Source organism: Streptomyces sp. NPDC019531, from assembly GCF_044903305.1.
Taxonomy (GTDB): domain Bacteria; phylum Actinomycetota; class Actinomycetes; order Streptomycetales; family Streptomycetaceae; genus Streptomyces.
In genome coordinates, this window is record NZ_JBJDQL010000005.1 from 71,603 (window position 1) to 129,273 (window position 57,671).

The window sequence follows — 57,671 nt, forward strand, 5'->3', positions numbered from 1 at the left end:
GGTCGGCACCGAAGGAAACCTCGGCGGCCAGGCCCAGGTGCGTGGCGTGAGCGGTGTCTGGAAAGACCTCACCGACAACGTCAACTTCATGGCGCTGAACCTGACCTCACAGGTGCGGAACATCGCCCAGGTCACCACCGCCGTCGCCAACGGCGACCTCTCCAAGAAGATCACCGTCGACGCCCGGGGCGAGATCCTCGAACTGAAGGACACCGTCAACACGATGGTGGAGCAGCTGCGGGCCTTCGCCGACGAGGTGACCCGCGTGGCCCGCGAGGTCGGCACCGACGGCCGACTGGGCGGCCGGGCCCAGGTGCTGGGCGTCTCCGGGGTATGGCGGGACCTGACCGACAACGTCAACTACATGGCCGACAACCTGACTTCACAGGTGCGGAACATCGCCCAGGTGACGACCGCGGTGGCCAACGGTGACCTCTCCAAGAAGATCGACGTGGACGCCCGCGGCGAGATCCTGGAGCTGAAGACCGCCATCAACACCATGGTCGACACGCTCTCCTCCTTCTCCTCCGAGGTCACCCGCGTGGCCCGGGAAGTGGGAAGTGAGGGACAGCTCGGCGGCCAGGCACGGGTCGAGGGTGTGTACGGCACCTGGAAGCGGCTGACGACCAACGTGAACGAGCTCGCCTCCAACCTGACCACCCAGGTCCGCGCGATCGCCGAGGTCGCCTCCGCGGTGGCCCAGGGCGACATGTCCCGCTCGATCACCGTGGAGACGCAGGGCGAGGTCGCCGAGCTCAAGGACAACATCAACCTGATGGTGGCCAACCTCCGCGAGACGACCCGCGCCAAGGACTGGCTGGAGTCGAACCTCGCGCGCCTCGCCGCCCTGATGCAGGGTCACCGGGACCTGATGGAGGTGGCCGACCTGATCCTGCGCGAGCTGACCCCGCTGGTGAACGCCCAGTACGGCGCGTTCTTCCTGGCCGACCCGGACGAGGACGGCGCCTCTCTTCACACCACCGTCCCGGCAAAGGGACTGGCGTTCATCGCGGGCTACGGCTCGGCGCAGGGCGCGACCGTCGACACCGGCGGCATGCCGGTCCACGGGCTGGTGCGCCAGGCGGCCCGCGAGAAGAAGCGCATCCTGGTGGAGGAGGCCCCGCCGGACTACATCAAGATCAACAGTGGTCTGGGTGAGGCAGCTCCCGCCAGTGTCGTGATCATTCCGATCCTCTTCGAGGACAAGCTCCTGGGCGTCATCGAACTCGCCTCCTTCTCCCGCTTCTCCGACGTCCACCTGGCCTTCTTCGACCAGTTCGTGAACACCATCGGCGTCGCCATCAACACCATCATCGCCAACTCCCGCACCGAGTCCCTGCTCGGCGAGTCCCAGCGTCTGGCCATGCAGCTCCAGGAGCGCTCGGACGAACTCCAGATGCAGCAGGCGGAGTTGCAGCGCTCCAACGCCGAACTGGAGGACAAGGCCGCCCTGTTGGCGACCTCGTCCCAGTACAAGTCGGAGTTCCTGGCGAACATGTCCCACGAACTGCGCACCCCGCTGAACTCCCTGCTGATCCTGGCGAGGCTGCTCTCCGACAACCCGGACGGCCATCTCTCCGACCAGGAAGTGCAGTTCGCGACGACGATCCACAGGTCCGGCTCCGACCTGCTCCAACTGATCAACGACATCCTGGACCTGTCGAAGATCGAGGCCGGCCGGATGGACGTACGCCCGAAGAAGCTGCCCCTCATCAAGCTGCTCGACTACGTCCACGCGACCTTCCGCCCGCTCACCCTGGACCGGGGGCTCGCCTTCGAGGTGGCCGTCGGCGAGGACGTGCCGCGCGAGATGTACTCCGACGAACAGCGCCTCCAGCAGATCCTGCGCAACCTGCTCTCCAACGCCATCAAGTTCACCGCCACCGGCCGGGTCGAGCTGCGCGTGAACCGCGTCAAGGACCCCGAGCACCGATGGGGGTCCCCCCACTCGAGCGAAGTCGAGGGTGGGGGAGTCCGCGACAGCGACGACGTGATCGCCTTCGCGGTGTCCGACACCGGCATCGGCATCGCGCAGGAGAAACTCCCGGTGATCTTCGAGGCCTTCCAGCAGGCCGACGGCACGACCAACCGCAAGTACGGCGGCACCGGGCTCGGCCTCTCCATCAGCCGGGAGATCGCGGGCCTGCTGGGCGGCCGTATCGTCGCGGAGAGCGAACCCGGCGAGGGTTCCACCTTCACGCTCTACGTCCCCGTCGTCAGCCCCGGCCACTCGGCGACCGGCCCGACCGCAGAGGACCGACCCCTGCCGGCCGCGGAAGACCTGTCCACCGAGCCCTATCCGACCGCACACGACGCCGAGGACTCCTGGCCGGCGCCCACCAAACTGGACGCGTGGAAGGCGGGACGGGCCGGACAGGTCCTCTCCGGACGCCGGGTGCTGATCGTCGACGACGACATCCGCAACGTCTTCGCCCTCACCCATGTGCTGGGCCGGGTCGGTATGCCGGTGCTGTACGCGGAGAACGGCCGCGAGGGCATAGAGACCCTGGAGCGCAACCCGGACGTCGAACTCGTCCTGATGGACATCATGATGCCGGAGATGGACGGCTACGAGACCATTGCCGCCATCCGCCGCGCCCCGCGCTGGACCGGCCTGCCCATCGTCGCGCTCACCGCGAAGGCGATGCCCGGGGACCGCGAGAAGTCGATCGCGCGCGGCGCCAACGACTACGTACCGAAGCCGGTGGACGTCGACCAGCTCCTGACCGTCGTATGCGCACTCCTGGACCCGGAGGGCGTGGGGCCGGAGGAAGAGCGGGCCGAACCCGAGGAGGCGGTGGTCCCGCCCACGGACGACTGAAGGAGGGAAGTCACATGAGCGCTGAGACAACGACCGACGGCAGGGCGGGCATCCTCCTGGTCGACGACATGGAGGACAACCTGATCGCACTGGAGGCCGTCCTGGGGTCCCTCAACGAACCGCTGGTCCGCGCCCGTTCGGGCGAGGAGGCGATGAAGGCCCTGCTCCGCCGCCGGTTCGCCCTGGTCCTCCTGGACGTCCGTATGCCGGGCATGGACGGCTTCGAGACGGCCTCGAACATCAAACGCCTGGACCAGACGAAGGACGTCCCGATCATCTTCCTCACGGGTGCGGAGGACGACTCCGGCTACGCCTTCCGCGGCTACGCGACCGGCGCCGCCGACTACTTGACCAAGCCCTTCGACCCCTGGGTACTCCGCGCGAAGGTGAGCGTCTTCCTGGAACTGCACAGGAAGAACCAGCAGTTGGAGCGGTTGTTGGCGCGGCAACGGGCGGACTACGAGGAGGTCACCGAACGTCTGGCGGCGCTGGAGACCGAACTGACCGATCCCCAGCGCTCGCAGGTCCGAGAGCTACGTCATCTTCTGGGCCGACGGTGACTGCTGCTTTTAGCGGCGCGGGGCTGTGTCGATATGCGGCTCCGTCGCGCGGGCGCGACCAGCCACGACGCACCGGCAGCCGCGCACGCTCCCCAGCCATCCCCTACGCCTCGCGAGACCCCGCATACATCTCGTCGATAAGAGCCTTGTACTCCCGCTCCACAACAGGCCGCTTCAACTTCAGACTCGGCGTGATCTCACCGTGCTCCACGTCCAGATCCCGCGGCAGCAACCGGAACTTCTTGATCGTCTGCCACCGCTGAAGCCCCTCGTTGAGCTGCTTCACATACCCCTCGACCATGGAGACGGTGACGGGCGCGGCGACGACCTCCGCGTACGACTTCCCTTCGAGCCCGTTCCCCTTGGCCCACTCCAGGATCGACATCTCGTCCAGCGCGATCAGCGCCGTGCAGAAGTTCCGGTCGGCCCCGTGCACGAGGATGTTGGAGACATAGGGGCACACCGCCTTGAACTGCCCCTCGACCTCGGCGGGCGCGATGTACTTGCCGCTGGACGTCTTGATGAGGTCCTTCTTGCGGTCGGTGATCCGCAGATACCCGTCGGGCGACAGCTCACCGATGTCCCCTGTGTGGAACCACCCGTCGGCCTCAAGAACCTCGGCCGTCTTCTCGGGCAGCCCGTGGTAGCCCTCCATGATCCCGGGTCCGCGCAGCAGGATCTCCCCGTCGTCCGCGATGCGCACCTCCGTGCCGGGGAACGGCTTGCCGACCGTGCCGGTGCGGTAGGCCTCCCCGGGGTTCACGAAGGAGGCCGCGGAGGACTCCGTGAGCCCGTAGCCCTCAAGGATGTGAATCCCGGCGCCGGCGAAGAAGTACCCGATCTCGGGCGCGAGCGCGGCGGACCCGGAGACACATGCCCGAAGGTTCCCGCCGAACGCCTCCCGGATCTTCGCGAAGACCAGCGCGTCGGCCACCCTGTGCTTGGCGCTCAGCCCGAAGGACGCCCCCGCGGTACCGGTGCGCCGGAAGTTGTCCTGGCTCTCCTTGGCGTACGCGCGGCCCACCTCGGCGGCCCACTGGAAGATCTTGTACTTGGCGCCGCCGCCCGCACGGGCCTTCGCCGCGACCCCGTTGTAGACCTTCTCGAAGATGCGCGGCACGGCCGCCATGTACGTCGGCTGCACGACCGGAAGGTTCTCGATGATCTTGTCGACACGGCCGTCGACGGCGGTGACGTGACCGACCTCGATCTGCCCGGAGGTGAGCACCTTGCCGAAGACATGGGCGAGCGGCAGCCACAGGTACTGCACGTCCTCGCTGCTGATCAGGCCGGTCGCGGCGGTCGCCTTCGCCATGTAGGCCCAGTTGTCGTGCGGCAGCCGTACGCCCTTGGGCCGGCCGGTGGTGCCGGAGGTGTAGATCAGCGTCGCGAGCTGGTCCTTGGCGATCGCACCGACCCGCTCCTTGATCAGGTCGGGGTCCTTCTCCAGGCGGGCGGCGCCCCGGACCTCAAGCTCGGAGAGGGTCAGGATCCAGTCGGCGGTCTCGACACCGGCCGGGTCGATCACCACGACATGGGTGAGCGCGGGCAGCTCGCCGCGCTTCTCGACCGCCTTGGCGAGCTGGGCCGCGTCCTCCGCGATCAGCACGCGGCTCTCGGAGTCGGAGAGGATGAACGCCGACTCGTCGGCGTTGGTCTGCGGGTAGACCGTGGTCGTGGCGGCGCCGGCGCACATGATGCCGAGGTCCGCGAGGATCCACTCGATCCGGGTCGAGGAGGCGAGGGCGACCCGCTGCTCGGGCTGCACCCCCAACTCGATCAACCCGGCCGCGATGGCGTACACCCGCTCCGCGGCCTGCGCCCAGCTGAGTGACTTCCAGTCGTCCGGGCCCTGGCCGGAGGCCGCCGGCACCGGGTACCGGTACGCCTCGGCGTCCGGCGTGGCCGCAACGCGCTCCAGGAAGACGGTCGCCACACTCGGCGGACGGTTCTCGATCAGTGTCTGTGTGTCGCTCACGACATCCTCCGGGGCCCGCGACAGCGCGGCTGGCTCAGGTTTGCGGCTGTTGTTTAACTCGCGAGTAACTATCGAGCAGAGATCAGGGTAAAGCGCGGCCGAGCCGTTCGTAAGGGGCGGCGGCCTGTCACTTCCTACAGAGCGCGACGCTACGCACGCGTAGGGGCCCGCCACGCTTTCGCACGACGGACCCCATTCCATCCGATTCGACAGGCAACCGACTGTAACCCGCGGTTACTTCTTGCCCTTGCCCGATCCCGCGCTGTCATCACTGGAGAGCACCGCGATGAATGCCTCCTGCGGAACCTCCACGGAACCCACCATCTTCATCCGCTTCTTGCCTTCCTTCTGCTTCTCAAGCAGCTTCCGCTTACGCGAGATGTCACCGCCGTAGCACTTGGCGAGGACGTCCTTGCGGATGGCACGGATGGTCTCGCGGGCGATCACCCGGGAGCCGATGGCGGCCTGGATGGGCACCTCGAAGGCCTGCCGCGGGATGAGCTCGCGCAGCTTGGCGACGAGCCGCACACCGTAGGCGTACGCCGCGTCCTTGTGCGTGACCGCCGAGAACGCGTCCACCTTGTCGCCGTGCAGCAGGATGTCGACCTTGACCAGGCTGGACGTCTGCTCACCGGTGGGCTCGTAGTCCAGCGAGGCGTATCCGCGCGTCTTCGACTTCAGCTGGTCGAAGAAGTCGAAGACGATCTCGGCGAGCGGCAGGGTGTAGCGGATCTCGACCCGGTCCTCGGACAGGTAGTCCATGCCGAGCAGGGTGCCGCGCCGGGTCTGGCACAGCTCCATGATCGCGCCGATGAACTCGGTCGGGGCGAGGATCGTGGCGCGTACGACGGGTTCGTACACCTCGTTGATCTTGCCCTCGGGGAACTCGCTCGGGTTGGTGACGGTGTGCTCCGTACCGTCCTCCATCACGACCCGGTAGACCACGTTCGGCGCGGTCGCGATGAGATCGAGCCCGAACTCGCGCTCAAGCCGCTCGCGGATCACGTCGAGGTGCAGCAGCCCCAGGAAGCCGACACGGAAACCGAACCCCAGCGCGGCGGAGGTCTCCGGCTCGTAGACGAGCGCGGCGTCGTTGAGCTGGAGCTTGTCGAGGGCCTCGCGCAGCTCGGGGTAGTCGGAGCCGTCGAGCGGGTAGAGCCCGGAGAAGACCATGGGCTTGGGGTCCTTGTACCCCCCGAGAGCCTCCGTGGCGCCCTTGTGCAGGGTGGTGACGGTGTCACCGACCTTGGACTGGCGGACGTCCTTCACACCGGTGATGAGGTAACCCACCTCACCCACGCCGAGGCCGTCGGCACCCAGCATCTCGGGCGAGTTCGTCCCGATCTCCAGCAGCTCGTGGGTGGCGCCCGTCGACATCATCTTGATGCGCTCGCGCTTGCTGAGCTGGCCGTCGATGACACGGACGTACGTCACGACACCGCGGTAGGAGTCGTAGACCGAGTCGAAGATCATCGCGCGGGCCGGGGCGTCCTTGACGCCGACCGGCGCCGGGACCTCCTTGACGACCCTGTCCAGCAGCGCGTCGACGCCGAGCCCGGTCTTGGCGGAGACCTTGAGGACGTCGGACGGGTCGCAGCCGACGAGGTTCGCGAGCTCCTCGGCGAACTTCTCGGGCTGCGCGGCCGGCAGGTCGATCTTGTTGAGCACGGGGATGATCGTGAGGTCGTTCTCCATCGCCAGATACAGGTTGGCGAGGGTCTGGGCCTCGATGCCCTGGGCGGCGTCGACGAGGAGGACGGTGCCCTCACAGGCGGCGAGCGACCGCGAGACCTCGTACGTGAAGTCGACGTGCCCCGGGGTGTCGATCATGTTGAGGATGTGCGTGTTGCTCTTGTCTTCGGTGGGAGCCCACGGCAGACGCACCGCCTGCGACTTGATCGTGATTCCGCGCTCGCGCTCGATGTCCATGCGGTCGAGGTACTGAGCACGCATCTGGCGCTGCTCGACCACACCGGTCAGCTGGAGCATCCGGTCGGCGAGCGTGGACTTGCCGTGGTCGATGTGCGCGATGATGCAGAAGTTGCGGATCAGCGCCGGGTCGGTACGACTCGGCTCGGGCACATGGCTGGGGATCGCGGGCACGCAGGGTCCTGATTCTTGAGGCGTCCGCAGTGTCTGCGGTCTCGGGTCGGATCGATACGTAGCCTCCATGGTCCCACGGGCGGGGACCGGGGACCGGTTTGGGCCGTGTGCCGGGCCGCTGGTAGTCTGGGCAGCTGTGTCTCATGCCCTCTCAGCACGAGGCACGTCTTCTAGAAATCACCCGGTGCGGGACCCGGGGACTCCCTTACCCGGAATCCTCCTGGATCCGTACCTGAACCTGTAGAGGCTCATTCGTGGCGAACATCAAGTCCCAGATCAAGCGGATCAAGACCAACGAGAAGGCTCGGCTGCGCAACAAGGCCGTCAAGTCCTCCCTGAAGACCGCGATCCGCAAGGCCCGCGAGGCCGCTGCCGCGGGTGACACCGAGAAGGCCACCGAGCTGCAGCGCGCTGCCGCGCGTGCGCTCGACAAGGCCGTCTCCAAGGGTGTCATCCACAAGAACCAGGCCGCCAACAAGAAGTCGGCGCTTGCTTCGAAGGTCTCGTCCCTCTAAGGCCGACCTCTTCTGATCTGACCGGTCCCGTCCACGGGACCGAGCCGCCGGAAGGACCCAGAGCGGGCCCTCTCTCATCCGCTCCCGACCGGCACCCAAGGAGCCGCGCGCGGCCTGCGTTCGCCACGCGGGCGTGGTCTCCGCCCAGCTTGAACCGAAGGCCCCGGCGCACCGCCCTTCCCCAGGGCAGGGCGTCCGGGGCCTTCGTCATGAGCCCTACGGTGTTCAGTCCGCCCAGAACTCGTTGCTCTTGTCGATGTCCTCGACACACTCGTCGAGGTCGGTGACCTTGTCCCCGACGATCCGGAAGACGATGCATCCGGTGTCGTCCAGACGCCGGCCCTTCCGCTCAGCGGTGAACCGGCTCATCCCGACGGCGTGCCCCCGCCCGTCGACGGCGATCCCCAGCATCTCCAGACGCATCGACCCGCCGGTTTCCTCCCCCAGCTTCTGATACATGTCGATGATCGCGTCCTGCCCCTTGAAGTCCCCGGAGAGCGGGTGACTACCCGGCACGTGATGCGTGGCATCCTTCGCGATCAACTCCCGCAGAGTGTCGAGATCCCCGCGGGTGAACGCCTCGAACCCCTTACGAACGAGCACGGCATGCGGATGCTCAGCCATGACGACCGCCACCTTTCCGTCATTTAGGCGATGTTCGGCTGACAGGTCCGATTCTCCCCCACTTGCCCCGGATGCGAGCAGTCGATCGCCCGCCGCTTGCCGCGGATGCGGGCACCTGATCGTCCCCACGTGCCCCAGACGCGGGCACCCGATCGCCCGCCATGTGCCCCAGATGCGGGCAGTCGTGCCGCAGGGCGGCACGGGTGGGCGCAGCGGCACCCGCCCAGCGGCGGCGAGCGAAACCCACCCCCGCCCAGCCCCGACGCACCTGCACCTGCACGCACCCGCACCGCACCGCACCGCACCGCACCGCACCGCACCGCACCGCACCGCACCGACGGAACACCGACCGCCCGTCCAACGGGTCGGGTGAAGTCGGCTGCGGTTCGGCGGCGCCCTGAAGGGGCGCGGGGAACTGAAGGGGCGCGGGGAACTGCGCGACCGGCCGCGACGATGCCGCAGACGAAAGACGGCATGACACGGCACCTCCAGCGGAGCGCTTAGCCCCGCCCCCGAGACCGAGCCGCCCGAGCAATCGCGACAACCGCCTTCTCCAGCGCGTACTCGGGATCGTCCCCCCCGCCCTTCACCCCCGCATCCGCCTCAGCCACGGCCCGCAACGCGACCGCCACCCCGTCCGGCGTCCACCCCCGCATCTGCTGCCGCACCCGATCGATCTTCCACGGCGGCATCCCCAGCTCACGCGCGAGATCAGCAGGCCGCCCGCCCCGAGCCGAAGACAGCTTCCCGATCGCCCGCACCCCCTGCGCCAACGCACTGGTGATCATGACCGGCGCGACCCCGGTCGCCAACGACCACCGCAAAGCCTCCAACGCCTCCGCGGCCCGCCCCTCCACGGCCCGGTCGGCGACCGTGAAGCTGGAGGCCTCGGCCCGCCCTGTGTAGTACCGCCCCACCACGGCCTCGTCGATCGTCCCCTCGACATCGGCGACCAGCTGCGACACGGCGGACGCCAGCTCGCGCAGATCACTCCCGATCGCATCGACGAGCGTCTGGCACGCCTCGGGCGTGGCGGACCGCCCGGTCGCCCGGAACTCCTGCCGCACGAAGGCCAGCCGATCCGCCGGCTTGGTCATCTTCGGACAGGCGACCTCCCGGGCCCCCGCCTTCCGCGCGGCATCAAGCAGGGCCTTGCCCTTCGCTCCCCCCGCGTGCAGCAGCACGAGGGTGATCTCCTCGGCGGGCGCTCCGAGATACGCCTTCACGTCCTTGACCGTGTCGGCCGAGAGATCCTGCGCGTTGCGCACGACGACGACCTTGCGTTCCGCGAACAACGACGGACTGGTCAACTCGGCCAGCGTCCCCGGCTGCAACTGCTCCGACGTCAGATCCCGTACATCCGTATCCGCATCAGCGGCCCGAGCGGCGACAACCACCTCCTGCACAGCCCGATCCAGCAGCAGGTCCTCCTGCCCCACGGCAACCGTCACCGAGGCAAGAACGTCATCATCAGCAGTCTTCCTGGCCACCCCGACAGCATCGCACGGACCACTGACAACGCCCCGAGGGTCGCAGCCCACGATCACTGCACCCACCCAGGGGCGCGGAGAACCGCGCGGCCAACCACGACAAGCCCCCAGCCGCCGAACGACCTGCCGCGGCACCTCCCTCACTCAGGCCAAGCTGCCGCCGGCTTACGGCTCCTCCCGCCACCCATCCCACTCCCCCACGAACTCATCCAGCTCCCCGGGATCCAACCGCCCCGCCTCATCCCGGAGAACGACCAGCCACTGCGCATCCTCCGCATCGTCCTCCCCCGCCAACGCATCCCGAACGACCCGCGGCTCCTCATCCACCCCGAACCGCTCCCCGAGCGCCTCGACCACCGCCTCCGCGGCATCCCGATCGGGCAGCACCAGCACATGTCTCACATCGCTCACGCCACCATTTTCCAGGTCGCCCGATGCCCCGACACCGTCGGCTCCGGTGGCTCCGATGGCTCCGGCGGCTGAGCCCGGACCGAATCAGCCGCTCCGGTCAGGGCCTCGCACCACCGGCACAGCACCGAGCTCGATACCGAACCTCTCCCGGTACGCCTCCAGCACCTCCTCGTCCGTCTCCAACTCCCGTTCCTCCCGCGTCCCGTCGGCCGACGTCGCCTTGAGGACCCGGCCGCTGAGCGTGATCCGCCCGCCCTCTTCCGTCACCCTCGAACACACCAGTGACTGTGTGAAGTGCGAGGCCGGCGAGGTGCTGTGCCACCATGCCCCGGCCACGAAGTCACCGAGCACCCTGGGCCGCAACTCCAGCCGGTACTGACTCCTGCCGCCCGTGCGGACCTCCAGATCCGCGGCCTCACCCCCTCCCTGCTTCACCACACCGTCGCCGCCCCGCACCCCTGCCGCGTCTGACCCCGCCTCGACGATCTGGAAAACGCCACCGGGATCCTCCTGCTCTCCCCGCGCTCCGAACGCCAGCGGATAGTGGCTGTGCGCCCCGAACCCGACATCGGCCAGCCACTCTCCCCCGTCCACTGTCCGTACCCGCAGCACGAGATGGTCGTACGGGATCCCGAGCCGCCCCTCGTCCCCGTACACACGGCCGGCGAGCAGCGTGACGTCGAAGCCGAGCGCGGCCAGCAGAGCCCCGAACGCCCCGTTCAGTTCGTAGCAGAACCCTCCCCTCCGGGCGCCCACCACCTTGTCCACCAGCCGCTCCTCCTCCAGCACGATCTCCTCGCCGAGGTGCACCGACAGGTTCTCGAAGGGCACGGTCTGCAGATGGCGCAGATGCAGCTCGCGCAGGACCTCAACGGTGGGCCACGCCGGGTGCTGGACACCCAGGCGGCGGAGATACGCGTCGACCTCTGTGGGATTCATGCCTTCAGTCTCGCGCCACCCACAGCTCCCCACCGCCCACGCCACCGCCTTCCCCGCCAACGCGTTTCCCGCCGACGCCGTCTCCTCCCACGCCGTCCCCACCCTCTATGCCGCCGCCCGTCCCGACGACCGCCAGTGCACCGTCCCGGTCCGTGCGCAGCACCACCGCGCCCCCGGCCCGCAGCGCGGCGACCGTAGGGGGAGCCGGGTGGCCGTACGAGTTGTCGGCACCGACGGAGATGAGCGCGACCCTCGGGGCGGCCCGGCGTATCAGCTCAGGGTCCTGGTAGGCCGAACCGTGATGAGCGACCTTGAGCACATCAACCCGGGCCAGCCGCGCTCCCGCCGGTGACCTCAACAGCTCCTGCTGGGCCGGGGGTTCGAGATCCCCGAGCAGGAGGAAACGCAGCCCGCCCGACCGGACGAGCATCGTGACACTGGCATCGTTGGGCCCGTCCGCCGCCGCCATCGACGGGCCCGCCGGGGGCCACAGCACCTCCCAGGCCAACGCCCCCGTCCGCCGCTCCTCGCCGGCCACGGCACGCGTCACCGGAACACGCCGGGCCGCCGCCTCCCGCCGTACGAACTCGGCCTGGTCCACCGGCTCCTCGAACCCCGTCGTCTCGATCGCCCCCACCGCCCGCCCCCGCAGCACCCCGGGCAGACCGGCCACATGGTCGGCGTGGAAGTGGGTCAGGACCACTAGCGGCACCTTGGTGATGCCGAGCGTGCGCAGGCAGTCGTCGACGAGCGTCGGATCGGGACCGGCGTCCACGACCACGCCGGCACCCTCGCCGGCCGCCAGCACCATCGCGTCCCCCTGTCCCACGTCGCACATCGCCAACCGCCAGCCCGGTGGCGGCCAGCCGGTGACCACCCTGGTCAGAGGTGGCGGCTGTACGACCGCCAACAGGAACAGCACCGCGCAGACGGCGCACCACCAGGGATGCCTCAGCAGCCGTCGCCCGACCAGCAGCACGACCCCGGTGGCAAGGGCGAGCAGCCCCGCCCCTGTCCAACTGCCCGGCCAGTCCATCCCCCCGCCGGGCAGCGACGCCCCGGTGCGGGCCACGTCCGCGATCCACCCGGCGGGCCAACTCGCACACCAGGCCAGCGCCTTGGCCGCCGGCATCGCCACGGGTGCCGTAGCCAAGGCCGCGAAGCCCAGGACCGTGGCCGGGGCGACCGCGAACTCCACGAGCAGATTGCACGGCACCGCCACCAGGCTCACCCGCGCCGACAGTACGGCGACCACCGGTGCGCACAGCGCCTGTGCGGCGGCGGCCGCCGCCAACGCCTCCGCCGGCCGCGGCGGTACCCGGCGACGGCGCAGTGCCAGGCTCCAGCGCGGGGCGAGCGTGAGCAGGGCACCGGTGGCCAGGACGGAGAGCAGGAAGCCGTAACTGCGGGCCAGCCACGGGTCGTACAGCACCAGCAACAGTACGGCCGTCGCCAGCGCCGGGATCAGTGATCTGCGGCGCCCGGTCGCGAGGGCGAGCAACGCGACGGCCCCGCAGGCCGCCGCCCGCAGCACGCTCGGGTCCGGTCGGCACACGATGACGAATCCGAGCGTGAGCCCGCCGCCGAGCAGCGCGGTCGTCCGCAGTGACATCCCGAGGCGGGGCGCGAGTCCCCGTCTCTCGACGAGCTGGGCGAGTCCGGGCGGCCCGATGAGCAGGGCGAGCAGGATCGTGAGGTTGCTGCCGGAGACGGCGAGCGTGTGCGCGAGGTCGGTCTCCTTGAAGGCCTCGTCCAACTCCGGCGTGATCCGTGCGGTGTCTCCTACGACCAGCCCCGGCAACAGCGCCCGCGCATCCGCGGGCAGCTCGTCGGTGGCCTCCCGTAGTCCCGCTCGCAACCGTCCCGCGAACCGCTGCGTCCCCGATGCCTCCCCCACGACCTCGGGCCCCTCACGATCCCTCACCCGCAGCACGGCCGCGACACGATCACCCTCGACCAGCGGCGGCGCGATCCGCGCGGCGACCCGCACTCGCGTGGACGGCAGCAACCCGAGCCAGGGCGACCGCGCCGGACCCTCCACAGTGGTCGGCGAGCCGGACCGCGGCCCACCGATGCCCACCATTTCCTCATCCGAGCTCACACCCGCACGCGCGTCGACGATCAAGAGCACCGGCGCCCGCGTCGCCACCGTCCTCCTGTCCACCGTCTCCACCCGCCGGACCTCGGCATCGATGACGACGGCGGTCGGGGCCGCGTGATCACCGGTGATCCGGGGCCGGGTGAGACGCGGGTCTGAGGTCACCTCGACCTCGGCGGTCACGGTGGCGTACTGCCGGGCCAGCGCGGGCACCGGCCCCCGTCGCAGATCGGCTCCGTGCAGCCCGGCGGACGTGGCTGCCGCCGCGACACAGAGCAGCACGGCGGCGACCGGGATCCGACCGCTCCCACCAAGGCCCCGCACGCCACTCCGCCGTCCCGGCAGCAGCAGCACACAGGCCACGACGAGACACCCGGCCACGAGCCCCGTGACCCATCCCGACGGGACATCGAGGGTGACCGCGGCCGTCACCCACGCCGCGAGCGCCGGCGGTACCAGCCTCAGATCCGTGGGCCCTTCCTGCCGGGGGTGCGCATCCCCGAGCCGCTTCCCGGAGGCGGCATGCACAGCGCCCCGCGCACGCCCTTCGGCACCGGTCTCCCTCCGTCCCTCGTCCACATCTCCCTGCCGCACCCCGAGGCCGTACCTCATGGGCGTACGAGATTCCGCAGATCGGCGAAGCGACGGTCGCCGATGCCGTTGACGTCGCGCAGTTCGCCCACCGAGCGGAAGCCACCGTGCTGGGTGCGGTAGTCGACGATGTGCTGGGCCAGAACGGGGCCGACGCCCGGCAGGGTGTCGAGCTGGTCCACGGTTGCCGTGTTCAGTGAGACGGGAGCCGCCGCCCCCGCCACCGGACCGGCAGGACCACCGGCCACGGGGCCGCCCACCGCGGGCGCGGCCGGGCCGCCGACGACGACCTGCTCACCGTCCACCAGGAACCGCGCTCGGTTCAGGGCGTCGGTGTTCGTGCCCGGCCGCACTCCACCGGCCGCCCGTAACGCGTCGGCGACCCTCGACCCTGCCGGAAGTCGCTGGATCCCGGGCTCACGGACCTTCCCGCTGACGTCCACGACGATCTCGGCCCCGGCCGGCCCTGCCCCGTTCGGGCCCCCGCCGGAGGCTGCCGGCTCGGCCTCCCCGCGTTGCCCACTGTCTCCGCCCGAGCCGCTCTCCCCGAACGGAGCGGCGGCGCGCACCACTTCAGGCGCCTGGACGGACTGTGTCCGGCCGGTCCAGAAGTGCTGGACAGCGAAGACCGCGGCCACGACGAGCAGCACCGAGAGCGCAACCACGTTCCGCCGCTCCAGCCCGCACCGCGCCTGCAACCACACCGGCATCCGCTCCCGCAGGGCAAGCCCGGCCCGCTCCCGCCAGCTCCCGTCCCTGACCTCGGCGTCCCGCCAGTCTCCGGCCTCGGAATCGTCGTCCAGCCAACCCCCACCCGCCGAGCGAGCGTCCCGCCAGGACTTGTCCCCAGCACCACCTTCCGGCGAGGTCCGCTCCTCGGAACGGGCACCGCTGCGCTCGGGCTCCTCGTAACCGGTATCTCTCCGCGCGCCCTCCTCGGAACCGGCATCGCTCCAGGCCGACTCCGCAGGACCAGCGCCACGCCGACTCTCTTCGGCGAAACGAGCCCCCCGCCGGGCCACCTGCGCTGAACCAACCGACTCGACCGCCGAGCCGGCCTCGGTGAAATCGACGGCGTCGACGGCCTCCAAACCGTCACCCGCCACCCCCTTGCCCACACCCCATCCATCCGGCGGCGGCCCCTTCCCCGGCCCCCTCTCCTGCGTGCGTTCGGCGAACAGCACCTCCGCCCGCCGCTGGAGTTCGTCCGCCGAGGCGGCATGCCGATGCCGGACCCGGCTTCGGGTGGCGGGCGGTCGGCGGTGCCGTGAGCGCCCGTCGGAATGAGGGCCGCGTCCCGGCCCGCTGGTCGCCGTCGCTGTGCGTGAGCGTGATCGAAGTGCCATGCGCCGAGGATCGGCCACATCCGCCCTCACGCGATGATCTTGGTCAATTCCCGGGGACTACCCACCGGTTGTGGAAAACTCCGCCACCCGCACGAGTGACGACACCCTTCACGACGTGAACATGCAGCGTCACCGGGGCGAAACCACAACCCCCAACAACCCGGGCCCCGTGTGCGCCCCGATCACCGCCCCGACCTCGCTCACATGCAGGTCGGCAAGTCCCGTCACCCGGGCCCGCAGCCGGTCCGCGAGGGCCGACGCCCGGTCGGGGGCGGCCAGATGATGGACCGCGATGTCGACCGGCGCGCTGCCCGCCCGGTCGGCCGCGATCTCCTCCAGGCGAGCGATGGCCTTCGACGCCGTCCGCACCTTCTCCAGCGGTTCGATCCGGCCGCCATCGAGCTTCAGCAGCGGTTTCACGGCGAGCGCAGACCCCAGGAGGGCCTGTGCGGCCCCGATCCGGCCGCCACGGCGCAGATAGTCGAGGGTGTCGACGTAGAAGTAGGCGGACGTGCCCGCGGCCCGCTTCTCCGCGGCGGTGACCGCCTCGTCGATCGTGCCGCCCGCCTCCGCGGCCTCGGCGGCGGCGAGCGCGCAGAATCCGAGGGCCATCGCGATCATGCCGGTGTCGACCACACGCACCGGAACCGGCGCCTCGCGCGCCGCCAGCACCGCCGCGTCATAGGTGCCGGAGAGCTCGGCGGACAGGTGCAGCGACACGATGCCCGTGGCCCCGGACTCGGCGACCTTTCGGTAGTGCTCCGCGAAGAGCTGGGGGCTGGGCCGCGAGGTGGTGACGGAGCGTCGCTTCTGGAGTGCCTGGGCCAGTGACCGGGTCGAGATCTCGGTGCCCTCTTCCAGCGCGCGGTCCCCGAGGACCACGGTCAGGGGTACCGCGGTGATGCCGTGCCGCTCCATCGTCCCCTGCGGCAGGTAGGCCGTTGAATCCGTGACGATCGCGACATGGCGGGACATGAGCTGGAGGTTACCTGCCGTAGCGTCCGGTCGGCAGCCCGGCCCCTGTCACCCGGGGCTGCCGTGTCCGGATCAAGTCGTGCTCTCGGGACGGGGTTTCTTCTGCCAGGGGTAGGTGGGGCGCGGGCCCGGCGGAGTGATGGCGGGCTTCGTCGGTTCCTCGGCGGTGCGGGAGCGGGGTGTCTCGGGCCAGGTCTGCTGCTCGGTGCTGTTCTCGGCGGCGGAGGCCTCGGGCCACGGGGGCGGTGTCGCGGCGGGCTCGGTCTTCGTCCAGTGCCGCAGTGCACCGGACTCGACGTCGATCTGCGCGCTCAACGTGTCCAGGTCGTCGTCGGCGAAACGGCGGGCGCGGTCGCGTGCCGCCCAGCGCAGTGAGTCCGCCGACTGTGTGATGCGCTCGGTGCGCTCCCGCAGGCCGGGCAGGCGCTCGGCGAGCTTCGCGCGGTCGGGCTCGGCCTCCAGGCGCTTGAGTTCACCGTCCAGTTCGTGGCCGTGTGCGCTGAGCCGTTGGAAAAGGCCGAGGGACTCCTTGAGGGACTCGTCCTCGGCCACGCCCGCGTGCAGCGCGTCCTGGGTGCTCCGCATCGAGGTGCGCAGCTTCAGCCGCAACTGGGCCAGTTCGCCCGCGGGGCCGAGCTGGGCGAAGGACTTGGCGCGCAGGGTGTGGTCCTCGACCGTGCGCCGGGCCTGGGTGATGGTGCGGTCCACCCCGCGCTTGGCGGCGCCGACCACCTTCACCGTCGCGTACACACCGAGCACCACGAAGAGCACGAAAAGCAGGGCCACGATCGCGATCACTGCTTCCACAACGCTCCTCCTCCGCCGGCACGGCACTCCCCGCGCCGCTCTTCAAAGGTAAACGCAACAGGCAGGCCCGGAGTTCCGGAAGAACCCCGAACCTGCCCGTACCGCACCCCTAGGGGACTGAGACCCCGCCCGGCGGATCACGCCGGACAGGCCCTATGTCGAAACGATCCGGACAGGCCCTACGCCGGAACGATGTTCACCAGCTTCGGCGCCCGCACGATCACCTTGCGGATGCCCGCCCCGTCCAGCGCCGCCACGACCTTCTCGTCGGCCAGCGCGACCTTCTCCAGTTCGTCCTCGGAGATGGCCGGCGAGACCTCCAGGCGGGCCTTGACCTTGCCCTTGACCTGGACCACGCAGGTCACCGTCTCGTCCACGACGTACTCCGGGTCGGCGACCGGGAAGTCCTGGTGGACGACCGAGTCGGTGTGGCCCAGCTTGCGCCACAGCTCCTCGGCGATGTGCGGGGCCAGCGGCGCGACCAGCAGCACCAGCGGCTCGGCGACCGCGCGCGGCACGGCGCCGCCCGCCTTGGTCAGGTGGTTGTTCAGCTCGGTGACCTTGGCGATGGCGGTGTTGAAGCGCAGCCCCTCCAGGTCCTGGCGCACCCCGTCGATCGCCTTGTGCAGGGCGCGCAGGGTCGCCTCGTCGGGCTCGGCGTCGACGACGGTCACCTCGCCGGTGCTCTCGTCGACGATGTTGCGCCACAGCCGCTGCAGCAGCCGGTACTGGCCGACCACCGCGCGCGTGTCCCACGGACGGGAGACGTCCAGCGGGCCCATCGCCATCTCGTACAGCCGCAGGGTGTCGGCGCCGTACTCCGCGCAGATCGACTCCGGAGTGACCGCGTTCTTCAGGGACTTGCCCATCTTGCCCAGCAGGCGGCTGACCTTCTCGCCCTGGTAGTAGTACGCGCCGTCGCGCTCCTCCACCTCGGCGGCCGGCACCGCGAAGCCACGGCTGCCGCGGTAGACGAAGGCCTGGATCATGCCCTGGTTGAACAGCTTGTGGAAGGGCTCGGCCGACGAGACGTGCCCCAGGTCGTACAGGACCTTGGACCAGAAGCGCGCGTACAGCAGGTGCAGCACGGCGTGCTCGGCGCCGCCGACGTACAGGTCGACGCCGCCGTGCGGCTGCCCCGCGCGCGGGCCCATCCAGTACTGCTCGATCTCCGGGTCGACCAGCTTCTCGCTGTTGTGCGGGTCCAGGTAGCGCAGTTCGTACCAGCAGGAACCGGCCCAGTTGGGCATGGTGTTGGTCTCGCGGCGGTACGCGCGCGGGCCGCGTCCGTCGCCCAGGTCCAGGGTGACGTTCACCCAGTCCTCGTTGCGGGACAGCGGGGTCTCCGGGGAGGTGTCCGCGTCGTCCGGGTCGAAGGTGCGCGGCGAGTAGTCCTCGACCTCGGGCAGCTCCAGCGGCAGCATCGACTCGGGCAGCGAGTGCGCGATGCCGTCCTCGTCGTAGACGATCGGGAAGGGCTCGCCCCAGTAGCGCTGGCGGCTGAACAGCCAGTCGCGCAGCCGGAAGTTGACGGTGCCCTCGCCGATGCCCTTGGCGGCCAGCCACTCGGTGATGCGTGCCTTGGCCTCGGCGACGCCCAGGCCGTCCAGGGAGACACCCTCACCGCTGGAGTTGATGATCTTCGCGTCGTACGACGCGAAGGCGTCCTCCCACGTCGAGGTGTCGGTGCCCCGGCCGTCGGTCGGCTCGACGATGCACTGGATCGGCAGCTCGAAGGCGCGCGCGAACTCGAAGTCGCGCTGGTCGCCCGCCGGTACGGCCATGATCGCGCCGGTGCCGTAGCCCATCAGGACGTAGTCGGCGATGAAGACGGGGATCTGCTCGCCGTTGACCGGGTTGGTCGCGTACGAGCCGATGAATACGCCGGTCTTGTCCTTGGCCTCGGCCTGGCGCTCGACGTCGGACTTGGAGGCGGCCTGCGCACGGTAGGCGGCGACGGCCTCGGCCGGGGTCGCGTGACCGCCGGTCCAGACGTCGTGCGTGCCCTCGGGCCATTCCTGCGGCGTGAACTTCTCGACCAGCGGGTGCTCGGGTGCCAGCACCATGTAGGTCGCGCCGAACAGGGTGTCCGGGCGTGTGGTGAAGACGGTGATGCGCTCGCCGTCGATCGGGAAGTCGACTCGGGCACCTTCGGAGCGGCCGATCCAGTTGCGCTGCTGCAGCTTGATGGCCTCGGGCCAGTCCAGCTCGTTCAGGTCGTCCAGCAGGCGGTCGGCGTAGGCGGTGATCCGCATGTTCCACTGGCGCAGCTTGGCCTTGAAAACCGGGAAGTTGCCGCGCTCGCTGCGGCCGTCGGCGGTGACCTCCTCGTTGGCCAGCACGGTGCCCAGCCCCGGGCACCAGTTGACCGGCGCGTCGGAGGCGTACGCCAGGCGGTACCCGCTCAGGATGTCGGCGCGGGCGGCGGCCGACAGCTCGCCCCAGGAGCCGCCGCCGGGGACCGCGCGCTCACCGGACTCGAACTGCGCGATCAGCTCGGAGATCGGCCGGGCCTTCTGCGCCTCGTCGTCGTACCAGGAGTTGAAGATCTGCAGGAAGATCCACTGGGTCCACTTGTAGTAGTCCGGGTCGATCGTGGCGAACGACCGGCGCTTGTCGTGGCCCAGGCCCAGCCGGCGCAGCTGGGACTTCATGTTGTAGATGGCGGCCTCGGTGGTGATCCGAGGGTGCTCGCCGGTCTGGACGGCGTGCTGCTCGGCGGGCAGGCCGAAGGCGTCAAAGCCCAGGGTGTGCAGGACGTTGTGGCCGGTCATCCGCTGGAAGCGGGCGAAGACGTCGGTGGCGATGTAGCCCAGCGGGTGGCCGACGTGGAGGCCCGCACCGGAGGGGTACGGGAACATGTCCATGATGAACTTCTTGGGCCGGGCCGCCAGCTGCGGGTCGCCCGCCAGGTCGCCCTTCGGGTTCGGTGCCGCGTAGGTGCCGTCGGCGTCCCAGAAGTCCTGCCAGCGTGCCTCGATCTCGGCCGCGACGGCGGCCGTGTAGCGGTGCGGCGCGGCCACCTCGGCGGGGGCAGCGGGGTTCGTCTCGCTCATGGTCCTCAAAGCTCCATCGATCGTCTCTGCCAGCGGCTGTGTCGTCCGGAAACGAAAAATCCCCTCGCACAGGAGGGGACGCCGCGCCGATTCCGACCACGTCTTCACCGGTGGTCGGGACTGATCAGCGCGGCTCGCTAAGCAGAAGGCGTACGGCACGCATGGCGTTAGGGTACCGCAGCCGTTGAGCAAGCCGCGACGAGCTTACGTATGCCTCTTTGGCACCGGGTGCCGCCCTCGCCGCCGCAGTCGAGCGCACCGATCCATCCGACAGGAACTGAATCAAGGCCAATGGTTACTTCGCGTAACAGCCACTAAGGGACATCACAACGGCCCCGCAGTCATTTGATAACAACGCAATAACTCAAACACCGTACCCGCCGGTATGGCGCCACTTAGAGTGCGGCAGCGGGACCGCCTTCCCGAACCGCTCGGAGTTGCCCCCATGAACGCTCGCAGTAGTAACAGCACGCTCCCCAGGACTGGCCGGTCGGCCTATGGGGTGGCGACGGCCGTCTTTCTGCTGGCCATCCCTCTGGTCGTGATCTATGGAGGTGTCTGGCTCCAGGACTTCCTCAACTTCGGGGCGGGCGTGGTGACGCTTGTCCTCCTCACCTGCTCCGTGATCTGGGGGCTCGTCGCGCAGGACCGGTTGATCCTCAACACCCGGCAGCGGATCCTCGCGCAGGGCATCCACCGGATCACCGCCGTGGGCTCGATCGCATTCCTCCTGCTGCACATCGGAATCAAACTGACCCTCGACCACACGACGTGGATCGCCGCCTTCATCCCCTTCGGACTCGGCTTCAGCAGCAGCGGCGGGCTCATCGGTCTCGGCACCCTGGCCGGCCAGCTCATGATCTTCGTCGGCATCACCGGCGCGCTGCGCAACCAGTTCGCCTCCCCTGCACCGGTCGCCGCCCGCTGGCGGGCCATGCACATGCTGGCCTACCCGGCCTGGTGCGCCGGACTGGTCCACGGCCTGTACGCGGGACGCGCGGTGAAGGCCCCGATCTTCACGTACATGTACGCGCTCTGCGTGCTCGGGGTCATTGCTGCCCTGGCTCTACGCGCGGCACCTCGCCCGTTCAAGCGCAAGGTCACCGACCGGCTCACCGCGATACTCGGCTCGGAGGAGCGGTCGGGTCGCGAGGACCTGGAGGCCAGCCGGGCCAGGAGGGGCTCGGAGACCGCCGCGCCGGGCCGCGAGGGCCGTCGCTCCGCCGAGCCGGGCCGCGAGGGCCGTCGCTCCGCCGAGCCGGGCCGCGAGGGCCGTCGCTCCGCCGAGTCCGCCGGGCGCCGTTCGGAGTCCGCCCTGCCCGGCTACGAGGGCCTGTCCCAGACCGGCTCCATGCCCGCCTACCAGGCTCCCCCCGCCCCCGAGCCCGCGGGCAACGGATTCGCCGCCGCCTATCGCGCCGTGTCACCCAACGCGCAGCAGCCCTACGAGACCGGCCAGACCGCGCGCATGGATCTGCCGATGGACATACAGCCCACGGAGGCCATCCCGCGCATGGACGGCGGCGGCAGCACCTCCGGCAGCTGGCCGATCCCGTCTCCGCCGCCGGTCGGCGAGGCACCTCCCTCTGCCTACGACCCACTCCAGGACACGGGATACAACATCCCCACCTATAGCAGCAATTCGGGCACCGCCAGCTATCTCTCGGGTGATGTGCACGACACGGGTGAGTCGAACAACCTCTACGGCGCGTACAACCCGAACGACACGTACAACAGCGGTCCCGCCACTGATCCAACGCCCGGTCAGTCGTACGACTTCGACTCACCGGGATCGGGCGAACCTTGGAACACGCCTTCCGGAGGCTATAGGTGAACGAGGCCCTGCCCGACGTACCAGAAGTCCGCGTCGTCGGTCTTCCTCAGCTCACGTCGGGCTTCGACCTTGTCGAACGACTTGACCTGCCCATGCACCTGAAGGTGCACGGGCCGCTCGAACCCATGGGCGGCGAGCAGCTCGCGAAGCTGTCCGAAGCCATCAACCTGAAGGGGCGCGGCGGCGCCGGATTCCCCTTCCACAAGAAGCTGCGCTCGGTCGCCGAGGCCGCGATCAAGCGCGGCGTACGGCCGGTCGTCGTCGTCAACGGCAGCGAGGACGAACCGGCCTGCCGCAAGGACACGGTGCTCATCAACCGTGCCCCGCACCTCATCCTGGACGGCGCACTCCTGGCCGCCGAAGCCCTGGGTGCCCGCACGCTCGTGGTGGGGGTCACCCGGGAGTCGACCCAGCGCTCCATGGAGGCCGCCCTCGCCGAACGCGGCCTCAGCAACGGCCGCAGATCGGCTCTACGCGCACGCGTGCAGCGCAACCCGGTCCGCATGGTCACCGGAGCGGCGGCCTCGCTGATCCGGTCCATCGACGGCGGTCCGGCCATCCCGCCCGGCCGCAAGATCAGCGCCTCCCAGAGCGGTGTCGGCGGTGCGCCGACCCTGCTGTCCAACGCCGAGACCTTCGCGCAGCTGGCGATCGCCGCGCGCATCGGCCCGGAGCGCTACGGCAACACCGGGTTGTACGACGAGCCGGGCACCGTCATGCTCACCGTCTCCGGCGCCGTCGCGCGCCCCATGGTGATCGAGGTCCCCACGGGCGTACCGCTGCGCTACGTCCTGCAGTTGGCCGGCGCCCCGCCGGTCCCGCAGGGCGTGCTGACCGGCGGCTACCACGGCAAGTGGATCGACGCGGCGACGGTCAACGAGGCGATCGTCTCCCGCAACTCCCTGGACGCCGTGGGCGGCGCGCTCGGCGCCGGCGCGATCCTGCCGATCACTCAGGAGACCTGCCCGCTGGGCGAGTCGCTGCGCGTGGCGCAGTGGCTGGCCGAGGAGAGCGCGGGCCAGTGCGGCCCCTGCTACCTCGGTCTGCCGGCCGCCGCGCGCGGCATGGAGGACATCCTCAACGGCGGCGGTCCTGCCGCCCTGGAGGCGCTCAAGCAGGTCGCCAAGAACGTGAAGCGGCGCGGCGCGTGCTCGCACCCGGACGGCTCCGCGATGTTCCTGGAGTCGACCATCAAGGCGTTCACGGACGACCTGGCCGCCCATGTCCTCGGAAACGGCTGCGGACGGCCCGTGGAGGGCGTTCTGCCGCTCTTCGAGGGCGGCAGGATGCCGACGGGCATCCCGGGCGGCGGCGAGGCCGAGGAGGAGAACGGCCCCAGCCGTCAGAAGATCTACGTCGACTGGACGCTGTGCCGGGGCCACGGCCTGTGCGCCGACATCCTCCCCGAGGTCTTCGAACTCGGCGCCGACGGCTTCCCGACGGTCGCCCAGGCCCAGGTACCGCGCTACGCCGAGGCGAAGGCGCTCCGCGCGGTGCGTCGTTGCCCCGCCCTCGCCCTGCGTCTGGAGGATGAGGCACCGCGCGACAAGGGCCCCTCCCGCAACCTGCCGGTCCTCTCCCAGGGCCGCGGAAGGCGTGCGCTGGGCCGCTGAAGCCGACAGCAGACGACTGAGGGGGCCGCCCGATCCGGGCGGCCCCCTCAGTCGTAACTGTCCCTGGAAACAAGTAAATCCCGCCGGATCAAGATGACCCGGCGGGATCTTTCTGTGGAGCTAAGGAGATTTGAACTCCTGACCCCCTGCATGCCATGCAGGTGCTCTACCAACTGAGCTATAGCCCCAGGTTCTGTTCCACCTGGTTTCCCTGGCGGCGACGCCAACATTACACGGTCCACCGGGTGGAACACCAAATCGTTTCCCTGCGGGCAGGAGCACCGACGTCAAGCGGTCACGAACGAGTAGAACCGCTTCAGCGTGCAGTGTTCCTCAAGGAGCCGACCATAGATCGGCTCGCCCTCGAGTTCGCGGTACGTCTCGATGGGGTCGCCTTTTATGATCAGCGCCCGCGCGCACTCCTCGCACCAGTACTGGTAGTCGGGATTGACCGGCTCCATGTCCCGCACGATCGGCGTCCCGCTGCCGCACCAGTCGCACTTTCGCCTGTGTGCACCCATCGATCAGCTCCAGCTGTGGCCGCAGGCCGTGCACACGTAGGAGATTCCTCCATTGTCGCCGAGTACTTGCGCCACGTGGACGGAACCGCAGGAAGGGCAGATGAGGCGGACGGTCGTGTCCCTTGTCGATGCCGCTTCGCGGAGGTGGCCGACCTCCACGAGGATGCTCGCAGGCATCACTACTCCCTCCCGTCGGGCCGCGCCCCCTTCCGGCCGTTTGATTCTGCCACGGCCGGACCAATACGGTCAGCGACGCCTGAGTACCAGTCCGGACACGGCGCCCACCGCGGCGGTCCCGGCCAGCGCGAACATGCACGCCAACAGCGCCTCCGCAGAGGTATACGCCTCAGAGGGGCCGAGTGACTCAAGTCGGTTCAAGAAGAGTGTGCCGAAGCCCGCGACACCGGTCAGCTGACCGAGCTGAGCGACCGTGGCGAGCAGACCGCTGGCGTCCGCCGCGTACTCCGGCGGCACCGTGGCGAGGGCCCGCGTGAGCGTGGGACTGAAGGCGAGCGCGAGCCCCACTCCGACGACGGCGTACACGACGGGCAACAACGGACCGCCGGAGTCGCCGCCCTTGAGGACCAGGCCCACGCCCGCCGCGCCCAGCGCCAGCACCAGGAACCCGGCGGGTGTCAGCAGGCGATGCCAGGACGCCGGCCAGCCGCGCCAGGTCAGCCCGACCAGGCCGAAGACGATCGCGGTCGGCGCGAAGGTGAGGCCGGTCCGCAGGGCGCTGAAGCCGAGACCACCCTGGACGTGCAGGGTGAGGGCGAAGAGGAAACCGCCGTTGACGGCCATGACCGCGAGGATCCGGAAGGCTGCGAGGCCCATTCCGGGGTGGCGCACCACGCTCGGTGTGATCAGCGGAGCGCCGCCACGCCGGGCCAGCCTGGACTCGTACCAGCAGAAGACGGCGAACAGGACGGCGGCCGTGAGCAGTGACAGCCAGGACCACAGCGGCCAGTCCTGCTCCTGTCCGAGCACCAACGGCACCGTGAACAACGACACCGCCGCACCGAGCAGCACCAGGCCCGGCAGGTCGAGGCCGCGCGTCCGGTTCCGGGGCGTCGCGCGATCCCCGGGCGGCAGGACACGACTCCCGACGGCCAGCAGTACGACGCCCACCGGCACGTTCACCAGGAACACCGGCCGCCAGCCGGTGCCGAACAGGTCGGCGCTGACCAGTATCCCGCCGACGACCTGTCCGGCGGCGGCCCCGACGGCGAGGACCGCCGAGTACGCGCCGAGCGCCTTCGCCCTGGCCTCGCCGGTGAAGTTGCGCTGGATCAGGCTGAGCACCTGGGGGATCATCACCGCCGAACCGGCGCCCTGCACCAGCCGGAAGACGATCAGTTCGGTGGCGCCCTGCGCCAGTCCGCAAGCGAGCGAGGCCGCCGTGAACAGGGCGAGCCCGGCGAGGTGGACCCTGCCGTGGCCGAACCGTTCGCCGAGCCGGGCGCCGGTGATCAGCAGTACCGAGTACGTGATGGCGTATCCGGCGATGACCAGCTGCAGTTCGGCGCCCGAGGCGTGCAGCTCCGTGCCGATCGTGGGGGCCGCGACGTTCACGATGAACACATCGAGCAGCGCCATGAACTGGGCGGCGAGCACGAGCGCGAGCAGCGGCCGGGGCCGATTGTCAGTGGCGGGTGCTTCACTTCTGACAGGTGGGGACACGGATGCGGGACCTGGTCCCGTCCGAGGTGTGGTCGTCATGCCATCGAGCCTGAGGACACTCCGGTACGGGTGCCGAGAGCCCGCTGATGCTGGTACTGCCAGCACCTGGCAAGCGCCGGGTCCGGCATCGAGGATGGTCGTGACGAGGGGGACGTGACGATGGGGACGACACAGCGACGACGGCCCGAGCTGGCCTCGTTCCTGCGCAGCAGGCGGGCCCGGGTGACCCCGGCCGACGTGGGTATGCCACCGGGCCTCAGGCGCCGCACTCCAGGCCTGCGCCGCGAGGAGGTCGCCCAGCTCTCCGGTGTCGGCGTGACCTGGTACACATGGCTGGAGCAGGGGCGGCCGATCAACGCGTCCGCGCAGGTCCTCGACGCCGTGGCCCGCACCCTGCGGCTCGACCCTCCGGAGCGCGAGCATCTCTACCGCCTGGCCGAGGTGCCGTTCGCCCCGGCCCCGGAGCGACTGACCCAGGACGCGGGGCCGGAGGTACAGGGCATCATCGATGCCCTCGACCCGCTCCCCGCGGTCGTCTACAACTCGCGCTACGACATCCTGGCCACGAATCCGGGTTACCGGGACCTGTTCCTGATCCGGGAGATCATCGACATCGGGGTGCCGAACGCGCTGTGGACGTTGTTCACGGTGTCCGAGCATGTCTGTCCGGTGATGTACCGGGAGCGTGAACTGCCGGTCATGGTGGCAACGCTGCGGTCCTCGTACGGCAGACATGTGGGCGAGCCGGCCTGGGAGCGCTACATAGCCGCGCTGGCGGCGGCCAGCCCTTATTTCGCGGAACTGTGGGCGAGCGGAAAGGTGGTGGAGCCCGGACCACGGGTCAAGACGTTCCGTCACGAGGCCGTGGGCGAACTGCGGATGACGTCGCAGTCGCTGTCGATCGACGGGATGCCCGAGTGCCGGATCGTGGTCTACACGCCGGAGGACGAGGAGACACGTGAAAAATCCCGCCTCCTGAGGGAGACGGGATCAATCGATCTTTGACAACTCAACAGAGTGTCCACCTGTGGAGCTAAGGAGAATTGAACTCCTGACCTCCTGCATGCCATGCAGGCGCTCTACCAACTGAGCTATAGCCCCGCGTGTTCTTCCCGCTCGGCGGGGGCGAACAAGAAGAACTTTAGCCTGCGACCTGGCCGAAAGTGAAATCCGGGTACGGGGTCCTGGTGGCCGCCGGATCCGGCGCTCAGTCGTCGTCGCCGAGCACCGGCTCCGGGAGGGTGCCGGCGTTGTGCTCCAGGAGGCGCCAGCCACGGGCGCCCTGGCCGAGGACGGACCAGCAGCAGTTGGAGAGGCCGCCGAGACTCTCCCAGTGCCGGGCGTCCAGTCCGAGCAGCCGTCCGATGGTGGTACGGATCGTGCCGCCGTGGCTGACCACGACGAGGGTGCCGTCCTCGGGAAGCTTCTCGGTGTGCCGGAGCACGACGGGGGCGGCGCGGTCGGCGACCTCGGTCTCCAGTTCGCCCCCGCCGCGGCGCACCGGCTCACCGCGCTTCCACGCGGCGTACTCGTCGCCGTGCCGGGCGATGATCTCCTCGTGTGTCAGCCCCTGCCAGACGCCCGCGTAGGTCTCGCGCAGACCCTCGTCGTGGGCCACGTCCAGGCCGGTGAGCTCGGCGAGCTCGGCGGCCGTGTTCGCTGCCCGCCGCAGGTCGGAGGCGACGATCGCGTCGGGCTGGAGGGAGGCCAGCAACCGGGCGGCACGGCGGGCCTGGCCGACGCCGGTCTCGGTGAGCTCGACGTCGGTGGTGCCCTGGAAGCGGCGCTCCACGTTCCAGGAGGTCTGCCCGTGCCGCCACAGGATGACGCGGCGGCCCCGGCCCTTCCGGTCGGCGGGAGCTGTCACCGCGGCTCCCCGAACTCGGCGTCGTCCTCGTCGGCGCGGAGCTTGGCGTGCTCCTCGGCCTTGCCGCGCGTCGCCTTGGCGTCGGCGGGCAGCTCCAGCTCGGGGCAGTCCTTCCACAGCCGCTCCAGGGCGTAGAAGACGCGCTCCTCGCTGTGCTGGACATGGACGACGATGTCCACGTAGTCGAGCAGGACCCAGCGGGCCTCGCGGTCGCCCTCGCGGCGCACCGGCTTGGCGCCGAGTTCCTTGGAGAGACGCTCCTCGATCTCGTCGACGATGGACTTGACCTGACGGTCGTTGGGCGCGGACGCCAGGAGGAAGGCGTCGGTGATCGAGAGGACGTCGCTGACGTCGTAGGCGATCACGTCATGGGCGAGCTTGTCGGCGGCCGCCTGCGCGGCGGTGTGGACGAGCTCGAGAGAACGGTCAGTCGCGGTCACTACAAGGCTTTCGGTCGGCGGTCACTTGAACCCAAGGGTCTCACGGACCGCCGACGGCACCCCACGTGATTGTTCTGATCACGTGGGGGCCGTTCCCTCCCGGAGGCCGTGCCTAGGACGAGGAGGACGGCTTGTAGTCCTGGCCGAGGACCACGGAGACGTTCGCGCTCGACGCGATCGTGCCCTTGCTGACGGCGCTGGTGGGAAGGCCCAGGGTCTTGGCGACCTCGGTGGCGTTCGCCTTGTCGGCGGCGTCGGCGTAGACGACCTTGGACGTGGTCTGCGCGGTGGCGGGCGTGCCGCCGTCGACGAAGGTGAAGCCGCCGTTGAGGAGGACGACACGGGCCTTCTCTGTGTTGTCCTTGGTGCCGGTGGCGTTCTGGACGGAGACGCTGACGGCCGCGTCCTTGTCGGGGCTCTTCGCCTTGCCGCCGAGGACGTCCTTGACCACGCTCGCGCTGGCTTCGGCGCTCAGGGTGCCGTCCTGCTGGACGGGCAGCAGCGCGGTCTTGTAGTCGCCACCCTTGGCGAGGTCGGCAAGCTTGGCGAGGAAGGTGCCGAGGTCCTTGTCGGTGAGGGACGGGTCGAGGATCTGCGCCAGCGTCTGCACGGTGGTGGTGGCGGCCGTCGGGTCGGAGGACAGCTTGCGCAGCATGGCCTGCATGACCTGGCCGAAGCGCTCCAGCTGGGCGTTCTGGGCCTCGCCGGAGGCGCGGTAGGTGGCGTAGGCGACGGCCATCTTGCCGCTGAGGGTCTGGCCCTTTCCCTTGCTCACCAGGGGTGCCTCGCCCTTCTTCTTGGCGGCGGGGTCGGGCACGTCGACATTGGTGTCGACGTCGACGTTGCCGACGAGGTCGACCAGGTTCTGCAGATAGGGAGTGTCGAGTCGCCAGGTGCCCTCGATGTCGGTGCCGAGGACGGTGTCGAGGGAGTCCAGTGTCCCGGAGGAGCCGTCGTCGTCGACCGACTTGGCGAGGGTGGTCGTGGTGCCGTCGTCGGCCGTCAGATTGAGGGAGTTGGGGATCAGGACGGTGGTGCCCTGCTTGGTGGTGGTGTTGTCGACGAGCAGCGCCGTGGAGGTGCCGCCCTTCGCGGTGTCGTGCAGATGGACGACGATCACGTCGCGGTTCTGGGCGCCGGCCGCGATCGTGGTGCCCTGTTTGCTCTCCGAGTCGGACAGGGCGGGCAGCTTCCCGGCGTACCAGAGGTAGCCGACACCGCCCACCGCGACCAGGGCGAGGACGACGACCAGGGCGACGAGCCGACTGCGGGCGCGGCGCTTGGCCTCCTCGCGGCGCTCGGTGCGGTTCTCGGTGAAGTTGAGCCAGTCGATGACGTCCTCGGAGTCACCGTCGGGCTCCTCCACGAACGCGAACTGCGCGGTGTGGTACTGCCGTTCGTCACCGTCGGCAAGGCCGCCTCCGGCGGGGTCCGCACCCGGGCGGCCCTCGTCGGACGCGGGGCGGAAGCCCTGGCCGCCCTGTGTGCCTCCGGCGTACCCCGGTCCCGGCCGCGTGGCCTCCGGGTACCCGCGGCCGCCGGTCCGCGTGTTCGACGAGGTGCCCTCGACCCGCCCGCCCTGCTGCGGGATGTAGGCGGTCTGTTCGGCGACACGGGGCTGCTGGCCGCTCGTCGCGGGCCGACCGTAGGGGTCGTACGCCCTCGCCGAACCGCCGCCGTGCTGGGCGCCGTTGCCATAGGGATTGTGGGGCGGCACGGGAGCCTGCTGCCCGGTGTCACCGCCGCTGTAGGGGTCGTACGGCGGCACGGGGTTCTGACTGCCCGTCTCGTACGAGGTGGGTTGCTGCCGACGGCTGTCCGTGGCGTACGGGTCGTAGCCGTAGCCCTGCTGTGCGTAGGGGTCGTACTGCTGTGGCGGGGCCTGCTGTGGCGGGGCCTGCTGTGGCGAGACGTGCTGGTAGACCGGCCGGCCGTACTCGTCGTAGCCGACGAGTTCGTACGGGTTCTCGTGCTCGTCGCCGTAGCCCGCGTCGTATCGGTCGTTCACCGGTGCCCCTCTCGGCTCACTCGCCGCGGTACAGCTCGCGCTTGTCGATGTAGCGCACCACGCCGTCCGGCACCAGGTACCAGACGGGGTCGCCCTTGGCGACCCTCGCCCGGCAGTCGGTGGAGGAGATGGCCAGGGCGGGGACCTCTACGAGCGAGACGCCGCCCTCGGGCAGTCCGGGGTCGGCCAGGGTGTGGCCGGGCCGGGTGACTCCGATGAAGTGCGCGAGGGAGAACAGTTCTTCCGCGTCCCGCCAGGTGAGGATCTGGCCGAGAGCGTCGGCGCCCGTGATGAAGAAGAGGTCGGTGTCGGGGTTCAGGGCCTTGAGGTCGCGCAGTGTGTCCGTGGTGTAGGTCGCACCACCGCGGTCGATGTCGATGCGGCTGACCGAGAACTGCGGGTTCTCGGCGGTCGCGATGACCGTCATCAGATAGCGGTCCTCGGCCGGCGAGACCCTGCGGTGGGTCTTCTGCCATGGCTGCCCGGTCGGAACGAACACGACCTCGTCCAGGTGGAACTGCGCGGCGACCTCACTGGCCGCCACGAGGTGCCCGTGGTGGATCGGGTCGAACGTTCCGCCCATGACGCCGAGGCGGCGCTTGCCGGGGTTCGACGGGCCGTTGCCCGGGCCGGTAGGCATGTCCTGCTCTCCCATGCGTGCAGACCCTACCGGCCCGCCCTGAGGACACCGGCCGGGGGAGACCCGGAGTGCCCCGCTTTGGGCACCCGGTGCCTCAGCGGTCGCGGTTGAAACGGGTGGTGATCCACAGCAGAAGCAGCAGGATGATGAACGCGCCACCGCCGGTCACCAACGGGCTGAGGCTCTCGTGGTTGCCGCCGTGCTCCTCGCCCTCGGCAGCGAGGGTGACCAACTGGGCAGCGGTGCTGTGGAAGCTCATCTTCGGCAGGACCTATCCGGTGAGGGCGGGATAAAGATGTCGGCCCATCGTAATCGGGCGCCGAGGCGGCGATCACGCCGACTCCACTGTTGGAGGGCAACGGCAGGGCACAACGGGGGGCACAGGGACGGTTCGGGGAACCTTCGTCCTCTCTCACTCGTCCTTCCGCTTGTACCCCCGCAGCAGGAACCAGGCGGTGAACGCACAGCCCAGGAACATCACGATCAGTACGACCCGGAGCAGATTTCCGGACCCTTGCTGTTCGGCGGCGCTCGCGGCCTCGGTGAGCCAGGCGGCCCGGGTGTGCTCCATGACATGACTCCTTCGCTGTACTGCCCGTCCACGCTATCTCCGCCTAGGCTGGGCTCTGCTTCGGGGGCGCAAAGGGCCGCACTAGGGTCCGCAAAGGATCACAGGGGCCGAAGAGGCACAGCCAAAGACGCACATGGGGGAAGACATGTCCGACGACGGCCATCAGAACAACGGACACGAGAACGTGCCGAGCAGGCAGCGCAAGCGTTTCCCGGGAATCTCCTCGCGTGCGTACGAACATCCCGCCGACCGCTCCGCCCTGGTGGCGCTGCGCAAGCTGAGCGGCTTCGACACGGTTTTCAAGGCGCTCAGCGGTCTGCTCCCCGAGCGGAGCCTGAGGCTGCTGTTCCTGTCCGACTCGGTGCGCGTGTCCGACCAGCAGTTCGCGTACCTCAACGACATGCTGCGGGACGCGTGCTACATCCTGGACCTGGAGAAGGTCCCGCCGATGTACGTCAACCAGGACCCGCAGCCGAACGCGATGTGCATCGGTCTGGACGAGCCGATCATCGTCGTCACCACGGGCCTGGTCGATCTGCTCGACGAGGAGGAGATGCGGGCGGTCGTCGGGCACGAGGTGGGCCACGCCCTGTCCGGCCACTCGGTCTACCGGACGATCCTGCTGTTCCTGACCAACCTGGCCCTCCGGGTGGCGTGGATCCCGCTGGGCAACATCGCGATCATGGCGATCGTGACGGCGCTGCGCGAGTGGTTCCGCAAGTCGGAGCTGTCGGCGGACCGGGCGGGCCTGCTGGTCGGCCAGGACCTCAAGGCCTCGATGCGCGGTCTGATGAAGCTGGCCGGCGGCCACCATCTGCACGAGATGAACGTGGACGCGTTCCTGAAGCAGGCCGAGGAGTACGAGGCCGGCGGCGACCTGCGCGACTCGGTCCTGAAGATCCTGAACGTCCTGCCGCGCACCCATCCCTTCACCACCATCCGGGCCGCCGAGCTGAAGAAGTGGTCCGAGTCCCGCGACTACCAGCGGATCATGGACGGCCACTACCCGCGCCGTACCGAGGACAAGGACACCTCGGTCTCCGACAGCTTCCGCGAGTCCGCGGCAAGCTACGCGAGCAACGTCAAGAGCTCCAAGGACCCCCTGATGAAGCTGGTCAACGACATCGCGGGCGGAGCAGGCGACCTGGGCGGCAGGGTACGGAGGGGCTTCGGCGGCTTCTCGAGTTCGTCACCACGGGATGACGAGCCCCCGACGGACACGGCTCGTGACAGCGAAGGGAACTGAAACTCCCTAGGGGCGCGGGGCTGTATCGATGGCGGCTCCGCCGCGTGGGTGCGACAAGCCCCCACCGGACCCGCAGCCGACGAACGACCTCGTGCCCCGGTCACACCTTCGGCTGCGCACTGGTGGCCAACGATCCGCACAACGCGGTCGCACTACCGGTGGCATAGGGATCCGTCCCCGCCGGCCCACCCGCCTTGGCCGTCTCCCCGGCGAGCAGGGGATGCAGCCGCCCGACGGAGTCCGCCGCACACGACAGCGGCCCAGCCTGGACATAGGACACGACCAGCTGGGCCGTGTGCATCCGCAGATCATCCCGGTCGAAGCGGAAGTGCAGCTCACGCCGGACGGTGAACAGCGACACCTCGGATTCCGCGCCGCCGACCGACCGCAGCGCGTACACGAACGTGTGGTCCGCGGTCACCTCCAGCGTCGATGAGTCGGTCTCTGCGGCCTGAAGACTGCCCTGCACCCGGATCCTGCCGTCGGCCAGCCGCGCCTCGGCGGGGTCGAAGCGAACCAGCCACCCGGTCGGCGCGTGCCGCCCGTCCGCGGCGGGGTGGGCGAAACTCTGGTCGAACTGGTCGAGTTGGTCCGTGTCGAGAAGCACACGTACGGCGCGGACCTGGTCGCCGAGAAGGACGTCCGGGTCGAGCGAGGACCGCACGATGTAGTCCTTGGCCGTGGTCAGCGCGCTCACGACCTGGCTGTCGGAGAAGTGCTCGGTGCGCCGGGAGGCCGGCAGCGGGATGCCCTCGGCGCCGACGCGGAACTGCGCGGCGGGGCTGTGCGCGTACAGGTACTCGGCGCCGGTGTGCCCGGGGACCCTGCCCTCGGGGGCCAGCGGGATGACGGTCATCCGCAGGGGCTCCACGGGTTGCGGGACCGCGGAGGTCTGGTAGGGGTGCCGTACGCCCATGTAGATCGCGGTGCCGAAGGCGACGGCGATCAGCAGGACCAGGATCAGTGCCTGCCGGGACAGGCCCCGGCGCAGCGGCGCGCGGCGGCGTACGGCGGGTGCGTGGTCGGCCATGCGTTCCTGCGCGGAGAACTCCTGGAGGCGGGCAGCGCGGACGAACGACTCGTCGAAGACGACGGATCGGTACTCGTCCTCACCACCTGCGGGGGCGCCCTCGGGTGTCCCCTCAGGTGGGTCTCCTGGCCCTCCCATATCTTCAGGGTAGGTCCCGGGGAGCTCAGGTAAACGCCCTGCCGCACGACAAGTTCTGACAGGTTCTCACCAAGAACGTCAGGGTGTTCGCGGGACCGCGGAGACGGCTGGCTGGGAGTAGTCGGCGGACGCCGAGGGCGTCACCGTGCTCCCCTGCTCCAGGCCGGTCGAGGCGGGCGGCGGAACCCGGTCACGGCTGCCCGAGGAGGCGCCACGGTAGACGGCCGTGAAGGCCAGCGCGACCATGCCGATGCCCATGACCAGGGCGAGCATCCAGGCGACGGGGCGGTGCCAGCGGACCTGTTTGCCGTACGTCCCCGGGGCGCCGTAGCGCCCTTCGAGGACCTCGGTGTCGTCCAGGTCGTCGAGGTCCGGATCATGGCCGAAACTGCCGGGTCCGTACCTGTCGTCGTACCGCTCGCCTCTGGGGCGGGCCCGGCGGGCCTCGGCCTCGGAGGCCTCCGCTCTCGCCTGGGCCGCGGCCAGGAGGCGTTCGACGGCGGTCGGCTCGTGCACCACGGCCGCCTGCACGAAGGCCTCGTCGAAGACCACGGAGGCGAACTCTTCGTCCGACACCCCGCGGTCGTGGTCGTCGTCGGGCTCCCAGCCGTCAGGGAACGGCGTGCCCCCCACGTCCTCCGGCACGGATCCAGAGTAGACCTGGGGGGTCAATTTGGGCAGACGGTATGGAGATTCATCCGTCTTGTGACACACCTCTCGTGCGGCACGGAAGCGGGAGGGGGCGCCTGCCGGTCGCATATGCCCTGGCCGCGCGCCCCCTGTCCACCCCGGATCAGCGCCGGATGTGACCGTCTCCGGTGACGATGTACTTCGTGCTCGTCAGCTCCGGCAGGCCCATCGGACCGCGGGCGTGCAGCTTCTGGGTGGAGATGCCGATCTCCGCGCCGAAGCCGAACTGCCCGCCGTCGGTGAAGCGGGTGGAGGCGTTCACCGCGACGGTCGTGGAGTCGACCAGCTGGGTGAAGCGGCGGGCGGCCTGCTGGGAGGTGGTGACGATGGCCTCGGTGTGGCCGGACGTCCACAGCCGGATGTGCTCGACGGCCTTGTCCAGCGAGTCGACGACGGCGGCGGCGATGTCGTAGGAGAGGTACTCGGTGTCCCAGTCGTCCGGCGTGGCCTCGACGACGGTCGCCTTGGTGTCCTTCGCGTACGCCAGCACGCGCGGGTCGGCGTGGACGGTCACCCCGGCCTCCGCGAGGGCGTCCAGGGCGCGCGGCAGGAACTCGGGGGCGATGTCCTGGTGGACCAGGAGGGTCTCGGCGGCGTTGCAGACGCTGGGGCGCTGGGCCTTGGAGTTGATCAGGATGTCGATCGCCATGTCGAGGTCGGCGTGGGCATCGACGTAGACGTGGCAGTTGCCGGTACCGGTCTCGATGACGGGGACGATCGACTCGGTCACGACGGTCTGGATCAGCGAGGCGCCGCCGCGCGGGATCAGCACGTCGACCAGGCCGCGGGCGCGCATCAGCTCGCGGACGCTCTCTCGGCTCTCGCCGGGCACGAGCTGGACGGCGTCGGCGGGCAGCCCGGCCCCGCCCACGGCGTCGCGCAGGACCCGCACGAGGGCGGTGTTCGACTCGTACGCGGAGGCCGAGCCGCGCAGCAGGACGGCGTTGCCGGACTTCAGACACAGGGCGGCGGCGTCGACCGTGACGTTCGGGCGGGCCTCGTAGATGATGCCGACCACGCCGAGCGGGACGCGGACCTGGCGCAGGTCGATGCCGTTCGGGAGGGTCGAGCCGCGGACGACCTCGCCCACCGGGTCGGGCAGCGCCACGACGTCCCGGACGTCCGAGGCGATCGCGCGCACCCGCTCCGGGGTGAGCGTCAGCCGGTCGATGACCGTCTCGCTGGTGCCTGCCTCGCGGGCCTTGGCGATGTCCTTGGCGTTGGCCTCGACGATCTCGCTCGTACGGACCTCCAGGGCGTCCGCGATGGCGAGCAGCGCGTCGTCCTTCTCGGCCCTCGGCAGCGGGGCGAGGTCGGCGGCGGCGGCCTTGGCCCGGTAGGCGGCCTGGGTGACCGGGGTCATGGAGTCGTACGGCGAGAGCGAGGTCATACCGGAAGGGTAGTGCGCCGGACGGGCCCGTCCACCGCTTGTTCCACAGCGCGAGACGGGATCAAAAGGGACACTCTCATGGGGCCACGATCAGAACGGGTGGACCCCGACCGGCGAGGCCGGCGGCGGCCCGTAGCCCTCGGCGATGCGCTGGTGGTAGGTCTGGCGGTCGATGACCTCCAGACCGACGATCTCCCACGGCGGCAGGCCCGCGGTCTGCCGGTGCTCGCCCCACAGGCGCAGGGCGACGGCGGCCGCGTCGTGCAGGTCGCGGGCCTCCTCCCAGTACCGGATCTCCGCGTGGTCGTTGGCGTAGCGGCTGGTCAGCAGGAAGGGGTGGTCGTGGGCGAGCTGTTCGAGAGCGCGCCTGACCTCCTTGAGCGGAGCCTCCTCGCCGGAGACGCTGAGGGTGACGTGCCACAGACGGGGCAGGTCCGCGGGCCTCTCACCCTCGAAACGGTCCCCGGCCGCGACACTCGTCAGGGCCCGCTCCTCACCGGCCGCCCTGGCCACCGTGGCTTCGGACCCGCCACGGGACGCCGCCGCCCCAGGGCGCACTCGTCTCACGACGGCCTCCTTTACGCACAGGTCGACCCCACGGGTCGGGCGGAATGTGTCCCAGAGACAAAGTTGAGCAGGCCGCAAGGGCTCGTGGGGCGATTTTGCGGAACGTCCACCTCAGGGCGATGCTCTTGGCGGGGCGTTCACCCTGTTTTCGGGCGTACGGCCTTCTCGGCGGCGCCCCTCAGGGGTGCAGGATCACCAGATCGTCCCGGTGGACGACCTCCCGCTCGTACGCCGGCCCCAGCTCCCGCGCCAGCTCCCGGGTGGAGCGGCCGATCAGCCGTGGGATCTCCTTGGCGTCGAAATTGACGAGCCCCCGGGCCACCGCGTGCCCCGTGCCGTCCCGCAGCTCGACGGGGTCGCCCGCGACGAACTCGCCCTCGACGGAGGCGATCCCGGCCGGCAGCAGCGAGGTGCGCCGGTCCACGACCGCCCTCACCGCCCCGTCGTCCAGGGTCAGCGAACCCTGCGGGGTGGACGCGTGCTGGAGCCACAGCAGCCGGTCGGCGGAGCGCTTGCCCGCGGGGTGGAAGTAGGTGCCGGTGTCGCCGCCGGACAGCGCGTCGGCCGCGTGGACCGTGCTGGTCAGCACCACGGGGATACCGGCGGCGGCCGCGATCCGGGCGGCCTCGACCTTGGTGACCATGCCGCCGGTGCCGACGCCCGCCTTGCCCGCACTGCCGATCTCCATGCCCGCCAGGTCCTCGGGCCCGCGCACCTGCGCTATCCGCGAGGTCCCCGGCCGGCTGGGGTCGCCGTCGTAGACGCCGTCGATGTCGGAGAGCAGGACCAGCAGGTCGGCGTGGACCAGATGGGCCACCAGTGCCGCGAGCCGGTCGTTGTCGCCGAAGCGGATCTCGTCGGTGGCGACGGTGTCGTTCTCGTTCACGATCGGGAAGGCGCCCATCGCGAGGAGTTTGTCGAGGGTGCGGGAGGCGTTGCGGTGGTGGGCGCGGCGGCTCATGTCGTCGCTGGTCAGCAGCACCTGGCCGACGCGGACGCCGTAACGGGCGAAGGAGGCGGTGTAGCGGGCGACGAGCAGCCCCTGGCCGACGCTGGCGGCGGCCTGCTGACGGGCGAGGTCCCGGGGGCGGCGGCGCAGCCCGAGCGGGGCGAGTCCGGCGGCGATGGCTCCGGAGGAGACGAGGACGATCTCGCGTTCACCCCCGCTGCGGCTCTTGGCGAGGACGTCGACGAGCGCGTCGACCCGGTCGGCGTCGAGGCCGCCGGAGGCGGTGGTCAGCGACGAGGAACCGACCTTGACGACGATCCTGCGGGCCTCGCCCACGGCCTGCCTTGCCCCTGCCACCTTGTTTCCTGTCCCCTCGCGCCACTGTGGGTACCTCGATCGCAATGTACGCGAAGGGGACGCGGTGCCGCGCATCCGTCCGGTCCCCGGACCTGATACCGGACGCGTTTCGAGCCAGGTCCGGTTCCCGTTCCCGGGAATCCGAAAAAAGCGGAATTATGGCGCAACGGGCCGAGGACGTAGTCGCACCGATCGCGTAGCGCATCCCTCGCCCCCGTACGCACAGGTACACGCGCGTGTCGTCCGGAGGTCGGCACACGTTAACCAAGGCGTCCGTCTCGCGACGACCTTGGAGTGCCCCCGTGCGAAAACCCCTCCCCCGCCTCAGGGCCGCGCTGCGGCTGCCGGGCCGGCAGACCGCGACGAGGCTCCTCGTCGCCGCCGTCCTGGCAGCAGCCGTCGTCGCCCAGGCCGTCGCCGCCCTGCGTCCGCACGTCCCGCTGCTGCTCGCCGCGACGGCCGCCTCACTGGTCGCCGAGGGTGTGCTGCACCGGTGGCAGCGCGGCATGGTGTCCCTGTTCGCCAAGTCCCACGCGGACATCACCGTGCGGCACGTCCTGCGCGACCTGCTGCTGGTCGTCGGCCTGCTGCGGCTGACCCCGGAGAACGAGGAGACGGCGTACACCGTGCTGGTGGCCGGGCTCCTCGCCTTCTACGCGCTGCACTGCGCGATCCAGGCGGCCTCCGTCCTGGTCCGCCGCACCCGCACCCTCCCGGTCGTCACCCGCAACATCGACGCCTCCGCGCTCCGCCTGACCCCGGCCCCGCCCGCCCTGCTGCGCCGCCCCGGCCCCCGCCTGCTGGTCCACGGCCTGCCCGCCACGACGGGCCTGCTGGTCACCGCGGCCACCGGCGACCCCCGCTGCGCGGCCTTCGGCATCGCCATGTCCCTCGGGCTCGCGCTCGTGGGCCTGGCGGATCTTCTGGTACGACTGCTGCCGAGCCGTCGGCCGGCCGGCGAGCAGGAGGTGCTGGCCTGGTTCGACGCGTGGCTCGCCGAGTACCGGCCGACCGTCGGTCTGTACTTCTCCGGCGCGGCCGCCTCCGCCTACCAGGCGAACATGTGGCTGGAGCCGCTCGCCGGGCTTCACGCCAGGCCGGTCATCGTGCTGCGCGAGCGGTTCATGATGCAGAAGATCGCCGCGACCGACGTCCCCATCGTCTGCCTGCCGAAGGTCTCCACGCTGCTGCGCCTGGAGCAGTCCACGCTCCAGGTCCTCATCCACCCGTCGAACTCCGGCAAGACCTCCCAGGTCCTGCGCATCCCGACGATCAGGCACACCTTCGTCAACCACGGCGAGAGCGACAAGCTGTCCTCCTGCAACCCGTACGCGAAGGCCTACGACGAGGTGTGGGTTGCCGGACCCGCGGCCCGCGAGCGGTACGCGGCGGCCGAGGTCGGCGTCGAGGACAAGGACGTGGTGGAGATCGGCCGCCCGCAACTGCATGCCGTACGTCCGTATGCGGGGCCGCCCGCCGGACCGTACACGGATGTGCTGTACGCGCCGACCTGGGAGGGCTGGGACGGCAACCCCGGCAACACGTCGGTGATCGAGGCCGGTGAGAACCTCGTAAGGGCGCTGCTGGCGGATCCCGGCGTACGGCTGCTGTACAAGCCGCATCCGCTGACCGGGTCGGTGGACCCGCGGGCGGGCGCCGCGGACCGCCGGATCCGTGAGCTGGTGCGCGCGGCGAACCGGGAGCGGACGGGGGAACGGCCTGCCGACACCGGTGAACTCTCGCGAAGGACCCACGAGTTGGACCGGCTCACCACCGCGACCTTCCGGGCCGCGGCGGACTCCGTCGAGCGGATGCTGCTGCAGTCCACGCCGGAGCGGGGCCGTGCGGCGGCGGTGGCCAGGGCGACCGCGGCCTGGGAGGGGGCGTACTGGGCCTCGCTGCCGGAGTGGGAACACCAGGTCGTCACCGACGCCAGGCCCACGCTGTACGCCTGCTTCAACCGGGCGGACCTGCTGGTCAGCGATGTGTCGAGCGTGGTCGGCGACTTCCTGGCGAGCGGGAAGCCGTACGCCGTCGTGAACACCAGCAGGCTCACTGAATCGGCGTTCCGTGCGGCGTTCCCCACGGCGGGGGCGGCGACCGTGTTGACGCCGGACGCGGTGGGGGTGGCCGCGCTGCTGGATGCGGTACGTCATCCGGAGCGGGACGAACTCGTGGGTGCGCGGGCCGAGTTGAAGCGGCGGTGTTTGGGTCCTGACGAGCCTTCTTCGCAGGAACGGTTCGACATGGCCGTTCGGGCGTTGTGTGCGGTGGCGCGGAGGCGGCGGGTTCCTGGGCAGCGGCGGGATGAGGAGACCGTGTCCGTCTCCGGGAAGTTGACTCTGTGGTGAGTCGTCTGCGGCTTTGCAGGGGCCGGCCGCGCCCCTAGGGGGTTGCCAGTACCCTGCGTGCCTTTCGGAACGCCCGCCGCAGCAACTGGTCGGCCCCGATCTCCCGGTAGCCCGACACCTCTCGGGCCTCCCGTGGCTCGGCCAGATAGAGGGAGTCCGGGAGGCCCGTCGACCGGTCGCGGAAGAACGGGTAGGCGAAGTAGACCCGTCGGCCGCCCTTCTCCAGCACCGTCTCCGGGGTCTTCCTCGTCCTCATGAACTCCAGGACCTCCACCAGGAGATCCGCCCGCCCCGCCGCCACCAGTTGAAGGCGCAGGCGTTCATGGACTCGCAGGCGGTGGGCCACCTCACTCGTCCAGTACGCGTCCACCAGGGGCTTGGCCAGGGCCAGCTTCTCCTGGCGGACCGCCTCGGTGTCCTTCAGGAACTTCGGGCCGAACTGTGGGAGCAGGGTGACGAGGAAGGGGCGGACCATCAGGGCGTCGCGTCTCGCGCCCGCAGGGACCATGTCGGCGATCAGGGTCATCAGGGCGCGCGCGGAGTCGAAGCGCAGGGTGTGGCTGCCGGTCCTGGTGACGTGTTTACCGTCCTCGCGGCCCACCAGGTAGTAGCAGGTGTGGTCGGCGATCAGGGAGACACCGTCGGCCCGCAGATAGGCCTCCATGGTGAACAGGGCGTCCTCGCCGGTCCACAGGGACTCGTCGAAGCGCATGTTGTGCCGTTCGAGGAACACCCGGCGGAACAGCTTCTGCGCGCTCAGCGTGAACTTGATGTTGGAGGTGAAGACGTCGGTGCGCTCCAGGGTCTGCCCCCACATCGACGTCGGCGGCTTGCGGTTGACGCCCTCGACCCGGCCGAGGACGACGTCCGTGCCGTTGCGGTCGGCCATCGCCACCATCCGCTCCAGCGCCTCGGGACCGAGCCGGTCGTCGGCGTCGAGGAAGAAGACATAGCGCCCCGTGGCCTTGCCCAGGCCGACGTTGCGGGGGCCGCTGGGGCCGCCGGAGTTGTCCTGCCGGATCACCGTCATGTCGAGGGGGGTGCGCGCGGCGAACTCCTCCAGGTACTCCCCGGTGCCGTCCGTCGAGCCGTCGTCGACCGTGATGACCTCGATGCGCGGGTGGTCGAGGGTCTGCGCCTCGACGGAGGCCAGACAGTCGACCAGGTACGGCATCGCCTCGTACGCCCCGATGACCACGGTCACATCAGGCTGCGCAAGGGTCATTTCTCCCCCAGTAACGGTGGGTCTCTTCCGGCACCAGGGGATACGCAAAAGGGCCCGGATTTCGGGAATCACCCCCGAAATCCGGGCCCTTTCTTTACGAAGGGGAGGTCAGGCCTTGGTCGTGGCCTCCGTCGCTCCGGCCGCCGCCCGTGACTCCTGGCCGACGTTGCGCGCCTCGGCCTTGATCGCGAGGTTCGCCACCGCGGTGTTGAACTGCTCGACGGAGGTGGGCTCGTCAGGTCCGAGCAGGTACTGCTTGAGCTCCACCCGGTCCTCGGCCAGCGGATCGCCCGCCGGGTCGCGGACCGCGTCCAGGAGCTCGCCCAGCCCGGTGGCCTTGTTGGACAGGATCGTGGCCGCGCGCACCGCGGTGTTCTGCCGCTTGAACTCCTCCACGCCCAGCTCGGCGGAGTCCGTCACCGCGTACGGCTTGCCGCTCGCGAGGAAGTCGGAGACCACGCTGGAGATGTCGGAGACCATCGCGTCGGAGACGTTGAAGCAGTCGAACAGCCGCGGCTCGGCGCCGGTGACCACCCGGTGCTCCCACACCGGGAAGGAGCGCCAGTACGCGTCGTTCCACTCGCCGCGCAGACGGGCGATCTCCTCGTACTTGGCCACGTCGACCACACCGTCACGGCTGGCCTCGGCCTCGTCGCCCTTCTCTCCGCCGCTGCCCGCGAGGACCGTGAGCCGGGCCTCGATACGGGCCAGCTCGGCCTTGGCCGCGGCCACCGCGGCCGCGTCGGCCTGGAAGCGGGGGTCGGCTGTGCGCTCGGCCACCGCCTTCTCGATCAGCGCGGTGACCTTCTCGTGCGCGGCACCCGCCTTGGCGAGGACCGTGCCGGTGAAGGGGTGCGGCTTGTAGAGGACCCGCACCGGCGGCTCGGCCTTCAGCAGCTTCTGCACGATGTTCTCGCCTGCGAGCATGAGCGAGGTGTTGCCCGGGTCGCCGTCCCAGCCCTCCCAGGTGGGCGCGTACAGCACGGTCGGCATACGTCCCTCCGGCGCACCCTGCCAGGTCTGGATCGGCGCCAGCTGCGGGCGGCCGACCTCGACGATGTCCTCGTCGCGGACGCCGACGTCGGCGATGGCGTAGCGGTCGCGGCCGGCCCGGCCCGCGGTCCACACCTCGTCGTACGCCTTGCTGAACGGGTTGACGCTCGCCAGCTTGTCGCTGTCGCCGTGGCCGATGAAGACGTGCTTCATGGTGGGGACGCGCAGCAGGTGGATGTTCTTGCCGACGTTCGCCGCGTACAGCGCGACCCGCACCGAGGACAGGTCCATGTTCATCAGGTGCACCCCTCCGGGCACGCAGATGACGGGGACCGTGGTGGGCGCGAGGTTCTGGAGGATGACCCGCTCACGCAGGATGATCAGCGGCCGGGAGTCCAGCTGCTCCATGGTCTCCAGCCACATGTTGACCTGGTAGGTGGAGTCCTTGGAGCCGGAGAAGTACAGCACGGTCTCCGGCTTGTACTCGCGCAGCCAGTCGTCGACCTTGGCGAGGACCTTGTCGGCGTTCGGCGGGATCTTCTTGCCGCGTATGTACGGCGTCAGCGCGAGGACATACAGGGAACCGAGGCCGATCGTGACGCCGATGCCGATGAAGCCGGGCAGCGCCGAGTCCAGCTGGGCGGCCACGAGTATGCCGACCACGGCCGCGAGGTCGAGGTGCAGCATCTTCTCGGCCGACCGGCTCAGCAGGCCCATCGGCGGGGCGTCCGGGATGCGGATCCGGGAGGCCAGATCGACGTTGCGGGTGGCGACCGGGAGCCGGCGGCGGTTGCGGATCAGGGTGACCAGCGCGCCGTGCGGGGCCTGGAGGCCGTAGAACGCGATGAAGCACGCCGTCGCCCCGTAGAAGATCAGACCGTCGGAGAGGTTCATCCGGGCCAGCAGCAGGATCAGCAGGAGCTGTCTGATCAGGAATCGGATCGACAGGCCGGCGCGCACCTTGCTGAGGCGGTTGACCAGATAGCTGCCCTGGCGGTGCAGATAGTGGTCCGCAAGGTATGTCACGGCGGTCGCGGCCGCGAAGGCGGGAACGCTCGGGATGAGCGCGGCCACCATTATGGCGGGGAAGCCCGCCAGCATGAGGACCGCCGCGGCCAGCTCGGCCGCGCTGCCCACCCGGGCGACGCGAATAGCGGTGCTTATCACTGAAAACCTGCTCTGGGAGGGATGCCGGTTGGTTGTGGATTCAGGTGGCTTACGGATTCAGGCCCCTGCGAATGCACCATGAACGGGCAGCCACAGAGGCCTGAATAACGGAAGACTATTTGCCCGCGATTATGCCACGCCGTCCTGACGGTCAAGGACACTGGCCAGCGCCTGCTCGAAGCCGGACGCCTGGCCCGCGGAGGCCGTCGGGTCCTGCTGGCGGACATCGATGACGTGCCCGGTCAGCTCGGAGAGCAGCACGTCGAGCGAGGTGCGGGCCACCGCCTCGGAGGACAGCAGACTACCCGCGGGCTCCTGGCCGAAGGCCTTGGTACGCATGGGCGTGGCGGTGCGCTCGGGGTTGATGCAGTTCACCCGGATGCCGTCACCCGCCCATTCGTCGGACAGGGCCTGCGTCAGGTTGACCATCGCCGCCTTGGTCGAGGAGTACAGGCTGTACTCGGCGCGCCCACGGGTGTAGCTGCTGGAGGTGTACAGCAGCAGTTGGCCCTTGGTCTCCGCCAGGTACTTGTAGGAGGAGCGGGCGATCTGCACCGGGGCCAGGTAGTTGACCTTCAGCGCCTCCTCGATGGTGGCGTTGTCGGTCTCCGCGAGCTTGCCGATGCGCAGCACACCGGCGGTGTTGACCACGTAGTCGATGCGCCCGGTCTCGCCGTACGCCTTGGACAGCGCGTCGTCGACCTCCTCCGGGTTCTCGACGTGGGTGCCGGTGGTGGAGCGGCCGAGCGCGTACACCTTGGCGCCGTAGGACTCGGCGAGCTCGCCGATGTCCTTGCCGATGCCGTAGGAGCCGCCGAAGACGACGATGGTCTTGCCGGTCAGCAGCTCGCGGTAGGCCTCGTCGCTCACCTGCTCGGGCGCGGCCGTCGAGGCGAGCTGGAAGAGCTTGTCGGCGATGAAGACGTCGACGGGCTGGGTGACCTTCATGTTGTACTCGTCACCCGCGACGACGTGGATCGGCACGTCCGGCAGGTACTTGAGCACGACCGAACAGTCGTCCGTGGCCTGGAAGTTGGGGTCACCGGCGGCGACCTCGTAGGCGCGCTTGATGGTGGACAGCTTGAAGGCCTGCGGGGTCTGGCCGCGGCGCAGCCGGGAGCGGTCCGGGATCTCGGTGATGAACTCGCCGTCCTCGCCGTGGGTGCGCGTGACGATGATGGTGTCCGCGGACGGGATGGCGACGTCGACCGCCTGGAAGCGCTCCAGCGCGACCACGCAGTCGTCGATCACGCGCCGCGAGAGCAGCGGGCGTACGGCGTCGTGGAACAGGACGTTGAGGTCCTCGCCCTCGGCCAGGCCCTCACCGAGCGCGGAGATGGCGCGCTCGGTGGTCTCGTTCCGGGTGGAGCCACCCTCGATGATCTTCTTGACCTTCGTGAACCCGGCCTTGGCCACGATCTTCTCTATGTCCGGAACGTATCCCGGTGCCATCAGCACGATGACGTCGTCGATCGAGTCGGCCTTCTCGAAGGTGGTCAGGGTGTGCTCGATGACTGCCTTGCCGGCGATCTTCAGCAGCTGCTTGGGGATCGAGAGACCCACGCGCTGACCGGTGCCACCGGCCAGGATCACTGCGGTGGTACGGGGCTTGGCGATGTGCTGGGACACAGAAGACCTACCTCGGGGCGACAGGGAACGGGGAAATGGTCCCACTTGCGGTTACCGCTGTGCAAGGTGACCGCCGTTCACTGCATATGTACGCGCTACCTGTCATTCATCTTGCACTGCCAGTAACGGCGACAGCACAGGAGTTCAGCGGCGGCGCAGCTTCTTCAGACATCGGTGTCCGAGTACCCGCATCAGTTCCTTCGACGAGGTCTGGTGCACGGTACGCGCCTTGGCCGGCGAGGTGTTCCGCACCGGCGACTCGGCCGCCGCGGCGAGCGCCCCGTAGAGCGCCTGGGCCGCCACCTCGGGCGAGATCCGCGGGGCGGGGATGCCGTCCAGTGCGGGCGTCTTCGGAACGGCCGACAGGAGTCCGGGGTCACCGATGACCCGCACCCCCATGTCACCGATACGCCGGGCGATCTCGGCGCCGATCTCGGCAGCGGCTTCCACGGCCCACTCCGGAGTGACTATCTTCACGTCCTCGGGCGAGGGACTGCACGCGTTCTTCATATGCATGACCGCGCCGTTGCGGACGAGCTTGGAATACAACTCGTCAGGCAGTCCATTGCCGCGGAATTCCTTGTTAAGATTCCGCAGCATTTCGGTCTCGGCAAGAGTAAGAGAACGATTCGCGGTGTCCGGAACGGGCTGGAGGAGATTCTCGGGCAGCCCGAGTAGCTGCTCGAAAGTGCGCATCAGACCGTCCCGGTCCCGGTCGTCGACCACGACGACGGTGACCCGCTCGGCGCCGACCGCACGGACCCAGCGCTCGACGAGCCGGTCGTGCCGGTGCCGGCGCCAGAAGCTGGGGTTGGGCTGCTCGTACGGCGCCTTCTTCAGCATGTGCGTGAGCCAGTTGTCGTAGCCCATGCGCAGTCCGTTCTGCACGTACTGCTGCCACTGCGAGGGCATGATCTTCGCCAGCGGGCGCAGCGTGACCAGTACGTGCACGCGCTCGCCGCCGAGCTGCTCGACGATCCGCGCGATCGTGTCGTCGTCCTCGGCGTCGGCGAAGAACTCGCTGCTGATCACAGAGGTCTTCCTGCCGCCGGCCTCCACCTGTTCGAGCAGCCGCGTCCAGTGCTTCTCGGTGGGCGCGGTGTCGCCCATCATCGCGGGCCTCGCGCACGCGGCCAGGGCGGCTTCCATGGGGTGTCTGCTGTGCGCCGGGAACACGACATCGTGCTCGGGCAGCAGGTCCTTCGCCGCGAACAGCGCCCCCTGGATGGAGGTCGTGCCGGTCTTGTGGGGGCCGATGTGCAACAGGCGCGTGCCGTCGGGCAGCGGAGCGGTCGCGCCGTTCACCGGAAGGTCGTCTCTCGTACAGTCCGTCTCCATAGTCAGAGGACGGTAAGAGAAGTGCCTGAGTGTTGCCTGAGAGGAGCGTGGGACTGTGATGAATGCCACGCCCCCGTCAGGCAACGTACTCACACCAAACGGACTCCGGGCTTGCCCGCGTCCACCCGCAGCTGCGCGATCGTGCTCGGCGTCGCCTGCGGCTTGACCACCGTGTCCACGACCCGCACCTGGGCGTCGATGCCGTGCCGGTCTATGTCGAAGAGGTGGTAGCCGCGGTGGGCGTCGATGAACTTCCAGTGCGGGTTGTCGGCCTTCAGCGGGTCCCACTGGGCGTGGAAGGCGGCCTGGTCCTGGTCGCCGTTGCTGGAGATGGACGTACCGACGAACTCGGCGCCGACCACTCGGGAGGACGGGTCGGCGTAGTCCACCTTGAGGTCGCTGATCATCGTGAGATGGCGGTCGCCGGAGAGCACGACCGGGTTGCGCACGCTCCTGAAGTCCTCCAGCAGGGCGTTGCGTTCGACCTGGTAGCCGTCCCAGGCGTCGTAGTACCAGAGCTTGCCCTCGCCGGGCAGGATGTCGGTCTCGGCCATCATGATCTGCGAGGCGATGAGGTTCCAGCGGGCCGGTGAGTCCCGGAGCCCGTCCACGAGCCACCGCTTCTGCTCGGCGCCGAGCATGGTGAGAGACGGGTCCTGGGCGGCGGCCTGGCTGGTGACCTGATCGCTGCGGAACTGCCGGGTGTCGAGCACGTTCAGCCGGACCAGGCGGCCGAACTCCAGGCGCCGGTACATCTGGATGTGCGGGCCGTTCGGGATGGCGCTCGCGCGCACCGGCATGTGCTCGTAGTACGCCTGGAAGGCCGCCGTCATCCGGGCCACGAACGCGTCGTGCGGCTGCTTGGCGGGGTCCTGCGGGATCTCGCCTGCCCAGTCGTTGTCGACCTCGTGGTCGTCGAAGGTGACCACCCAGGGCGCGTTCGCGTGCACCTCGGCCAGGTCCGGGTCGGTGCGGTACTGGGCGTACCGGTTGCGGTACTGGACAAGGGAGTACGGCTCCCCCGTGCCCTCGTGCCGGCGCGGCCCCGCCGACGACGGCGCCGACTCGTAGATGTAGTCGCCGACGAACAGCACGACGTCGGGGTCCTGGTCCAGCATGTCGGCGTACGGCGTGAAGTAGCCGTTCTGCCAGTTCTGGCAGGAGGCGAGCGCGACCCGGAGGTTGCCGCCGGAGCTGTGCCGGGCGGGGGCGGTTCGGGTGCGGCCGGTGCGCGAGAGCTGGCCGTCGGCGCGGAAGCGGTACCAGTAGGTACGGCCCGCGCGCAGACCCCGTACATCGACGTGAACGCTGTGTCCGTATGCGGGCTGGGCCTGTGCGGTGCCCCGGCGGACGACCTTTCTGAAACGCTGGTCCTCGGCGAGCTCCCACTCGACCGGCACCACCCTGTCGGGCATACCTCCGCCGTTCAGCGGGTCGGGGGCGAGCCGCGTCCACAGCACGATGCCGTCCGGCAGCGGGTCTCCTGAGGCCACGCCGAGGCTGAACACGCCGTCGGGCAGCGGGGTCTCCGCCGCTCGCGCGGTGCCCGGAAGCCACAACTGGGCGGAGGCCGCGGCCCCGAGCACTGCGGCACCGGCGGTCAGAAAGCGGCGTCGGCCGGGTGATGCTGCTCCGTACATGGGCGAACTCCCTTGCGTCGCTGACCTCTTGGACACCCTGAAAGCTCACGCTTCGGGGTGATCCGTGCGTTGAACCAGAGTGTTCGCGTGCATGACAAATAGGTAGACAACAGAAGAGCCGTTGCGACTCGGGAATCACATGATGAACGTGATCCCGGCGCAACGGCCTTCAGGACACCGCAGACTGACGATCTTTTGGGTTCTAGTTGGCGAAGCCCGAGCCCAGACGGGCCTTCGTGGCGGTGGTGCCGAGGAGCGTGTGGCCGAAGGTCAGCGTGCCGTCCGGCGCGACGACGGTGGCCGGAACCGGTGTCCCCCCGGGCGAGACGACGTGCTCGGCGCGGGAGCGGAAGGACCACACGGACCCGGCGCTCGCGTTCTCACCGGGCGCGCCGACCGCCACGTCGGCCAGTCCGTCGCCGTTCACGTCCCCCGCATGGACGGCCCGGCCGAAGGCGTCGCCCTTCTCGGCGGCCCCCGGCACCCCGGTGGTGTTCTGCGTGACCACCTGGTGGGAGCCGGCACCGGTGAGCCCGTCGGCCCCGCCGCTCAGCACCACGACGGACCCCGCGTCGGGCCAGGCGTCCGGGTCGGTGGGCGTGCCCAGGTCCTCGCCCGGCACTCCGGTGACCACATCGAGGTACCCGTCCCCGTCGACGTCCGCGAGCTGCACGTCGGTCCCGAAGCCGTCCCCCTTCTCGGCGGTGCCGGGCACCCCGGGGCTGTCCTGGTTGACGGCCTGCACCGACACACCGTCAGGAGCGCCCGAGGTGCCGGGTATCCAGGCGACACGGCCGCCCTTGGAGCGGTAGGCGTCGTGGTCGCTCTCGTAGCCGTCGACGGCCCGGCCCACGACGATGTCGGCGTAGCCGTCCCGGTCGACGTCCCCGACCGCGAGGTTCTCGCCGCCCTGGAGCGCGGCGCCGTCGATGTCCCAGACCAGGGTCCAGGGCGTGAGGCCGTCCTTGGTGCCCCACCAGTACGCGATCCGCCGGGAGTCGAAGGTGTCGGTGCCGGTCTGGGCGGCCACGACGTCGGTGATCCCGTCGCCGTTGAGGTCGCCGACGTCGAGGTCGAGGACGCGGCTGTCGTATCTGTCCTTGACCACCTGGCGTTCCCCGGTGGCCGCGCCGGAGCGGGTGAAGGGGCCGCCGGTCGCCACCAGGCCGTACCGGTCCACAGCGGTCAGCAGATCGGTCGCCCCGTCCCCGTCGACGTCCCCCGCCGCGAGGTGTCCCTCGGCACCCAGCCGGTCGCCGGCCGCACCGGAGGCCAGGGTCGCTCCGCCGGACAGACCGCGGGCGCCGCCCCACAGGACCTGCACCCGCCCGGAGCCGCCGTCCTCACCGCCCACCCCCACGATCAGGTCGGTGAACCCGTCCCGGTCCAGGTCGGCGGTGGTGAGCGCGCTGCCGAACCGGTCGCCCGCCTCGGAACTGCCCGGAACGCCCGCGCTGTTCTGGCTGAACACCTGCTTCGTCGAGGTCTTCGGCCCGCTCGCCGAGCCGTACAGCACACCGACGAACCCGGCCTTCGCCTTGCCCCCGACCGTCCCGTCGGGCGCGGCCACCGCGAGGTCCGCGTAGCCGTCCCCGTTGAAGTCGTCCCGCACCTGGTGCGGCGCGGCCCCCGCGACGGCGGGCAGCGCGACGACCCCGCCGAGCGCCAGGACGACGGCGAGCCCCGTGCGCCACCCTCTTCGTTGTTCGCGCATGCCGCGTCCTTCCTGTGACGGTCGTACGGATTGCCCCGTACGACTCACAGGAAGAGCGGTTGGTTGTCCTTCGGTAGGCCGGGACGTCGCCCGCCGTTCACTCAGAACGGCTCGAAGTCGTCGAACTCCTCCGCCGCCTCGTCCCGTTCGGCCTGCTTGTCCCGGCGGCGCTGGGCCGCGGGGCGGGGCTCCTCGAAGCGGTGGTCCTCGCCACGCCGGCCGAGCATCTCGGCACCGGCCATGACGGTCGGCTCCCAGTCGAAGACGACCGCGTTGTCCTCGGGGCCGATGGCGACGCCGTCGCCGGAGCGGGCGCCCGCCTTCATCAACTCCTCTTCCACACCGAGGCGGTTGAGGCGGTCGGCGAGGTAGCCGACGGCCTCGTCGTTGCTGAAGTCGGTCTGCCGCACCCAGCGCTCCGGCTTCTCGCCGCGCACCCGGAACAGGCCGTCCTCCTCGCGCGTCACGGTGAAGCCCGCGTCGTCCACGGCCTTGGGCCGGATGACGATCCGGGTCGCCTCCTCCTTGGGCTTCGCGGCCCGCGCCTTTCCGACCAGGTCGGCGAGCGCGAAGGACAGCTCCTTCAGCCCCATGTGGGCGACCGCGGACACCTCGAAGACCCGGTAACCGCGCGCCTCCAGATCCGGCCGCACCATTTCGGCGAGGTCCTTGCCGTCCGGTACGTCGATCTTGTTCAGGACGACGATCCGGGGACGGTTGTCGAGGCCGCCGTACTCCCTGAGCTCCGCCTCGATGATGTCGAGGTCGGAGACGGGGTCACGCTCGGACTCCAGCGTGGCGGTGTCCAGGACGTGCACGAGGACGCTGCAGCGCTCCACGTGCCGCAGGAACTCCAGGCCCAGGCCCTTGCCCTGGCTGGCGCCCGGGATCAGGCCCGGCACGTCGGCGATGGTGTAGACGGTCTCGCCCGCGGTCACCACGCCCAGGTTCGGGACCAGCGTGGTGAACGGGTAGTCGGCGATCTTCGGCTTGGCCGCTGAAAGGACGGAGATCAGCGAGGACTTGCCGGCGCTCGGGTAGCCGACCAGGGCCACGTCGGCGACGGTCTTGAGCTCCAGGACGATGTCCTGGAGGTCGCCGGGGACACCGAGCAGCGCGAACCCGGGCGCCTTGCGGCGGGCGGAGGCCAGCGCCGCGTTGCCGAGGCCGCCGCGGCCGCCCTGGGCGGCGATGTACGAGGTGCCGTGCCCGACCAGGTCGGCGAGGACGTTGCCCGCCCCGTCAAGGACGACGGTGCCGTCCGGTACCGGCAGGACCAGGTCCTGGCCGTCCTTGCCGGAGCGGTTGCCGCCCTCACCGGGCTTGCCGTTGGTGGCCTTGCGGTGCGGGGAGTGGTGGTAGTCGAGCAGCGTGGTGACGGACTGGTCGACGGTGAGGATCACATCACCGCCCCGCCCGCCGTTGCCGCCGTCGGGTCCGCCGAGCGGCTTGAACTTCTCACGGTGGACGGAGGCACAGCCGTGACCTCCGTTACCCGCGGCGACATGCAGTTCGACGCGGTCCACGAAGGTGGTCATGGGGTGTGCCTCCAGTTACGTACGGGATGTCTCTTGTACTGCTGTGCCCTATTAGAAACATGCGAAAGGCGGACCCGCCTTCCCACCAGGGAAGTGAGGTCCGCCTCGCGAAAGCTTCCGATCAGAGCCTGACTCAGGCGACCGGAACGACGTTCACGACCTTGCGGCCACGGTGGGTGCCGAACTGCACCGCACCGGCGTTCAGCGCGAACAGCGTGTCGTCGCCGCCACGGCCGACGCCCGCACCCGGGTGGAAGTGGGTGCCGCGCTGGCGGACCAGGATCTCGCCCGCGTTGACGACCTGACCACCGAAGCGCTTCACGCCGAGGCGCTGAGCGTTGGAGTCACGACCGTTACGGGTGGACGATGCGCCCTTCTTGTGTGCCATCTCTCCTCAGTCCCTTACTTCGCAGCCGCGGGGATCTCAGTGACCTTGATCGCCGTGTACTGCTGGCGGTGGCCCTGACGACGGCGGTAGCCGGTCTTGTTCTTGTAGCGAAGGATGTCGATCTTGACGCCCTTGTGGTGGTCCACGACCTCGGCCTGGACCTTGATGCCGGCCAGCACCCACGGGTCGCTGGTGACAGCTTCGCCGTCGACAACGAGCAGGGTCGAGAGCTCGACCGTGTCGCCAACCTTGGCAGTGGAAATCTTGTCAACCTCAACGATGTCGCCGACAGCAACCTTGTGCTGGCGACCACCGCTGCGCACGATGGCGTACACGCGGATCTCACTCTCTCGCTCGGGAACGGCACCCCCGCAGTCCAGCCGCCCGGCAGAGCGAACGGCCTCTCCCGACCGGACAGGCCCGAGAGGAAGAAGGTTTACGGGGATGTGGCGTGTCACCTGTGGACACGCCGACGGTCAAGAGTACGGGGCCGCGGCCGAACGGGTCAAACCGGGCCCCGCCTCGTTTTAAACCTCCGGGTCAGGAGCCGAGGCTCTCCCGGTACGCCACGCACTCCTCGTAGGAGGGCAGCAGCCCCTGCTCACGCGCCTCGGCCAGGGTCGGCGCCTGCTCGTCCTTGGCGGAGAGCAGCGGGGCGAGCCCCTCGGGCCACTCGATGCCGATCTCCGGGTCGAGCGGGTGAATGCCGTGCTCGCGCTGGGGCGCGTACCCCTCGGAGCAGAGGTAGACCACGGTGGCGTCGTCGGTGAGCGCCATGAACCCGTGGCCGAGTCCCTCGGAGAGGTAGACGGCGTGGTGGTCCTTGTCGTCCAGGCGGACGATCTCCCACTGGCCGAAGGTCGGCGAGCCGGTCCGGATGTCCACGATCACGTCGAGGATCGCACCGCGCACGCACTTGACGTACTTGGCCTGCCCGGGCGGCACGTCGGCGAAGTGGATGCCGCGCAGGGTGCCCCGGCTGGAGACCGACATGTTGGCCTGGGCCAGGCTCAGCTGGTGGCCCGCGGCCTCCGCGAAGGCCGGGGCCTTGAACCACTCGTGGAAGCTGCCGCGGCCGTCGGGGAAGACCTTCGGCTCGAACACCCAGGCACCGGAGATCGAAAGGGGTCGCATCGCGGAGGTCTCAGCCCTTCTTCTGGTTGGTCAGGGCGCGCTTGAGGCGCCCGGCGGCCCGGCGCCACAGCGGGCGCGGCGCGGCGGCCTTCTTCTTGGGGGCGGCCGCCTTCTTCGCGGCGGCCGGCTTCGCAGGCGGGGTGTGCCGGTCGATCACCTCGGCGGTGCCGTCGGCGGCGACCACCACGTCGACCGGGAGCCGGGTCCACTTGCGCTCACCGCGGGCCGCGGAGGGCACACCGACCCGGACCGCCCACCGCATGCCGGTGAGCTGCTCCAGCGGCAGCGTGGCGGTGACGGTACGGCCGTCCAGGGCGGCGTCGGCCGGGTACTTACCGACGTTCTTGCGCTCGAAGCGCAGCTGGACGGGGTCACCGCCGGTCGCGGCGACATGCAGCGGCAGAGGCAGCCGTACGACGGAACCCTCGACCTTGCCCTCGGCCGGCGGCATGACGGCGACCGTCTCGCCCTCCAGCTTGTTGGTGTGCTGGTCGACGTCGAGCGAGAGGTTGCCGGGACCGTCGGTCCAGTACGGCAGGACCAGCCTGCTGGGCTCGCCGGTGAGGGCGGCCAGGCGACCGGCCTCGACGTCCTCGCCGCGCACCGCGCCGAGCCGGGTCTCCTTGCTCCAGCCGCAGGACTTGATCCTGAGGTGCAGGTCCCAGATGCCCTTGTCGAGCGGGACACCGGAGGCCGCGGTCTCGGGGTCGAGCTCCGCGCGGGCGGAGATCCGCTGCCGGAAGACAGCGTCCCCGGCCGCCACCTCGTGCAGCTCGCTGGTGACGGGCAGGTAGAACTGGCGGGCGTCCTCACGGTGCCGGACCACCAGGTCCACGTCGCTCTTGGACAGCGGGGCGTCCAGCGCGATGCCCTGGTCGTCGAGGGCCTTGAGGGCCTCGTCGGACAGCGGGAGTGCGAGCAGCTGACGCTCGCCCTCCCGACGGAACGTCATCGGCTCGTCGTCGATCTGCAGTTCGGCGTCGAAGCCGACCCGCAGGGTGCCGTCCCGCCACTGAAGCGAGGTGAGTTCGCCGGTGGGCTTGATTCCGGCCTCCCACTCGGCGAGCGCCCGGATGTCCTGGTACCGGTCGGCGAAGATCAGTCCGGCGACGACCTTCTGGGTGAGGCCGAGACGGGCGACCACACCCGGTCCGAAGCGCTCGGTGACCACCTTGTGGATCTCGGTGTACAGCTCCTCGGCGTAGTCCTCGGGGAGCTTGAGCAGCCGCTTGCCGCGCAGCCGCTCGACCATCTCGTTGCGCAGCCAGCGGCTGAACAGCTTGTCGCGCAGCGCGCCCGGCTCGGTCAGCGACTCGACGACGTCGAGGGCCTCACGCAGGTTGCCGAAGTAACCGACCGGGTCGAAGCGCTGGAAACCGGCGTTCGAGCCGTCGTCACGGGTGATGTGGTAGTAGCACAGGTAGTCGCCGAGGACGGCGACGCTCTTGGCCCGCAGATAGGCCTCGACGACGAAGACATGGTCCTCAAGACGCCGACGGCCCTCCTTGAAGCGCATGTCGTGCTCGTTGAGGAACTCGCGCCGGAACATCTTGTGCGGGGTGAGGCTGTCGATCAGCGGCGCGTTGGACACAGTGGCCCGCGGCCGGTTGACCCGGAACAGCTCCTGCGGGACCGGGCGTCCGATGCCCGCCATCTTTCCTACGACCACGTCGGCGTCGTTGGCCTTGCCGTAGTCGTACATCCGCTCAAGGGCCTCGTCGCCGAGCCAGTCGTCGTGGTCGACGAACATGACGTACTCGCCCTGGGCGGCGTCGATCCCGGTGTTGCGGGGGCGGCCCGACCAGCCGGAGGACTCCTGGTGGATGACGTGGAAGTGCGGGTGCTCGGCGGCGAGCTGGTCCAGCCGGGCCGGGGTCTCGTCGGTGGAGCCGTCGTTGACGAAGAAGACCTCGAACTCGTCCGGGGTCAGGCTCTGCCGGAGCAGGCCCGTGATGCAGTCCTCGACGTATTTGCCGGGGTTGTAGACCGCGATGACGACGCTGACCTTGACCGTCACGCCGTGTTCTCCTTCAGATGGACCCGGTGGATCTCCGGGAAGGCCTCGGTGAGAGCCGTGCGCCAGTCGCGCAGCGGCTCGATGCCGGCCTCGGCGAACCGGTCGTGACCGAGGACGCTGTAGGCGGGGCGGGGAGCGGGCCGCACGAAGGCCTCGCTGGTGGTGGGGCGGACCCGGTCCGGGTCGGTGCCGAGCAGGCGGAAGATCTCCTGGGTGAAGCCGTGCCAGGTGGTCTCGCCGGAGTTGGTGCCGTGATAGACGCCGGCCGGGGCGGTGCCGGCCAGGGCGCCGCGGCCCAACTCGACCAGCAGGCCTGCCAGATCGGCGCTCCAGGTGGGCTGGCCGCGCTGGTCGTCGACGACGTCGAGGGTGTCCTTGACGCCTTCCAGCTTGATCATCGTGCGTACGAAGTTGGGGCCGCCGGTGCCGTACAGCCAGGCGGTGCGCACCACGTACCCGCGCTCGGTCGCGAGGACCGCCTTCTCCCCTGCCAGTTTGGTGCGGCCGTAGGCGCTGCGGGGCGCGGTGGGGGCGTCCTCGGCGTACGGCGTGGTGGCGTCCCCGGCGAAGACGTAGTCCGTGGAGACGTGCAGCAGGACGGCCCCGGTGCGGGCGCAGGCCTCGGCGAGGTGGCGCGGTCCGCCGCCGTTGATCGCGAGCGCCTCGGCCTCACGGGTCTCGGCGTCGTCCACGGCGGTCCAGGCCGCGCAGTTGACGACCACGGCGGGCCGGTGCTCTTCCAGCGCCGCGCTCACGGCGTCGGCGTCGGTGAGGTCGAGGGCGGCGCGGTCGAGGGCGACATACCGCTCCCCCGCCTCGGACAGCCGGGCCAGGACGTCCTGGCCCAGCATGCCGCCCGCGCCCGTGACCAGCCAGGTGCGGTTGTCGGTCACAGCGCGGCCCGCTCCTTCAGCGGCTCCCACCAGGCGCGGTTGTCGCGGTACCACTGCACGGTCTCGGCGAGGCCCTGCTCGAAGCTCTTGCGGGGCACGTAGCCGAGCTCCTCGCGGATCTTCGTGCAGTCGACGGAGTAACGGCGGTCGTGGCCCTTGCGGTCCTCGACGTACTCGACGCTGGTGTCCCAGTCGGCGCCGCACGCCTTCAGCAGCAGTCCGGTGAGCTCCTTGTTGGAGAGCTCGGTGCCGCCGCCGATGTTGTAGACCTCGCCGGCGCGGCCCTTGGTGCGCACGAGCTCGATGCCCTGGACGTGGTCGTCGATGTGCAGCCAGTCGCGGACGTTGCCGCCGTCGCCGTACAGCGGGACCTTCTTGCCGTCGAGGAGGTTGGTCACGAAGAGCGGGATGACCTTCTCGGGGAAGTGGTGGTGCCCGTAGTTGTTGGAGCAGCGGGTCACGCGCACGTCGAGGCCGTGGGTGCGGTGGTACGACAGCGCGATCAGGTCGCTGGACGCCTTCGCCGAGGAGTACGGCGAGTTGGGCTCCAGCGGGTGCGTCTCGGGCCAGGAGCCCTCGTCGATCGAGCCGTAGACCTCGTCGGTGGAGATGTGCACGAAGGTCTTGATGCCCGCGCGGTGGGCCGCGTCGATGAGGGTGTGGGTGCCGACCACGTTGGTGCGCACGAACTCGGCGCCGCCGTCGATGGAACGGTCGACGTGCGACTCGGCGGCGAAGTGCACCACCTGGTCGTGCTCGGCCATCAGCTTGCCGACCAGCTCGGGGTCGCAGATGTCGCCCTGCACGAAGGCGAATCCGGGGTGCTCGCGCACCTCGTCGAGGTTGGCCGGGTTGCCCGCGTAGGTCAGCTTGTCCAGGACGGTGATCGAGACGTCACCGGGGCCCTGGGGGCCGAGCACGGTACGGACGTAGTGCGAGCCGATGAAGCCGGCGCCGCCGGTCACCAGAATCCGAGTGGTCATGAAGAGATCTGCACCTTGCTGTGATCACCGAGCACGAGCCGGTGTGCCTTGGGGTTACGGGGCGCGGGCGTGACCTCGACGTCACGTCCGATGAGCGAGGCCTCCACACGGCGCACGCCGGTCACGGACGAGCCGCGCAGCACGATGGAGTACTCGATTTCGCTGTCCTCGATCCGGCAGTCCTCGGAGACGGACGTGAACGGGCCGATGTAGGCGTCGTTGACGACCGTGCCGGCACCGATGATGGCAGGGCCGACGATACGGCTGCCACTGACGCTGGCGCCCGCCTCGATCCGGACCCGGCCGATGATCTCGCTGGACTCGTCGACCGTGCCCTCGTTCACCGGATCGACCGTCTCCAGGACCGACCGGTTGACCTCCAGCATGTCGGTGACGTTGCCGGTGTCCTTCCAGTAGCCGGAGATGGTCGTGGAGCGCACGTCACGCTTCTGGTCGATCAGCCACTGGATGGCGTGGGTGATCTCCAACTCACCGCGCCAGGAGGGCTCGATGGAGCGGACGGCCTCGTGCACGGCCGGGGTGAAGAGGTAGACGCCGACGAGTGCCAGGTCGCTCTTGGGCTGCTTGGGCTTCTCCTCCAGGCCCACCACCCGGCCGTTGCCGTCGAGTTCGGCGACACCGAAGGAAGTGGGGTTGGGGACCCGGGTCAGCAGGATCTGCGCCTCGGGCCGCTCGGCGCGGAACTCGTCCACCAGACCGGTGATGCCACCGACGATGAAGTTGTCGCCGAGGTACATCACGAAGTCCTCGTCACCGAGGAACTCCTGCGCGATCAGAACGGCATG

Annotated in this window: 46 protein-coding genes and 2 tRNA genes (1 of these 48 cut by a window edge); 8 read left to right on the forward strand and 40 right to left on the reverse strand. The window is 69.8% G+C overall.

Translation table 11 applies throughout. The annotated features are described in order from the left end of the window. Both ACI2L1_RS08320 and ACI2L1_RS08325 read left to right on the forward strand, forming a co-directional pair. On the forward strand, positions 1 to 2,821 hold a 2,821-nt coding region (locus ACI2L1_RS08320), incomplete at its 5' end, for a HAMP domain-containing protein (protein ID WP_404738519.1). Between the two features lie 14 nt (positions 2,822 to 2,835). After that, on the forward strand, positions 2,836 to 3,381 hold the full coding sequence (locus ACI2L1_RS08325; RefSeq protein ID WP_404738520.1) for a two-component system response regulator: 546 nt from the start codon (positions 2,836 to 2,838) through the stop codon (positions 3,379 to 3,381). A 103-nt stretch (positions 3,382 to 3,484) separates the two neighbouring features. Here ACI2L1_RS08325 and ACI2L1_RS08330 read toward each other — a convergent pair whose 3' ends face one another. Both ACI2L1_RS08330 and lepA read right to left on the reverse strand, forming a co-directional pair. After that, positions 3,485 to 5,359: an AMP-dependent synthetase/ligase gene (locus ACI2L1_RS08330; RefSeq protein WP_404738521.1), complete on the reverse strand. Its 1,875-nt coding sequence runs from the start codon at positions 5,357 to 5,359 to the stop codon at positions 3,485 to 3,487. Between the two features lie 234 nt (positions 5,360 to 5,593). After that, positions 5,594 to 7,462, reverse strand: coding sequence for a translation elongation factor 4 (gene lepA, locus ACI2L1_RS08335; protein WP_404738522.1), 1,869 nt, complete (start codon positions 7,460 to 7,462; stop codon positions 5,594 to 5,596). A gap of 254 nt (positions 7,463 to 7,716) precedes the next feature. Here lepA and rpsT point away from each other — a divergent pair, with 254 nt between their 5' ends. Continuing rightward, complete coding sequence (gene rpsT, locus ACI2L1_RS08340; RefSeq protein WP_067314365.1) at positions 7,717 to 7,977, forward strand: 30S ribosomal protein S20; 261 nt, start codon at positions 7,717 to 7,719, stop codon at positions 7,975 to 7,977. 225 nt (positions 7,978 to 8,202) lie between these two features. On the opposite strand, the gene ACI2L1_RS08345 is transcribed toward rpsT, so the two are convergent. The 9 genes from ACI2L1_RS08345 to leuS all read right to left on the reverse strand — a co-directional run bounded on the left by ACI2L1_RS08345 (position 8,203) and on the right by leuS (position 20,314). Beyond that, entirely contained in the window at positions 8,203 to 8,601 is a 399-nt protein-coding gene (locus ACI2L1_RS08345) for a nuclear transport factor 2 family protein (protein WP_404738523.1), read from the reverse strand. Between the two features lie 500 nt (positions 8,602 to 9,101). Then, positions 9,102 to 10,091 (reverse strand): DNA polymerase III subunit delta, encoded by a 990-nt coding sequence (gene holA, locus ACI2L1_RS08350; protein WP_404738524.1) that lies wholly within the window; start codon positions 10,089 to 10,091, stop codon positions 9,102 to 9,104. Between the two features lie 165 nt (positions 10,092 to 10,256). Next, positions 10,257 to 10,502, reverse strand: coding sequence for a hypothetical protein (locus ACI2L1_RS08355; RefSeq protein ID WP_404738525.1), 246 nt, complete (start codon positions 10,500 to 10,502; stop codon positions 10,257 to 10,259). 84 nt (positions 10,503 to 10,586) lie between these two features. Beyond that, a complete protein-coding gene (locus ACI2L1_RS08360) occupies positions 10,587 to 11,441 on the reverse strand; it encodes an arylamine N-acetyltransferase (protein ID WP_404738526.1) in 855 nt (284 codons plus the stop codon). Positions 11,442 to 11,445: 4 nt separating this feature from the next. Further along, the gene (locus tag ACI2L1_RS08365) at positions 11,446 to 14,067 is read right to left on the reverse strand and encodes a ComEC/Rec2 family competence protein (RefSeq protein WP_404738711.1); all 2,622 of its coding nucleotides are present in this window, start codon (positions 14,065 to 14,067) and stop codon (positions 11,446 to 11,448) included. Positions 14,068 to 14,147: 80 nt separating this feature from the next. Continuing rightward, positions 14,148 to 14,933, reverse strand: coding sequence for a helix-hairpin-helix domain-containing protein (locus tag ACI2L1_RS08370; protein ID WP_404738712.1), 786 nt, complete (start codon positions 14,931 to 14,933; stop codon positions 14,148 to 14,150). A 672-nt stretch (positions 14,934 to 15,605) separates the two neighbouring features. Then, positions 15,606 to 16,451, reverse strand: a complete 846-nt coding sequence (locus ACI2L1_RS08375; protein ID WP_404738527.1) for a DegV family protein — start codon at positions 16,449 to 16,451, stop codon at positions 15,606 to 15,608. A 72-nt stretch (positions 16,452 to 16,523) separates the two neighbouring features. Further along, entirely contained in the window at positions 16,524 to 17,258 is a 735-nt protein-coding gene (locus ACI2L1_RS08380) for a hypothetical protein (RefSeq protein WP_404738528.1), read from the reverse strand. A 179-nt stretch (positions 17,259 to 17,437) separates the two neighbouring features. Continuing rightward, positions 17,438 to 20,314 (reverse strand): leucine--tRNA ligase, encoded by a 2,877-nt coding sequence (gene leuS / locus ACI2L1_RS08385; protein ID WP_404738529.1) that lies wholly within the window; start codon positions 20,312 to 20,314, stop codon positions 17,438 to 17,440. Between the two features lie 445 nt (positions 20,315 to 20,759). Here leuS and ACI2L1_RS08390 point away from each other — a divergent pair, with 445 nt between their 5' ends. Both ACI2L1_RS08390 and ACI2L1_RS08395 read left to right on the forward strand, forming a co-directional pair. Further along, positions 20,760 to 22,148: a cytochrome b/b6 domain-containing protein gene (locus ACI2L1_RS08390; RefSeq protein ID WP_404738530.1), complete on the forward strand. Its 1,389-nt coding sequence runs from the start codon at positions 20,760 to 20,762 to the stop codon at positions 22,146 to 22,148. Then, a complete protein-coding gene (locus ACI2L1_RS08395) occupies positions 22,145 to 23,761 on the forward strand; it encodes an NADH-ubiquinone oxidoreductase-F iron-sulfur binding region domain-containing protein (protein WP_404738531.1) in 1,617 nt (538 codons plus the stop codon). The genes ACI2L1_RS08390 and ACI2L1_RS08395 overlap by 4 nt, the downstream gene beginning before the upstream one ends. A 115-nt stretch (positions 23,762 to 23,876) precedes the next feature. On the opposite strand, the gene ACI2L1_RS08400 is transcribed toward ACI2L1_RS08395, so the two are convergent. From ACI2L1_RS08400 to ACI2L1_RS08410, 3 genes are all read right to left on the reverse strand, one after another. Continuing rightward, a tRNA-Ala gene (locus tag ACI2L1_RS08400) sits at positions 23,877 to 23,949 on the reverse strand. Between the two features lie 99 nt (positions 23,950 to 24,048). Beyond that, positions 24,049 to 24,282 (reverse strand): hypothetical protein, encoded by a 234-nt coding sequence (locus ACI2L1_RS08405; protein WP_003976229.1) that lies wholly within the window; start codon positions 24,280 to 24,282, stop codon positions 24,049 to 24,051. Between the two features lie 246 nt (positions 24,283 to 24,528). Continuing rightward, positions 24,529 to 25,896, reverse strand: coding sequence for an MFS transporter (locus ACI2L1_RS08410; protein ID WP_404738713.1), 1,368 nt, complete (start codon positions 25,894 to 25,896; stop codon positions 24,529 to 24,531). Positions 25,897 to 26,121: 225 nt separating this feature from the next. Between ACI2L1_RS08410 and ACI2L1_RS08415 the strand changes: the two genes are divergently transcribed. Continuing rightward, entirely contained in the window at positions 26,122 to 26,967 is an 846-nt protein-coding gene (locus tag ACI2L1_RS08415) for a helix-turn-helix transcriptional regulator (RefSeq protein ID WP_404738532.1), read from the forward strand. A gap of 23 nt (positions 26,968 to 26,990) precedes the next feature. On the opposite strand, the gene ACI2L1_RS08420 is transcribed toward ACI2L1_RS08415, so the two are convergent. From ACI2L1_RS08420 to ACI2L1_RS08450, 7 genes are all read right to left on the reverse strand, one after another. Then, positions 26,991 to 27,063 (reverse strand) — tRNA-Ala (locus ACI2L1_RS08420). 106 nt (positions 27,064 to 27,169) lie between these two features. After that, positions 27,170 to 27,829: a histidine phosphatase family protein gene (locus ACI2L1_RS08425; RefSeq protein WP_404738533.1), complete on the reverse strand. Its 660-nt coding sequence runs from the start codon at positions 27,827 to 27,829 to the stop codon at positions 27,170 to 27,172. Then, a complete protein-coding gene (gene rsfS, locus ACI2L1_RS08430) occupies positions 27,826 to 28,269 on the reverse strand; it encodes a ribosome silencing factor (RefSeq protein ID WP_404738534.1) in 444 nt (147 codons plus the stop codon). The genes ACI2L1_RS08425 and rsfS overlap by 4 nt, the downstream gene beginning before the upstream one ends. A 112-nt stretch (positions 28,270 to 28,381) precedes the next feature. Then, complete coding sequence (locus ACI2L1_RS08435) at positions 28,382 to 30,277, reverse strand: LCP family protein (protein ID WP_404738535.1); 1,896 nt, start codon at positions 30,275 to 30,277, stop codon at positions 28,382 to 28,384. 16 nt (positions 30,278 to 30,293) lie between these two features. Beyond that, on the reverse strand, positions 30,294 to 30,932 hold the full coding sequence (nadD, locus tag ACI2L1_RS08440; RefSeq protein ID WP_404738536.1) for a nicotinate-nucleotide adenylyltransferase: 639 nt from the start codon (positions 30,930 to 30,932) through the stop codon (positions 30,294 to 30,296). Positions 30,933 to 31,011: 79 nt separating this feature from the next. Beyond that, a complete protein-coding gene (locus tag ACI2L1_RS08445) occupies positions 31,012 to 31,176 on the reverse strand; it encodes a hypothetical protein (RefSeq protein WP_404738537.1) in 165 nt (54 codons plus the stop codon). Between the two features lie 153 nt (positions 31,177 to 31,329). Continuing rightward, positions 31,330 to 31,488: a hypothetical protein gene (locus tag ACI2L1_RS08450; RefSeq protein WP_404738538.1), complete on the reverse strand. Its 159-nt coding sequence runs from the start codon at positions 31,486 to 31,488 to the stop codon at positions 31,330 to 31,332. 145 nt (positions 31,489 to 31,633) lie between these two features. Between ACI2L1_RS08450 and ACI2L1_RS08455 the strand changes: the two genes are divergently transcribed. Beyond that, positions 31,634 to 32,734 (forward strand): M48 family metallopeptidase, encoded by a 1,101-nt coding sequence (locus ACI2L1_RS08455; RefSeq protein ID WP_404738539.1) that lies wholly within the window; start codon positions 31,634 to 31,636, stop codon positions 32,732 to 32,734. 100 nt (positions 32,735 to 32,834) lie between these two features. Here the strand turns inward: ACI2L1_RS08455 and ACI2L1_RS08460 are convergent, their stop codons facing one another. From ACI2L1_RS08460 to proB, 5 genes are all read right to left on the reverse strand, one after another. Continuing rightward, the gene (locus ACI2L1_RS08460) at positions 32,835 to 33,902 is read right to left on the reverse strand and encodes a hypothetical protein (RefSeq protein WP_404738540.1); all 1,068 of its coding nucleotides are present in this window, start codon (positions 33,900 to 33,902) and stop codon (positions 32,835 to 32,837) included. Between the two features lie 78 nt (positions 33,903 to 33,980). Further along, positions 33,981 to 34,547, reverse strand: a complete 567-nt coding sequence (locus ACI2L1_RS08465; RefSeq protein ID WP_404738541.1) for a hypothetical protein — start codon at positions 34,545 to 34,547, stop codon at positions 33,981 to 33,983. A 148-nt stretch (positions 34,548 to 34,695) separates the two neighbouring features. After that, a complete protein-coding gene (locus ACI2L1_RS08470; protein WP_404738542.1) occupies positions 34,696 to 35,982 on the reverse strand; it encodes a glutamate-5-semialdehyde dehydrogenase in 1,287 nt (428 codons plus the stop codon). A gap of 90 nt (positions 35,983 to 36,072) precedes the next feature. Next, a complete protein-coding gene (locus ACI2L1_RS08475) occupies positions 36,073 to 36,540 on the reverse strand; it encodes a hypothetical protein (RefSeq protein WP_404738714.1) in 468 nt (155 codons plus the stop codon). Between the two features lie 187 nt (positions 36,541 to 36,727). After that, positions 36,728 to 37,834, reverse strand: coding sequence for a glutamate 5-kinase (gene proB / locus ACI2L1_RS08480; protein ID WP_404738715.1), 1,107 nt, complete (start codon positions 37,832 to 37,834; stop codon positions 36,728 to 36,730). 323 nt (positions 37,835 to 38,157) lie between these two features. Here proB and ACI2L1_RS08485 point away from each other — a divergent pair, with 323 nt between their 5' ends. Further along, positions 38,158 to 40,206: a hypothetical protein gene (locus ACI2L1_RS08485; RefSeq protein WP_404738543.1), complete on the forward strand. Its 2,049-nt coding sequence runs from the start codon at positions 38,158 to 38,160 to the stop codon at positions 40,204 to 40,206. A 34-nt stretch (positions 40,207 to 40,240) separates the two neighbouring features. Here the strand turns inward: ACI2L1_RS08485 and ACI2L1_RS08490 are convergent, their stop codons facing one another. From ACI2L1_RS08490 to ACI2L1_RS08555, 14 genes are all read right to left on the reverse strand, one after another. Continuing rightward, complete coding sequence (locus ACI2L1_RS08490) at positions 40,241 to 41,431, reverse strand: glycosyltransferase family 2 protein (protein WP_404738544.1); 1,191 nt, start codon at positions 41,429 to 41,431, stop codon at positions 40,241 to 40,243. Positions 41,432 to 41,539: 108 nt separating this feature from the next. Next, positions 41,540 to 43,591, reverse strand: a complete 2,052-nt coding sequence (locus tag ACI2L1_RS08495; protein WP_404738545.1) for a hypothetical protein — start codon at positions 43,589 to 43,591, stop codon at positions 41,540 to 41,542. Between the two features lie 129 nt (positions 43,592 to 43,720). Continuing rightward, on the reverse strand, positions 43,721 to 45,220 hold the full coding sequence (locus tag ACI2L1_RS08500; protein ID WP_404738546.1) for an SDR family NAD(P)-dependent oxidoreductase: 1,500 nt from the start codon (positions 45,218 to 45,220) through the stop codon (positions 43,721 to 43,723). Between the two features lie 144 nt (positions 45,221 to 45,364). Next, entirely contained in the window at positions 45,365 to 46,558 is a 1,194-nt protein-coding gene (locus ACI2L1_RS08505; protein ID WP_404738547.1) for a hypothetical protein, read from the reverse strand. Positions 46,559 to 46,647: 89 nt separating this feature from the next. After that, positions 46,648 to 48,198 carry an alkaline phosphatase D family protein gene (locus ACI2L1_RS08510; RefSeq protein WP_404738548.1) on the reverse strand — a complete coding sequence of 517 codons (1,551 nt, stop codon included), beginning with the start codon at positions 48,196 to 48,198 and terminating at the stop codon, positions 46,648 to 46,650. A gap of 202 nt (positions 48,199 to 48,400) precedes the next feature. Beyond that, the gene (locus tag ACI2L1_RS08515) at positions 48,401 to 49,912 is read right to left on the reverse strand and encodes an FG-GAP and VCBS repeat-containing protein (RefSeq protein WP_404738549.1); all 1,512 of its coding nucleotides are present in this window, start codon (positions 49,910 to 49,912) and stop codon (positions 48,401 to 48,403) included. 101 nt (positions 49,913 to 50,013) lie between these two features. Continuing rightward, positions 50,014 to 51,450, reverse strand: coding sequence for a GTPase ObgE (gene obgE, locus ACI2L1_RS08520; RefSeq protein ID WP_404738550.1), 1,437 nt, complete (start codon positions 51,448 to 51,450; stop codon positions 50,014 to 50,016). Between the two features lie 133 nt (positions 51,451 to 51,583). Further along, a complete protein-coding gene (rpmA, locus tag ACI2L1_RS08525; RefSeq protein ID WP_123760699.1) occupies positions 51,584 to 51,838 on the reverse strand; it encodes a 50S ribosomal protein L27 in 255 nt (84 codons plus the stop codon). 14 nt (positions 51,839 to 51,852) lie between these two features. After that, a complete protein-coding gene (gene rplU, locus ACI2L1_RS08530) occupies positions 51,853 to 52,173 on the reverse strand; it encodes a 50S ribosomal protein L21 (RefSeq protein ID WP_030601628.1) in 321 nt (106 codons plus the stop codon). A gap of 205 nt (positions 52,174 to 52,378) precedes the next feature. After that, positions 52,379 to 52,972, reverse strand: a complete 594-nt coding sequence (rfbC, locus tag ACI2L1_RS08535) for a dTDP-4-dehydrorhamnose 3,5-epimerase (RefSeq protein ID WP_404738551.1) — start codon at positions 52,970 to 52,972, stop codon at positions 52,379 to 52,381. A 10-nt stretch (positions 52,973 to 52,982) separates the two neighbouring features. Continuing rightward, positions 52,983 to 54,989, reverse strand: a complete 2,007-nt coding sequence (locus ACI2L1_RS08540; protein WP_404738552.1) for a glycosyltransferase family 2 protein — start codon at positions 54,987 to 54,989, stop codon at positions 52,983 to 52,985. After that, entirely contained in the window at positions 54,986 to 55,882 is an 897-nt protein-coding gene (gene rfbD / locus ACI2L1_RS08545) for a dTDP-4-dehydrorhamnose reductase (protein WP_404738553.1), read from the reverse strand. The genes ACI2L1_RS08540 and rfbD overlap by 4 nt, the downstream gene beginning before the upstream one ends. Next, on the reverse strand, positions 55,879 to 56,865 hold the full coding sequence (gene rfbB, locus ACI2L1_RS08550; RefSeq protein WP_404738554.1) for a dTDP-glucose 4,6-dehydratase: 987 nt from the start codon (positions 56,863 to 56,865) through the stop codon (positions 55,879 to 55,881). The genes rfbD and rfbB overlap by 4 nt, the downstream gene beginning before the upstream one ends. Further along, on the reverse strand, positions 56,862 to 57,671 hold the 3' portion of the coding sequence (locus tag ACI2L1_RS08555) for a glucose-1-phosphate thymidylyltransferase (RefSeq protein WP_404738555.1). The gene runs 258 nt beyond the window's last position; only the last 810 of its 1,068 coding nucleotides appear in the window; the start codon falls outside the window, past its right edge; its stop codon occupies positions 56,862 to 56,864. Before ACI2L1_RS08555 ends, rfbB begins: the two co-directional genes overlap by 4 nt.

Bases quoted from the DNA above. Each gene is read 5' to 3' on its own strand.
- ACI2L1_RS08325 (WP_404738520.1), top strand. From the start codon at position 2,836: ATGAGCGCTGAGACAACGACCGACGGCAGGGCGGGCATCCTCCTGGTC.
- ACI2L1_RS08345 (WP_404738523.1), bottom strand. From the start codon at position 8,601: ATGGCTGAGCATCCGCATGCCGTGCTCGTTCGTAAGGGGTTCGAGGCG.
- ACI2L1_RS08360 (WP_404738526.1), bottom strand. From the start codon at position 11,441: ATGAATCCCACAGAGGTCGACGCGTATCTCCGCCGCCTGGGTGTCCAG.
- ACI2L1_RS08375 (WP_404738527.1), bottom strand. From the start codon at position 16,451: ATGTCCCGCCATGTCGCGATCGTCACGGATTCAACGGCCTACCTGCCG.
- leuS (WP_404738529.1), bottom strand. From the start codon at position 20,314: ATGAGCGAGACGAACCCCGCTGCCCCCGCCGAGGTGGCCGCGCCGCAC.
- ACI2L1_RS08390 (WP_404738530.1), top strand. From the start codon at position 20,760: ATGAACGCTCGCAGTAGTAACAGCACGCTCCCCAGGACTGGCCGGTCG.
- ACI2L1_RS08405 (WP_003976229.1), bottom strand. From the start codon at position 24,282: ATGGGTGCACACAGGCGAAAGTGCGACTGGTGCGGCAGCGGGACGCCG.
- ACI2L1_RS08415 (WP_404738532.1), top strand. From the start codon at position 26,122: ATGGGGACGACACAGCGACGACGGCCCGAGCTGGCCTCGTTCCTGCGC.
- nadD (WP_404738536.1), bottom strand. From the start codon at position 30,932: ATGGGAGAGCAGGACATGCCTACCGGCCCGGGCAACGGCCCGTCGAAC.
- ACI2L1_RS08445 (WP_404738537.1), bottom strand. From the start codon at position 31,176: ATGAGCTTCCACAGCACCGCTGCCCAGTTGGTCACCCTCGCTGCCGAG.
- ACI2L1_RS08450 (WP_404738538.1), bottom strand. From the start codon at position 31,488: ATGGAGCACACCCGGGCCGCCTGGCTCACCGAGGCCGCGAGCGCCGCC.
- ACI2L1_RS08455 (WP_404738539.1), top strand. From the start codon at position 31,634: ATGTCCGACGACGGCCATCAGAACAACGGACACGAGAACGTGCCGAGC.
- ACI2L1_RS08460 (WP_404738540.1), bottom strand. From the start codon at position 33,902: ATGGGAGGGCCAGGAGACCCACCTGAGGGGACACCCGAGGGCGCCCCC.
- ACI2L1_RS08470 (WP_404738542.1), bottom strand. From the start codon at position 35,982: ATGACCTCGCTCTCGCCGTACGACTCCATGACCCCGGTCACCCAGGCC.
- ACI2L1_RS08490 (WP_404738544.1), bottom strand. From the start codon at position 41,431: ATGACCCTTGCGCAGCCTGATGTGACCGTGGTCATCGGGGCGTACGAG.
- ACI2L1_RS08505 (WP_404738547.1), bottom strand. From the start codon at position 46,558: ATGGAGACGGACTGTACGAGAGACGACCTTCCGGTGAACGGCGCGACC.
- ACI2L1_RS08510 (WP_404738548.1), bottom strand. From the start codon at position 48,198: ATGTACGGAGCAGCATCACCCGGCCGACGCCGCTTTCTGACCGCCGGT.
- ACI2L1_RS08515 (WP_404738549.1), bottom strand. From the start codon at position 49,912: ATGCGCGAACAACGAAGAGGGTGGCGCACGGGGCTCGCCGTCGTCCTG.
- obgE (WP_404738550.1), bottom strand. From the start codon at position 51,450: ATGACCACCTTCGTGGACCGCGTCGAACTGCATGTCGCCGCGGGTAAC.
- rpmA (WP_123760699.1), bottom strand. From the start codon at position 51,838: ATGGCACACAAGAAGGGCGCATCGTCCACCCGTAACGGTCGTGACTCC.
- rfbC (WP_404738551.1), bottom strand. From the start codon at position 52,972: ATGCGACCCCTTTCGATCTCCGGTGCCTGGGTGTTCGAGCCGAAGGTC.
- rfbB (WP_404738554.1), bottom strand. From the start codon at position 56,865: ATGACCACTCGGATTCTGGTGACCGGCGGCGCCGGCTTCATCGGCTCG.